The following is a 51,033-nucleotide window of genomic DNA, read 5'->3' on the forward strand; positions in this document are numbered from 1 at the left end:
ACTCCAGCTTATATCTCTATCACAGGGAAAACCCAGGGTAATATTACCGCCAGCGCATTTACCGCTGAATCTGTCGGTAACATCTTTGTTCAAGGCCACGAAGACCAGATGCTGGTTCAGGAATTTGAACATATCGTTACCGTACCAACCGATCCGCAGTCTGGCCAGCCATCAGGGCAGCGTGCACATAAGCCATTCCGCTTCACCGTGGCTTATAACAAAGCTGTTCCATTGCTGTATAACGCATTGGCCTCTGGCGAAATGCTGCCAACGGTTGAATTGAAATGGTACCGCACCTCGATCGAAGGTAAACAAGAGCACTTCTTTACCACCAAACTGGAAGATGCCACCATCATCGATATCGACTGCAAAATGCCACACTGCCAGGATCCAACCAAGGCTGAGTTCACTCAGTTGGTTCGCGTTTCACTGGCATACCGTAAAATCACTTGGGAACACACCACTGCCGGGACTTCTGGTTCTGACGACTGGCGTGCCCCAATCGAAGCCTAAGGCTAGCCTTAGCTTCGCCCAAGCAGCCAATCGAGAGATTGGCTGTTTTTATTTCCACGTACCAAGCTCCCTACCTCATCTCAGCTTGATGGCCAACGGCTAACCGCCAATCAGCTTGCCTCTGACAATGACTTTACCCGGTTTAATATCGTGATCGACGGCCCGGCGGATAGCCAAACCTAACGCCTGCCAGGCGATTTCATGCAGATCGTGGGAAATGCAGGGGAAATTAAAACCGTAAATCGCCGCATTGGAAACTTCATCAATACCGAACAGCGAGACGTCTTTCATCAGCGCCAGGCGATGATCGACACAGGATTTGATGATGCCCAACGAGATCTGATTATTGCAGCCGACAAAATAGTCAGGCGGCGGTTGGCGATCGAGATACTCGTTGGTCACGCGCAGGGCTGCATCCATATAAAAATCCGCATGGATAATCTCCAGGCTCGCCACCTTGCCTTGCAGCGCGGCAATCAGCCCGGTAACCCGCTCTTTGGCCACGTTGGAATCCTCTGGCCCGGAAACCACCACCACCTTTTGGCTGTTCTGTTCCAGCAGATAACGCCCAGCCTGTAAACCGCAGTCCAGATTGTCGATATACACGCCGCTGCAAAACGCTCCATCCAGTTCCCGATCGACCAGCACCACCGGGATGCCGAGCCTTTCCAGGTTTTTCAGGTAGCCGGGCGTGTAGTTTCGGTCCGATGAGATCACCGATAAAATGATGGCGTCCACGTTGTAGCCAATCAGCTTATCGATAATGCGGTTTTCATTCTCCTGCGACTCATAAGAGTCAAACACCAGCGTATCGTAGCCCGCTTTCTGCGCCTCCAGCGTCATCAGCCGGGTGAGCGCGCCAAAAAACGGGTTGGCCATATCAGGGTTGACGATGCCGATCGTTTTGCTTGCTTTAGCCCGCAGATTGCGTGCGGCCGTGTTCATCACATACCCCAGACTCTCCGCCGTCTTGAGGATGCGATCGAGCGTATCGGGGTGGACTTTATCCGGCTGGGAGAACGCGCGGGATACGGTAATTTTGCTGACATTTGCAAGCGCTGCGACGCTCTCTAGCGTCGCTTTCAGTGGTCGATCGGCCGCCAAGTGTAACTCCTGGTTGGAACATATCATTTTGTACCATGGCAAGGTGATCAAGGATTATCACCTCTTATGTAAATACGCTTACCACCGCAGCATCAACCGACGCGCCGGACGTTGGGATCGGTAAAAACATCCAGATCATCACGGCTTTGCGATGAGAACTCAGAAACCACCGCGCCAAGCTTACCTGCCTGGAACCAGTGTCTGGTATTAGGCTTGATTGTATATTGTTCTCCCGCGCGCAACAAAATATAACGCTGGCAGGTATACCACTGTTCGAACCCTGCTGGAGGTTGACAGGCTGGGCTCCCCCGCTCGGTGTTCAAGGTCAGGGCATCATCATCCACAAACAGATAGACCTCTCCCCAGCGGCAGCGGAACGTTTCCTGTTTGCCCGGCGTATCGTCAAACGGCGGATGCAGATGCTCTGGACAGGTCTGGTGTGGGAACAGCACCAACTCCTTGGCGCAATAGCGCGGGGTGTTAATGTAAGTGAGTAGCTGTAAGCCCGAGCGTGGGTAATCGGCCAGGCCGAAATCCGTCAGCTCGATCTCCTGTTTTTCCACGTCGGTCAACCGTATGCCACAGCCTGCAAGCAAGGTTTGAGTTCTTTCTAGCGCATCGATAGGTCGCTGCATGATGTCCTCGTTAACGTTAATGATATCGATACCATCATAATTAACATCACCAGCCAATAAATGTGATCATCACGACTTTTTCACATCATTAAACCAACAACTTTTAACACAAAAGCAAAAAACACAACCAGCATCACACATTTTTAGCCCATCCCCGCTTACTATCCTGCTCATTGAAATGATATCGATACCATAAAAATGATACGAAAGGATGATAACCATGCAAGCATTAGTGCTAGAAAAACCCGGTAAAATCAGCATCCAGGATTGTCAGTTTGATGAAGTCCTTGGCGAAAACGATGTACAGGTCAAGATCCATTCCGTCGGTATTTGCGGCAGCGATGTGCATTACTATCAGCATGGCCGCATCGGGCCATTCGTGGTTAACGCCCCGATGGTACTCGGCCATGAGGCTGCCGGTGTCGTCATGGCCATTGGCAAAAACGTTCGCCATCTGCAGGTTGGCGATCGGGTTTGCATGGAGCCAGGCATTCCCGATTTGCAATCACAGCAATCCCGTGCAGGGATCTACAACCTGGATCCCGCTGTCCGTTTCTGGGCCACGCCACCGATCCACGGCTGCCTGAGAGAGAGCGTCATCCACCCTGCCGCTTTCACCTTCAAACTACCGGACAACGTCAGCTTTGCCGAAGGTGCCATGGTGGAACCGCTGGCCATCGGTATGCACGCCGCCACCAAGGCCGCGATCAAGCCGGGTGATATCGCGCTGGTGATTGGCGCTGGCCCAATAGGCGTGGTGACCGCCCTGGCTGCGTTGGCCGGTGGCTGCTCGGATGTGATCATCTGCGATCTGTTTGCAGAGAAATTGCAGGTGGCCGCCAATTATGAGGGGCTGCACGCGGTCAATATCAAAACCGGCAACCTGGCGCAAAAGGTCGCCGAGTTGACCAGCGGCAACGGCGTCGACATCGTGTTCGAATGCAGCGGAGCCAAACCGGCCATCGGCGGCGTCAGCGAGCATATTGCACCCGGTGGCACCGCAGTGCTGGTCGGCATGCCGATCGATGCTGCCCCCATGGACATCGTGGCCGCCCAGGCCAAAGAGGTCACCTTCAAGACCATTTTCCGTTACGCCAACATGTATCCGCGCACCCTGCGCCTGCTCAGCTCCGGCAAGTTGTGGGTACAGCCGCTGATCTCGCAAAGCTTCAAGTTCAAAGACAGCGTGGCGGCCTTTGAACGCGCGGCGGCGGGTCATCCAACCGACATCAAAATCATGTTGGAAATGGAGTAACTCATGGCGCTCTATGCAGGCATCGACTGTGGCACACAAGGCACCAAGGTGGTGATTGTCGATGGCACATCCGGCACCATCGTGGGCGAAGGCAGCGCACCGCATGAGATGATCAGCGACTCCTCCGGGCGCCGTGAGCAGTTGGCCGAGTGGTGGATTGAGGCATTGTTGCTGGCGTTTCGTCAGGCGATCGACAGCGCCAACATTGACCCATCGGCAATTGTCGCCCTGTCGGTTTCCGGGCAACAGCACGGCTTTGTTGCTCTGGATGAGCAAGGCGAAGTGCTGCATGCGGTGAAACTATGGTGCGACACCTCCACCAAGCGGGAAAACGACGTTCTGCTGGCGGGCCTGGGTGGCATCAAAGGTTCCTTGCAGAAGCTGGGGCTGATGGTGGCGGCGGGCTATACCGCGTCCAAGATCCTGTGGTTCAAGCAGCAACATCCACAGCTGTGGGCGCGGTTGAAAACGGTGCTGTTACCGCATGACTATCTCAACTTCTGGCTGACCGGGGAACGGGTAGCGGAATTTGGCGATGCCTCCGGCAGCGGGCTGTTTGACATTCGTCAGCGCTGTTGGGATCGCGATGCCGTAGCGCTGATCGACGATAGCGGCCTGCTGTGGAACGCCCTGCCTCGCCTGATCAACGCCGAGGAAAGCGTTGGCTATCTGCGCCCGGAAGTGGCGGCCCTGCTGGGTCTGCAACCCAATGTCCGGGTGGCCAGCGGTGGCGGCGACAACATGATGGCGGCAATCGGCACCGGTAATATTCGCCCCGGCATCGTGACCATGAGCCTCGGCACCTCCGGGACGCTGTTTGCCTATGCCGATCGGCCGGTGGTCAGCCATTCTGAAGCGATTGCCGGTTTCTGCTCCAGCAGCAACGGCTGGCTGCCGCTGATTTGCACCATGAACGTTACCTCTGCCAGCACCTCGGTACAGCGCCTGTTGCAGCAGGACGTGGCCGGATTCAATCAAGCCCTTGCCGCTACCGAACCCGGCGCCGCGGGCGTGATGATGCTGCCATTCTTCAACGGCGAGCGCGTACCACAACTGCCCGCAGCCAAGGCCAGCCTGCATAACCTGGACAGTGACAACTTTACCGGGGCCAACCTGTGCCGGGCCGTGGTGGAAAGCGCTACCTATGGCCTGCGCTACGGCCTCGACCTGTTCCAGCAGCAGGGTATTTCCACCAGCGAAATTCGCCTCACCGGTGGTGGCGCTCGCAGCGCCTGCTGGCGGCAGATCGTCGCCGACGTGATGAACTGCCCGGTGGTGTGTCTGGCAGAAAAGGAAACTGCTGCGCTGGGTGCCGCCATTCAGGCCATGTGGTGTGACAGTCTGGCGACCCAACCCGAGCTGTTGGCCTCAGAAGAGTTAACCAGGCTATGCCAGCGCTTTGTCCGGCTGGATGAAGAGACCCGCGTGATGCCGGATCCGCAGCGCCAGCGGCAATATGCCGATCTGTATGCCGGTTACCTGAACCTACTGCAAAAAGAGTATCCCGAGGTGAAGCTATGACACGCGACCCCCAGACCCAAGCCCCGGCCTACTTGCTGGAAGTCACCGGCGTGAGGAAGTCGTTTGGCTCCGTCGTCGCGTTGAAAAACGCCGAATTCTGCCTGCGCAAAGGGTCGATCCACGCGCTGTGCGGCGGCAACGGTGCCGGGAAATCCACCTTTCTCAGCATCCTGATGGGCTTTATCCAGCCCGACAGCGGCGATATCTTCGTTAATGGCCAACGCTGTGAGTTTGCTCATCCGAAAGAGGCACTGGCGGCTGGTATCGCTATCGTGCAACAAGAGCTGAGCGCCATCCCCGATCTGACGGTAGCCGAAAACATCTGGCTGGGGCGCGAACCCCGCCGCCTGGGCTTTGTGGATTTCAAAACCATGAACCAGCAGACCGCTGCGCTGTTGCAGGACCTGCATTTTGCCCTGTCGCCGACGGAAAAAATGCGCAACCTCAGCGTGGCGGAACAGCAGTTGGTGGAGATCGCCAAGGCTCTCTCCCACTCCGATGCCGACATCATCATTATGGATGAACCCACGTCGGCCATCGGCGAGGAGGACGTGCAGAAAATCTTCCAGGCGATCACCCGGCTGGCCGCCAAGGGCAAAGGCATCATTTATGTCTCGCACCGTCTGTCCGAGATCTTCCAGATTGCCGACAGCTACACCATCTTCCGCGACGGCAGCTATATCCATGAGGGCTTGTTGCAAGATATCACCCGCGAGCAGTTGATCGAGCACATCATTGGCGGCGAGTTCGAAAACGAGTTTGCCAAATTCAATCAGCCCGGCGATGAAGTGATGATGGAGGTGCAGCACCTGTGCTGGGGCAACAAGATCCGCGACATCAGCCTGACGTTAAAACGCGGCGAGATCCTGGGGATTTACGGGCTGGTAGGGTCCGGGCGCAGTGAGTTCCTCGATCTGATCTTTGGCATTCATCACGCGGACAGCGGCACTATCCAGATCGGCGATCGTCAGCTCGCCAAACATTCACCACAAGAATCAATCAACAGCGGCCTGGCCTACGTGACGGAAGACCGCAAGGATACCGGCCTGGTGCTGTGCCGCTCGGTTAAAGAAAATATCAACGTGGCTTCGCTGGGTGCCATCAGCCAACTGGGCATGATTAACCCAGGCCAGGAACAGCAGCGCGCCAACGACATGATCCAGCGCTTCAACATCAAAACCCCCGATGCCGACCATATCGTCGGCAACCTGAGCGGTGGCAACCAGCAGAAGGTGGTATTGGGGCGTTGGGCCTTGCTCGATCCGCAAATCATGCTGCTCGATGAGCCGACGCGCGGCATTGACGTAGGGGCCAAAAAAGAGATCTACCGCTTTATGTCCGAATTCGCCCTGAAGGATAAAGCGATCATCATGGTGTCTTCCGAGCTGTCAGAAATTATCGGTATGAGCGACCGCATTCTGGTGTTTCGTAACGGCATGCTCGCCGGTGAACTATCGACTAAAAACGCCACGCAGGCGGAACTAATGAAACTGGCCGTATAGCCAGGCAATCAACTCATTATTTTAAAGAGAACTTACTATGAATGGCACCCACTCATTAACGCCCGGGTTAGCTTTTTTTACGCAAAATAAACGGCATCTGCACAAGTACGGCATTATTATCGCCTTCTTCGTGTTGTGTCTGATCGTCGCGGTGATTGGTGAAGTTCAGGTGGCGCAAGGTGCCTGGAGCAGCAATTACTTCTTAAGCGATGAGAACATGCTGATCGTTCTGCGCCAGATCTCGATTAACGGCATTCTGGCCATCGGCATGACCTTTGTGATTATTACCGCCGGGGTCGATCTTTCCGTGGGCTCGGTATTGGCGCTGAGTGGCATCGTCGCCGCCCGCTTTGCCACCACCAACAGCGGGCTGTCTATCGGCGATACCGCGCACGCCGTGATGGTGCCGCTGATTGTCGCCCTGGGTATCGGCATTGTCTGCGGGCTGATCAACGGTACCATTCTGGCCCGCTACCGCTTGCAGCCCTTCATCGTCACCATGGGGATGCTTTCCGCCGCCCGTGGCCTGGCGCTGCTGACCACCGACGGTAACCCGGTCTCCCAACTCAACAACGATTTCCGCTGGTTAGGCAATGGCTATGTGCTGGGCATCCCGGTGCCGGTGATTATTTTCACCGCCCTGTTTGTGCTCGCCTGGATCCTGCTCAATAAGACCATCTTCGGCCGCCATGTGTATGCCGTGGGGGGCAACCAGAAGAGCGCCCGTACCTCCGGCATCAGCGTTATCCAAATCAAGGTGTTGGTCTACACCCTGTGTGCTGCCCTGGCGGGGATCGCCGGTTTGATCCTGACGGCCCGTACCGGCTCCGCGCAAACCAACGCCGGTAGCGCCTATGAGCTGGACGCCATTGCCGCCGTGGTCATTGGCGGCACCAGCATGGCCGGCGGCGTCGGCACCTTGGTTGGTACCCTGTTCGGCGTATTGATTATCGGCGTGATGAATAACGGCCTCGATTTGCTCGGTGTGCAGTCCTATTACCAGCAGATCATCAAGGGCGCATTGATTGTTGTCGCCGTGTTGCTCGACCCGTCACGCAAACAACAGCGTGACTAACTTACCTCATAACAACAAAACCCTATAACCAGGAGTCACCATGAACAAGATGACCAAAATTGCATTGCTCACCTCCGGCCTGCTGCTGGGGACCTCAACGCTGGCCCAGGCCGCCCCGGTGAAAATCGCCGTGCTGATGTACGGCATGAAGGCCGAGTTTGTCCAACTGATGGAGAAGGCGGCGAAAGAGCATCCTGAGGTTAAAAATGGCAACGTACAGCTCACCGTTTACGATGGCCGCTACGACCCGATGGTGCAGAACAATCAGGCAGAAACCGCCATTCAGACCAAGACCGACGCCATCATCATTAACCCGATGGATTACGAGGCCAACATCGACGTGGTGACTATGGCCAACAAGGCCAAGATCCCGGTGGTGGTCACCAACGCCCGTTTGAATACCGATCAGATGACCTCTGAAGTGGTCTCTGACGACGTGCTGGGCGGGTATCTGGAAGCCAAAGCGGTGCTGCAGAAAATGAACTGCCAGGGCAACGTGGTGATTATCGAAGGGCCAAAAGGCGGCAGCGGCGAGATCCAGCGCGGAGAAGGCAACGACAAGGCCATTGCCGAATGTGGTCCAGGCAAAATCAAGGTGCTGGAGCGCAAGACGGCCAACTGGTCACGCGCCGAGGCGCTGCCGCTGATGGAAAACTGGTTGCAGAAGCACCGGGGCCAGATTAACGGCGTTATCGCGCAAAACGACGAAATGGCCTTGGGGGCGATTGAAGCCATCAAGGGTGCCAATCTGAACGTGAAAGACTTTGCGATTGCCGGGGTCGACGGTGTCTCCGATGCTATTCGTGCCGTGCAGGCCGGTGAGATGGTATCGATTCTGCAAGATGCCCATGCTCAGATGCAGGGTTCTATCGATGTAGCGCTGCGCGCGGTAAAAGGCGACAGCTATCAGCCACAGTCGGATATCTGGAAGCAGTATGCAGGCCAGATGCAGTGGGATAACGGCACGGCTAAACGCTACTCGGTGCCATGGACCGTGGTGACCACCGAGAACGCCGCCCAACTGTTGGATGCGCGTAAGTAATCGTTCGTCAACTAACCCCAGGGTTTTGAGCCTGGGGTTAGTAGGGTTAAACGGGCGCAGCACGCGGCGCCGCCTACATCATCAATTCACCGAAATTCCCCACTTTTTCATTCGCGATAGCAGCGTTGTACGTTTTAGCCCAAGGCGTTGTGCGGCCCCACGTGGCCCGGCAACCACGCCGTTGGTTTCTCTCAGCACGCGGAGCACCCGTTGGCGCTCATCTTCCTCCGACGATACCGTTTCCGTGGCTGGTGCGGAGAGCACCATTGAGGATTGCGAATACTGCAATTCAGGTAGCGGCAACTCAAGCACCGAACCGCGCGTCAACAATACCGCACGCTCAATCACGTTCTCCAGTTCACGCACGTTGCCCGGCCACGGCATCTGGCTTAATAACCGCAGCGTTTGCGCCGGGATACTGTCGATGGTGCGTTTCATGCGGCGAGCAATTTTATGGGTCAGGAACTTCACCAGTTGGGGGATATCCTCGGGCCGTTCACGCAGCGGTGGAATGACGATCGGAAACACGTTCAGGCGATAAAACAGATCGCTGCGAAATTCACGATCGGCCACCATCTGCTGCAAATCCCGGTTGGTGGCGGCGATCAGGCGGATATCGACGGAGATCGGTTTGTTGCCACCGACTCGTTCAAACTCCCGCTCCTGTAACACCCGCAGCAGCTTGGGTTGCAACTCAATGGGGATCTCCCCCACTTCATCGAGGAATAGCGTCCCCTTCTCCGCCAGCTCAAAACGGCCCATACGTTGGGTCGAGGCTCCGGTAAACGAGCCTTTTTCATGGCCAAACAGGTCACTCTCCAGCAGGCCCGCAGGCATCACCGCACAGTTCATTTTCACCATGCGCTGGTCACGTCGTTCGCTCAGGTTATGGATCGCTCGCGCTATCAGCTCCTTGCCGGTGCCCGTTTCCCCGAGGATCAGCACCGAACAGTCGCTTTTAGCCACGATTTCGACCTGTTTGAGTACCGCAGACATCCCCGCGCTACGCCCGACAATCTCGCTCAGGTCGGGATGATTGACGTTGATCTGCTCGGTCAGATACAGGTTCTCATGCACCAGGCTCTCTTTAAGCCGGTTGATCTCCTGGCAGGCCAGCGCGTTATCCACAGCGATGGCAATACGCTCGGCAATCTGTTGCAGCACCCGTAAATTGGCCGCGTTAAAGCCATCTGCCTGGCATTGCGCCAGCTTCAGCACGCCCAGCTTCTTTTGGCCGAATATCAGCGGCAATACGCACAATGCCTCGATCCTACCCCGTGAGAGTTCAAACAGCCGACGTTCATAGCCGGAAAGCTGCTCGGCATTTTTCAGGTTCAACAGCAGCATTTCGCCGCTGCGCATCACCCGTTCGGTTAAGGTGCCTGCCAACGCCACGTTGTACTGCTGGCGTTCGGCAGCATTGTTGTTCAGATAGTGGGTGGAGTAGATGGTGAGCTGCTCGGCGTGATTACTGCGTAACACGATGCTGATGGCGTCGCTGTTGAAAAAGTGGTGAATTTTCTCCGAGATCTCCCCCATCACATCATCCAGATCCAGCTTTGACAGCACCGCATTGGTGACATCCACCAAGATGCGATAGTCATCCAGCTCATGACGTAGCTGGTGCTGTTGCCGTTGCGCGTTGTCCAGCAAAACGATCTGCTGCGTGGCCAGCGCCACTAGCTCCATCAGCGTTTGCAACTGCACCAGACTGGCATCGCTGAACGGCTCGTTTCCGCTACGCAGTAATTCACAGCCACCGAGCGGTCGCCCGCCCGCATGTAGCGGCATCAAACAGTATTGGTTGAAAGGAGGATGCAACTTTAGGGCGCGGATTTGCGGATAGCGATCGTGCAGCTCATCGGCCTGCCAGCGTTGGGGTAACGAGCTGTGTTGAAAGCGGCTGACCGGGCCATTCGCCAGCAGCGTTTCGTCCTGATAGTTTACCGGCTGCAGCGCGTGATCCAGCCCGTGAAAACTCACCCGTTCGCTATGAGGATCAAATAGCACCAACGCGACGCTGTCGGCCAGTTGCAGACGCCGCAACACCTGACGCAATTGCAGTAACAGATCGATGAAAGTATGCTGCCCGAGCAGCATGCGGGTAATTTCGAGCAGGTCTTGTTGTTCTAAGCGTACAGTCGACATGGTTTATCACTTGTCTGAGTCACGAAGATTATTGCCAGCGAACATCCTCACAAAGAGTAAGGTTTGTTAATGGTAATTTCTCCCGACCGGATCAACAAAACACCGCAACAGGAATGTCATTTGCCGGGGATAGCACAATTTATCGCCGTTCCTGGCCACCTTCGCCTGCAAGGAACAGCGCCACGTCCTGCTCCACTTCCCCCATAGCTTGCAGTGCCGACAAGGTTTCCTGTGCTTCGTGCTCATCCAGGCGGCTCATGGCAAAGCCTACATGGATCAGCACCCAGCTACCGATTAGCGCTTCTGGCGGTTCATCGTCCTGGCACACCAGGGCAATATTCACTTCTCGTTGCACACCGCAGACGTCGACCCAGGCGTGCTGGTGTTGGTTTTCGTCCAGCGCCACAACCTTACCGGGAATGCCTATACACATGCTTTTTCCTCTTGGTTATTCAATTTCCAGGCGCTTGAGTTGCAAGCCGTCATCCGCCTGCACTCGCAGGTTGCGCCCGCCGCATTGCGGGCAGACCAGGACCTGGGGAACCAGCAGTTGTACATCCGCCCGGCAGTCGTGACACCAGCACTGTGCCTGTTGTTCGAGCAGATGCAGCTCGCAGCCTTCGGCCAAGGTGCCGCGACAAACCATGTCGAAGCAGAACCGCAGCGACTCCGCCTCCACGCAGGAAAATGCGCCGATCTCAAACCAGACGGCGGTAATGCGCCGGGCATGATTTTGCCGGGCATGTTGCTGCATGATTTCCATCGCATGATGGCACAGGGTTATTTCATGCATCTGGGCTCCGTTGTTCGGCGATTAATGGCCGATGCTTCAGCTAGTGCAATTAGGGTGCCAAGGTGATCCCATCACCCTCATCCGCTTGCCATCAGGGAGAAGACAAGCGGATGAGGGCCAAACCGTCATTTTTGCTACCGATTTCGACAAAAATGACGAAGTGACGACGCTAATCCGGGCGGAACGTGACGAATATCCCCTCCCGCTTCGTCGTTTATGCCAATCTGCCGCTCATGCGCGGCACGTACAATCCCAACCACCTCTTTTATATCCATTTATTACGCTTGGCACGTTTTATGTATAGCTAACGGCAGCACAGACTCAAAGGCTCGCCGCCTGGGGTTTAACGATGGAAGGTAATCAGGAGTGACTGATGAACAGGTTTATCATGGCCGATCCGCAAAAATGCATTGGCTGCCGTACTTGTGAGATCGCCTGCGTAGTGGCCCATAGCCAAAACCAGGATGTCTCGGCGCTGGATGCCGCCAACTTCACGCCTCGCCTGCATCTGCTGAAAGGCGGCAATGTCAGCACCGTGGTGCTGTGTCGTCAGTGTGATGATGCCCCCTGCGCCAGCGTTTGCCCCAACGGGGCCATCAGCCAGAGCGACGGCATGGTCAAGGTTGCGCAGGAACGCTGCATCGGCTGTAAAGCCTGCGTCATGGCTTGCCCCTACGGGGTGATGGAAGTGATCACCCGCCCGGTAGCCCACCATGGTAATACCTTGATGTTCCCCGCCGCCGATAAAGCGGAAGCGCACAAGTGCGATCTCTGCACCGGACGTGCCAATGGCCCGGCCTGTATGGAATTTTGCCCCACCGATGCGTTGCTCTGTGTAGACCAACAGCTGCTGCAAAAAATGAATGCGGAAAAACGCCGCCGCGCCGCACTCAGCACACTGTCGTTGGCGATGTAAGCATGAACCGCTTTCTGTTGGAGGAACGGCCATGAACCGCTTTGTTATTGCGGAGCCTCAGCACTGTATCGGCTGCAACACCTGCATGGCCGCCTGCACTGAGGTGCATAAGGCTCAAGGGTTACAATCGCATCCCAGGCTGACGGTGACGCGCGTTGGAGAGCAAACGGCACCGATGCTTTGCCGCCAATGTGAAGATGCCCCTTGCGCGCGCGTTTGCCCGGTCAATGCCATCACGCACGGCGAGCACGCCATCGAGCTGAACGAGACCCTGTGCATTGGCTGCAAGCTGTGTGGCCTGGCATGCCCGTTCGGTGCAATCACGCCTGCGGGCAGTGGGCCGGTCAATATCCCGTCGATGTTTGAACAGTACGTCCCGGCAGAACTGCTGCCCGACGTGCCAACCAGCCCCGCAAGCCAATCGCCCTATCTGTCCTGGAATGCCGGGATCAAAACGGTGGCGGTGAAGTGCGATCTCTGCGCGTTTCTCGCCGATGGGCCGGAATGCGTACGCATCTGCCCAACCAATGCCTTGCATATCGTCGATGAGCAGCAGCTTGAGCAGGAAGCGCAGGCCCGGCGTTTGGCGCGAGCCGGCCAGGTCGCGATCGGCTGCCCATCCTCTCCTTCTCTCGTCAGGGGGCAGAAATAAACATGGACTCTCTCACTCTACTGCTTTGGGCTTTGGTGATTTATGTCGCTGGTGGCGTGCTGTCACTGCTGCTGTTTCGCCGGGAGCGCCTCGCCATTTTGCTGGCGGGCATCAGCGCGATGATCGGTGGCCTGTTAGGGCTATGCAGCGCCGTCCCCGTCCTGTTAAGCGGGCAAACCCTCACCTTCTCCACGCCTGGCCTGTTCTCGTTTGCCGCTTTCGTGGTGCGCATGGATTCGCTGGCGGCCTTTATGCTGGTGGTGATTTCGCTATTGGTCACCGTCTGTGCGCTGTATTCCATCGCCTATGTGCAGGAGTATCGGGGCAAAGGCGCCGCGAGCATGGGGTTCTTTATGAACCTGTTTATCGCCTCGATGGTGGGGCTGGTGGTGATGGATAACGCCTTCTACTTCATTATTCTGTTCGAAATGATGTCGCTGGCCTCCTGGTTCCTGGTGATCGCCGATCAGGATGACGAATCCATCAGCGCCGGTTTGCTGTACTTCTTTATCGCCCACGCCGGTTCGGTGCTGATCATGATCGCCTTCTTCCTGATGTGGCGGCAGAGCGGCAGCCTGGACTTTGACTCCTTCCGTTCGCTGTCGCTCTCCCCTTGGATGGCGTCGGTGGTTTTCCTGCTGGCCTTCTTTGGTTTTGGGGCCAAGGCGGGGATGCTGCCGCTGCACAGCTGGTTACCACGCGCCCACCCGGCGGCTCCTTCTCATGCTTCAGCGCTGATGTCCGGCGTGATGGTGAAGATCGGCATCTTCGGCATCATCAAAGTCGGGATCGACCTGCTGGGTGCCACCGAAATGTGGTGGGGCATCGTGGTGCTGGCCTTCGGCGCAGTATCTGCAGTGTTGGGAGTGCTGTATGCGTTGGCCGAGCACGATATCAAACGCCTGCTGGCCTGGCACACGGTGGAGAACATCGGCATCATTTTAATGGGCGTGGGCGTGGCGATGGTCGGCATGGCTAGCGGACATCCGGTGATGGCGGCGCTGGGCCTGCTCGGCGCGCTGTATCACCTGCTCAACCATGCGGTGTTTAAAGGTTTGCTGTTCCTGGGTGCCGGTGCCGTGATTTGGCGCGTACATACCCGCGATATGGAACAAATGGGCGGCCTGGCGAAGCTGATGCCGCTGACCGGGCTGGCGTTCCTGATCGGCTGTATGTCGATCTCCGCCCTGCCGCCGCTGAACGGTTTTATCAGCGAGTGGTATACCTACCAATCGCTATTTTCCATGAGCCACGACGGCAACTTTGTGATGCGCCTCAGCGGCCCGATTGCCATGGTGATGCTGGCGATCACCGGGGCGCTGGCGGCGATGTGCTTCGTCAAGGTCTACGGCGTCAGCTTCTGCGGCGGGCCGCGCAGTGAAAAAGCGGCGCAGGCTCGCGAAGTGCCATGGCAGATGACAGTCTCCATGCTGTTGCTGGCCCTGCTGTGCGTATTGCTCGGCGTAGGGGCCAGCGTGGTCGCTCCCGTTCTGGCCCAGGTTGCCATGACGCTGGTCGGCACTCATGACGTCACCGTGGTGCAAGGCTCAATGCTGGTGCCGCAACTGGCCAGCCAGGCCATGTTGTCACCGGCGCTGACCTTTATCCTGCTGATCGCCCTGCCGCTGATCCCATTGGCGGTGTATCTGCTGCTGAAAAGCAATCAGTCCAGCTTCCGTCGCCGTGGCGACCCGTGGGCCTGCGGCTACAACTGGGAGCAAGCGATGGCGGTATCCGCCGGGGGCTTTACCCAGCCACTACGCGCCATGTTTGCCTCGCTATACCGTCTGCGCAAGCAGCTCGATCCAACTCCGGCATTAGCGCGAGCACTGGAACAGACCACCGCAGGGGCAACCCGCGCCGAGCCGTTCTGGGATGACTGGATCATCAATCCGCTGGTCAAGGCCTCTCAACGCCTGGGTGTGCGGTTGCAGGGCATGCAGAGCGGCGACTTCCGCTTCTATTGCCTGTATGTGGTGATCGCCTTGGTGATCCTGCTGTTGCTTGTCGCGGTTTAAGGGGAAATAGCATGTCGATGCAGGAAACACCGTCGTTAATGATGGGACTCTTCGCGCTGATGCAGGCGCTGATAATGCTGGCGATCGCGCCGCTGTTCACCGGGATCTCCCGCCAAATCCGCGCCCGGATGCACTCGCGCCGTGGCCCCGGCATTTGGCAGGACTACCGCGATATGGGCAAGCTGTTCAAACGTCAGGAGGTAGCTCCTGCGCAGTCGGGCGCTATCTTCCGCGTGATGCCTTATGTGTTGCTGAGCAGCATGTTGCTGGTGGCGATGACGCTGCCCATCTTCACGCGGACGTCGCCGTTTGCCGGTGCGGGGGACTTGATCACCCTGCTCTATCTGTTCGCACTGTTCCGCTTCTTCTTCTCGCTGTCTGGTCTGGATACCGGTAGCCCGTTTGCCGGGATCGGGGCCAGCCGCGAACTGACGCTGGGCGTATTGGTAGAACCTACGCTGATCCTGGCGCTGCTGGTGGTAGCGCTGATTGCCGGTTCCACCAATATCGGCACCATCAGCGCCACCCTGACCGAGGGGTGGAGTTCCCCAACGGCCACCCTGCTGGCCATGCTGGCCTGCGGTTTCGCCGCGTTTATCGAAATGGGCAAAATCCCCTTCGACGTGGCGGAGGCGGAACAGGAACTTCAGGAAGGGCCGTTGACCGAATACTCCGGCTCCGGCCTGGCGCTGGTGAAATGGGGGATCGGCCTCAAACAGGTGGTAGTGGCCGAACTGTTCCTGGCGGTGTTTATTCCCTTTGGCAAGGCAGTGGAGCTGACGGTGCCTGCGCTGGCACTGGCGGCAGTCATCATGCTGGCCAAGCTACTGGCGGTGTTTGTCATCGCCTCCATTTTTGAAAATACCTTGGCGCGTGGGCGGTTCTTGTTGACGCACCACGTTACCTGGCTCGGTTTTGGCGTAGCGGCGCTGGCCTTTGTCTTTTACCTAACCGGTCTGTAGCCGCCAGGAAACCCATTATGGAAAATACGCTCTGTTTGCAATATACCGCCCTCGCCACGCTACTGCTGCCGTTTATCGGCGCGCTGCTGACGGCCTGCGTGCCGCAACGGATGGCCAAGTGGATCTGTACCCTGTTTGCGCTGTTGGCCACGCTGGGTACGGTGGTCATCGGCTGGCTATTCCTGGCCCATGGCAAGGCGGATACGACCATCACGCTGCTGCAATACGGCAACGTGGCGCTGTTCGGTTTTATCATCGACCGCATCAGCACGCTGATTGTCTTTGCGGTGGTATTTCTTGGCCTGCTGGTCAGCCTGTATTCCACCGGTTACCTCACCACCGCCAACCGCGAACATCCCCACGAGGGCAGCAACCGCTATTACGCTTTCCTGCTGATCTTTATCGGCGCGATGGCCGGGCTGGTGATGTCCTCCACCATTCTGGGGCAGTTGCTGTTCTTCGAGATCACCGGCGGCTGTTCCTGGGGGCTGATTAGTTACTACCAGACGCCGAAGGCACAACGCTCGGCCATGAAGGCCCTGCTGATCACCCATATTGCCTCAATCGGCTTATACCTGGCGGCGGCGACACTGTTCCTCAATACCGGCACCTTCGCCCTGAGCGCGATTGCGCAGCTCAACGGTACGGCCAGCCTGGTCGTGTTTGGCGGCATCCTGTTCGCGGCCTGGGGGAAATCGGCCCAGCTTCCGTTGCAGGCCTGGCTACCCGATGCCATGGAAGCCCCTACCCCGGTGAGCGCCTATCTGCACGCCGCCTCGATGGTGAAAGTGGGCGTCTACATCTATGCCCGCGCCATCCTGTCTGCGGATGCGGTACCGCATATTATCGGCTGGGTCGGCATCGTCATGGCGACTATCACCCTGATTTACGGCTTCCTGATGTATCTGCCGCAAAAGGATATGAAGCGCCTGCTGGCCTGGTCCACCATCACCCAGCTCTCCTATATTTTCCTGGCGCTGTCTATTTCCATCTTCGGTTCCAAAACCGCCTTTCTGGGCGGTGTGGCTTACATCTTTAACCACGCGTTTGCCAAGAGCCTGTTCTTCCTGGTGGCCGGGGCGCTGAGCTACAGCTGCGGCACCCGGATGCTGCCGCGCTTGCAGGGCGTGATGAACAAGATGCCGCTGCTGGGCGTGGGGTTCTGCGTGGCCGCGCTGGCGATCACCGGGGTGCCGCCGTTTAACGGTTTCTTCAGCAAGTTCCCGATTTTTGCCGCCGGTTTTGCACTGTCGCATGAGTTCTGGCTGATGACGCCGCTGATGGTGCTGGTGCTGATCGAGTCGGTCGCCAGCTTTGCCTGGTTCATCTATTGGTTTGGGCGCGTTATTCCTGGCAAACCCAGTGATGAGGTGGCACAGGCCGCTCCGCTGCCGCTGGTGATGAGCGCGGTGTTAGTGATTCTGATCGCAATGTCGGTAGGTTCCAGCGTGATTGCCGTCGCCTGGCTTGGATAAGGGAGTTGCTTATGACTGGTTCACTTATCGTCAATAACCTCGCGGGGCTGATGATGGTCACCTCGCTGCTGGTGATTGGCGCCAAACGGCCCGTGGCCTCGTGCTGGCTCTATGCCTTGCAGTCGCTGTTATTGGTGCTGATCTTCTTGACGCTGGGGCAAACCCTGGGCGCCCACCAGCTCACGCTGTGGGCGATCAGCGCCTTTATCACCAAGGTGGTGCTGGTGCCGGTGATCATGGCCTATGCCTTTCGCAAAATGGACGATCCCTCGGCTAACGGCAGCCTGATCGGCCCAGTGATGCTGATGCTGGCCGCGGCGGTGATTGTGCTGCTGTGCTGGTTTGTGGTGGAGCCGGTACAGGTGCCATTGTTGGCCTCGCTGAAACCGGCGCTGGCGGTATCGCTGGGGCATTTTATGCTCGGCCTGCTGTGTATCGTCACCCAACGCAACATCCTCAAACAGGTGTTTGGCTACTGCCTGATGGAGAACGGTTCGCACCTGACGCTGGCGCTGCTGGCGAATCGCGCGCCGGAGCTGGTGGAAATTGGCATCGCCACCGATGCCATTTTTGCGGTGATCGTGATGGCCGTGCTGGCGCGCAAAATCTATCGCACGCTCAACACGCTGAATGTTGAACAACTGACGGCGTTGAAGGGGTGAGATGATGAGTAATACCACCATGCTGTTTCTATTACTGCTGACGCCGCTGGCCTTCTCGCTGTTGACCTTTGCCTGCCGGTTGCTGGGCAATGCGGCACGGGCCTGCGTCACGTTGTTGCACTTTGTCGGTATCATGCTGCTGCTGGCGGTTTCCCTGTGGGTGGTGATGCAGGTGTACCAGCAAGGCGATATTCTGGCCGCCGAACGCTGGCTGCATCTGGACAGCCTTAGCGCGCTGTTCCTGGCGATCCTCGGCATCATTGGCTGCCTAACCGGGCTTTACTCCATTGGCTATATGCGCCATGAGGTCGATGAAGGCGAGATTTCGGTAGCAACGCTGTGCCACTACTACGGTTTCTTCCACCTGTTCCTGTTCACCATGCTATTAGTGATCACCAGCAATAACCTGATCCTGATGTGGGCGGCCATCGAAGCCACCACGCTCAGTTCGGCGTTTCTGGTGGGGTTGTACGGGCAGAGCTCTTCACTGGAGGCGGCCTGGAAGTACATCATTATCTGCACCGTCGGGGTGGCCTTCGGGCTGTTCGGCACCATTCTGGTTTACGCCAACGCAGCCAGCTTTATGCCCGATCCCAACGAGGCCATCTTCTGGACGGAAGTGCTCAAGCACGCCACGCAGTTGGATCCGATGCTGATGCATCTGGCCTTTGTGTTCATCCTGATTGGTTTTGGCACCAAAACCGGGCTGTTCCCGATGCACGCCTGGCTACCGGACGCCCACAGTGAGGCACCAAGCCCCACCAGCGCCCTGCTCTCTGCCGTGCTGCTCAATTGCGCGCTGCTGATCATCATCCGTTACTACATCATTATCAGCACCACGCTGGGCCATGACTTTACCGGCACGCTGTTGATGGTGTTTGGCTTCCTCTCCGTCGCGGTGGCGGCCTTCTTTATTCTGGTGCAGCGCGATATCAAACGGCTGCTGGCCTACTCCAGCGTAGAGAACATGGGGCTGATCGCCGTGGCGATCGGCATCGGTGGTCCGCTGGGCATCCTGGCAGCGCTGCTGCATACCCTGAACCACAGCCTGGCAAAAACTCTGCTGTTCTGCGGCTCCGGCAACGTGCTGCTGAAGTATGGCACCCGCGATATCACCGTGGTGAAAGGGATGCTGAAATGCATGCCGTTCAGTGCCGTGCTACTGGCCGGGGGAGCATTGGCGCTAGGTGGCATGCCGCCGTTCAATATCTTCCTCAGTGAATTTATGACGGTCACCGCCGGGTTGGCGGCTGGCCATATTACGTTGACCATCTTCTTGTTGCTGCTGCTGACGGTGGTATTAGCCGGGTTGGTCCGCATGGTGGCCAGCGTGCTGTTCGGCGCTAAACCCGAAGAGGTCAACAAAGGCGAACTGGGAATACTGACGACCTTACCGATGGTGATCCTGCTGGTATTGATGCTGGTGATGGGCACCCATATCCCGCAACCGGTCAGCCGACTGCTGGAAAACGCGGTCCACATCGTGATGAACAACAAGCCTGGCACTCATGTCCAGCCATTGAGCTGGCCATGGGCCGTTCAGAATCATTCCTCTGCGGTCGAACCTCAGGCAGGAGAAGTAAAGTGAGCTACGAAACCCACGTATTGACCCTCAACAACGACGAGAAACTCGGCAAAGGCTACCTGGCCAAAGTGCGTGAGAAATTCCCCTCCGCCCTGCTGGATGCCGAGTGGCAAACCGCCAATCAGGTCACCATCACGGTCAAGCTGAACTCGTTACCCGAGATCGTGGAATATCTTTATTACAAGCTGGGCGGTTGGCTACCGGTGCTGTTTGGTAATGATGAACGTACTTTGACCGGCGATTTCGCCGTCTACTACGTGCTGTCGATGGAGGAAGGGGAAAAGTGTTTTATCACCGTCAAGGCTCAGGTTAGCGCCATCACGCTGGAGTTTCCGTCGGTTACCCCACGCGTTCCCGCCGCCGTGTGGGGCGAGCGTGAAATCCGCGATATGTACGGTTTGATCCCGGTAGGGTTGCCGGACGAGCGCCGCCTGGTGCTGCCGGACGATTGGCCAGACGATCTTTATCCGCTGCGTAAAGACACCATGGATTACCGCCAGCGCCCTGAGCCAACCACCGATGTGGAAACCTACCCGTTTGAAAATGCGGCCACCGGCGAATCACGGGTGGTGCCGATCGGGCCGATGCACATCACCTCCGACGAGCCGGGGCATTTTCGCCTGTTTGTTGACGGCGAGCGCATTGTCGATGCCGACTACCGGCTGTTCTACGTGCACCGTGGCATGGAGAAACTGGCCGAAACCCGTATGGGCTATCAGGAAGTCACCTTCCTGTCCGACCGGGTCTGCGGGATCTGCGGCTTTACCCACAGCGTGGCCTACACCACCTCGGTGGAAAATGCGTTGGGGATCTATGTGCCGCCCCGCGCCCATGCCATCCGCAGCATTCTGCTGGAGGTCGAACGGCTGCACAGCCACCTGTTGAACATCGGGCTATCCAGCCACTTTGTCGGCTTCGATACCGGCTTTATGCAGTTCTTCCGCGTGCGTGAAAAATCGATGACCATGGCGGAGCTGCTGACCGGATCGCGTAAAACCTATGGGCTCAACCTGATCGGTGGCGTGCGCCGCGACATCCTGAAAGAGCAGCGGGTTAAAACCATCAAGCTGATCCATGAGATGCGCGCCGACGTGACGCAACTGGTAGAGATGCTGCTCGGCACGCCGAATATCGAGCAGCGCACCAAAGGCATTGGCCTGTTGGATCGGCAGATCGCCCGCGACTACAGCCCTGTGGGACCGATGATCCGCGCCAGCGGCTTCAAGCGCGATATGCGCTTTGACCATCCTTATGCCAACTACGGCTCGTTGCCGAAAACGCTGTTCACCTTCGACGGCTGCGACGTGTATTCACGAGTGATGGTGCGCGTACAGGAAGTGCTGGATTCGCTGGCGATGATCGAATACGGCCTGGATAACCTGCCGGGCGGCCCACTGCTCACCGAAGGTTTCCGCTACCAGCCGCACAAGTTTGCCTTGGGCTATGCCGAAGCCCCGCGCGGTGAAGATATCCACTGGAGCATGCTGGGAGATAACCAGAAGCTGTTCCGCTGGCGCTGCCGGGCGGCCACCTACGCCAACTGGCCAGTGCTGCGTTATATGCTGCGCGGCAATACGGTTTCCGATGCCCCGCTGATTATCGGCAGCCTGGATCCCTGCTACTCCTGTACCGACCGCGTCACGTTGATCGATATCAACAAGCGTAAAGCGAAGACCGTGCCGTACAAGGAGATTGAACGCTACGGGATCGAACGCACCAATTCACCGTGCAAGTGAGGGAGGCAGCATGCTGAAACTGTTTAAAACCATCCTGAAGGCCGGTGAAGTCACGGTGAAATACCCGTTTAATCCGCTGGAGGTGTGCCCGGGTTTCCGTGGCAAGCCAGAGTACGATCCTGAGCAATGTATCGCCTGCGGCGCCTGCACCGTGGCCTGCCCAGCCAATGCGTTAACCATGGAAACCCATGAGGCCAGCGGCGAGCGCGTCTGGCAGTTGTTCATTGGACGCTGCATCTTCTGCGCACGCTGTGAAGAGGTTTGCCCGACGCGGGCGATCCGGCTGTCGGAAGATTTTGAAATGGCGGTGATGCACAAGCCCGATCTGTATATCCGCGCCACCTTTACCCTACTCAACTGCCGCAGTTGCCAGCAGCCCTTTACGCCAACCAAATCGGTGAATTACGCCTTGGCATTGCTGGCCCACGCGGGCATGGGGGCAGACAGCATTGAGGCCTTACGGCCACAGTTTGAGACCTGCCCCGCCTGCAAGCGTAAACAGACTCTGAGCCAACATCGGCCAATGAAACTGAGCCAGCCGGCGGGAGCGAAATGATATGACGATGCCCGATATCAAGGTCAATCATCACCGCAGCACGCCGATCACCGTTGATGAACAGACTGCCAAACTCAAAAGCAAGCTGCTGAAGGATATCAAACGCTCGGCCTATGTGTATCGCGTCGACTGCGGCGGCTGCAATGGCTGTGAGATCGAGATCTTCTCCGCCATCACGCCGGTATTTGATGCCGAGCGTTTTGGCATCAAGGTGGTCCCCTCACCGCGCCATGCCGATATTCTGCTGTTTACCGGCGCGGTCACCCGGGCCATGCGCGTGCCCGCGCTCAGAGCTTACGAGTCGGCACCCGATCCGAAAATCTGTATCTCTTACGGTGCCTGCGGCTGCGGCGGCGGGATTTTCCACGATCTGTACTGCGTCTGGGGCGGCAGCGAGTCGATCGTGCCGATTGACGTGTGGATCCCCGGCTGCCCACCGACGCCTGCCGCCACCATCTACGGCTTTGCCGTGGCCCTGGGCCTGCTGGAGCAAAAGCTGAAGGGCGAAAACCACCTTGAGCAGGTAGACGAAAAGGCAGCATTGCTGCTGCCAGGCATCCCGCTACATACCCGCGTACTGATTGAACGCGAGGCACGCCGTCTGGCGGGCTACTATCAAGGCCGCATCATCAGTGACCGTTTCCTCTCCCTGTTGGCCGGTGCCAGCATGGATGCGGCCACGTTGCGCCTGGAAGAATGGTTGAAACAGGAAGGCGATCCCCGCCTGCGCGAGATTGTCGCTTGCCTGGTTGAGTGCCTGCAACAGGAGCTGCCCCATGCAAAATGAAGGTAAGGCGGTGTTCTGGTCGTTACGCCAGAAGTTTCTTGATAGCGATGACGATATGCCTGCCCAGGCGCAGCAGGTGATGTATTACTCGCTGGCGATTGGCCATCACGTGGGGGTGATTGACTGTCTGAATACCGAGTTAAGTTGCCCATTGCCGCAATATCAAACCTGGGTTGAGCTGTTCCCGGAGGGGGAGGCCCAACGCAAGATGCGAGGCCTGCTGACCTTTGGCGAAATCACCATCGACTCCACCCACACCAGCCTGCTGGCCAATGCCCTGGCCCCGTTGATTGATAGCCAACCGGCGCCCTTTAGCGAATGGAGTACCAAGCTGCTCGGCTTGCTCGCCGAGATTGAGCGCGAGCCTGCTATCTATCTGATTGTGAAAAAGGTGACCAACCCATGAATGTCGTACTTACCGTAGGCAATAGCATGATGGGTGACGACGGTGCTGGGCCGCTGCTGGCCGAAATGATGGCCGAGACGCCGATCGAGGGTTGGATCGCCGTCAACGGCGGTTCCACCCCCGAAAACGTCACGCATCAGATCCGCGATCTTAAGCCCAACCGGCTAGTGATTGTCGATGCCACCGATATGGAACTGGCTCCCGGCGAGATCCGCATCGTCAATCCTGACGATATTGCCGAGATGTTCTTTATGAGCACCCACAATATGCCGCTCAATTTCCTGATCGACCAGCTACGTGAAGATATTGAGGAAGTGATATTTCTCGGCATTCAGCCGGACGTGGTGATGTTCTATTTCCCGATGACGGAGAAAGTGACGCAGGCGGTACGGGTGATTTATCAGCGGTTATCAATATGGGATACGGGGGAAGGTTTTGAGCAGCTCTGAATAGCTGCGCCTAATACCGCAACACGAAAGCTTGAGGCAGGTGGGGATCATTGCAGGTTAGCCGACCGTTGAGCGCAAGGATGCGCGATACGAGCCTCCAGGGACGGATTCACGGCGTGTCGGCGTTCTGCATGATCCCCCCATCAACGACAGCAACTTGAGTGTTTGGGTTGATGACAATTAATGCGAGTCGTTAATCCACATCAAGTCAGCGTGGCACAATTTATGCTTCAAATAAGTGAGACACATTTTTCGTCACCGGGGAGATTTTCTGGTCCAGTGGCGTGTTGAGCAATGTCGAACAGGTTTAAAAAGGAGTGCTGAGATGAAAACAGTCATCACGGTCTGCCCTTATTGCGCTTCAGGTTGCAAAATCAACCTGATAGTCGACAACGGCAGAATCGTTAAGGCCGAAGGCGCTAACGGCGTGACCAATCAGGGCGAGCTATGCCTGAAAGGGTATTACGGCTGGGATTTCGTTCACGATACCAAGATCCTGACGCCACGGCTGAAAACGCCGATGATCCGCCGGGAACGGGGTGGCAAACTGGAATCGGTGTCCTGGGAAGAGGCCATCGAGTTCGCCAGTTCACGCCTGCTGGCCGTTAAAGAGAAATACGGCCCGAATGCGATTATGACGACCGGCTCCTCGCGCGGGCCCGGTAACGAAGCCAACTATGTGATGCAGAAGTTTGCTCGCGCCACCGTCGGTACTAACAATATCGACTGTTGCGCACGCGTCTGACACGGCCCCTCGGTTGCAGGTCTGCAGCGATCGGTCGGTAACGGCGCCATGAGTAACTCAATCTGCGAGATTGAGGATACCCAGTGTATTTTTGTCTTCGGCTATAACGCCGCGGACTCGCATCCTATTGTCGCCCGCCGCATTCTCAAGGCGAAGGAGAAAGGAGCCAAGGTCATTGTTTGCGATCCACGCTATATCGAAACGGCGCGTATTGCGGATATCCATTTGCCGTTGAAAAACGGTTCCAACATCGCCCTGATCAACGCACTCGCTCATGTGATGATTGAGGAGAATCTGTACGATCAGGCGTTTGTTGAACAGCATACCGAGCAGTTCGATGAGTACCGCGCCATCGTGGCGGACTACCCACCGGAGTCGGTTGAAAAAACCACGGGCCTCACCGCCCAGCAGATCCGTGAAACGGCACGCATGTATGCCAGCGCGCCAACGGCAACCATCCTGTGGGGCATGGGCGTCACCCAGTTCTATCAGGGCGTGGAAACCGTGCGTGCGCTGACCAGCCTGGCGATGCTGACCGGTAACCTGGGCAAGCCGAACGTCGGGGTTAACCCGGTGCGCGGACAGAACAACGTTCAGGGTGCCTGTGATATGGGCGCGTTGCCTAACACCCTGCCCGGCTATTTCCAGGTAACGGATGCCGAGGCACGGGAAAGGTTTGCCAACGCATGGGGGATCGACGCAATGCCAGCCGAGATCGGCTATGCGTTGAGCGAAGTGCCGCACAATATCGACCATGGCAAACTCAAAGCGCACTACATCATGGGGGAAGATCCGCTACAAACGGAGCCGGATTTAGCCACCATCCGTAGAACCTTTGAGAAGCTGGATCTGCTGATCGTGCAGGATATCTTCATGACCAAAACCGCCGCGATTGCCGACGTTATTTTCCCAGCAACCTCCTGGGGCGAGCATGAAGGGGTGTATACCGCGGCAGACCGCGGCTTCCAACGCTTCTATAAAGCAGTGGAGCCGGTGGGCGATGTGAAGACGGACTGGCAAATCATCAGCCTGATGTCGACGGCCATGGGTTACCCGATGCACTACAACAACACGCAGGAAATCTGGGACGAACTGCGCGAGCTGTGCCCGATCTACTACGGCGCTACCTACGAGAAGATGGCGGACCTGGCTTATATTCAGTGGCCTTGCCCAACGTTGGATCACCCGGGTACCCCTTATCTGTACGAAGGCGGGGAATTCTCTCGGCCCGGTGGCAAAGCGGAGTTCTTTACCTGTGAATGGGCTCCGCCGATCGATCAGCTCAGCGATGAGTTCCCGTTCGTGCTGTCGACGGTACGCGAAGTGGGCCATTACTCCTGCCGTTCGATGACCGGCAACTGTAAGGCACTGGTCGCGTTGGCCGATGAACCGGGCTATGTGCAAGTCAACTCGGAAGACGCCGCACGGCTAGGGATTGAGGATCAGGCCTTGGTGTGGGTACGCTCCCGTCAGGGCAAGGTCATTACCCGTGCCAACGTCAGCGAACGCCCTAACCGGGGTGCGATCTACATGACCTACCAATGGTGGATCGGTGCCTGTAACGAGCTGGTGGCGGAAAACCTCAGCCCGATTACCAAAACGCCGGAATACAAATACTGTGCCGTGCAGATTGAGCCGATTAAGGATCAAGGGCAGGCAGAACACTATGTTCAGCAAGAGTACAGCAAGATCAAACAGCGCCTCCGCGAGGCCGCTGCGGGCTAATCTGTAAAAGCCGAACCTCAGGGACGAGGTTCGGCTTTCCACGCATCTCTCACCACCCGCTATTCATCCTTACACTTCTGCCAGTGGCTGCCATACTAAAATTCTTAATAGACGATTTATCCCATGGCTCACAAACCCGCACAATACCCCCTTACTTTGTCCTGGATTGATCGTTTTCAACGATCGGTCTGATCTTATTGATCTGTACAACCAATTATCTTTGTCTTTCCGCCACCTATAAGATCGCCTTTTATCGTTCTCTGGGATATATCAGCAAAATATGACGTTCGCGATGAGTGCTGGCAAGGCCGTGTTACCTGACCGTCGCTTGCCCAACGGACTACTGCACCGCGATCGGGTACAGCGCATCCTGGTTATCAAGCTGCGTCACTTTGGTGACGTCCTGCTAACTACCCCGTTGCTCAGTACGCTGCGCGCCAATTACCCCAACGCCCTGATTGACGTGCTGGTATATGACGGCACCGAGGCGATGCTGGCGGGCAATCAGGATGTCTATCTGACCTATACCGTCGATCGCAGCCTAAAACGCCAGGGCTACAAGGCACAGTATCGCGGTGAGCAAGCCCTGTGGAACAGCCTCAACACCGGCCACTACGACCTGGTGATTAATCTGTCCGACCAGTGGCGGGCGGCGTTGTATTGCCGCTTTCTCAAACCGACGTTCAGCCTGGGGTTTGCTTACCCCAAGCGTAATAATCAGCTGTGGCGTGCTTGCCATTCGTTGTTGGTGCCGGTGGACGGGCATGACCAACGGCACACCGTGCTCAATAACCTCTCGATTCTGTCCCCGTTGGCCTTACCCACCTTGGTGACCAAGGTGACCCAGGCTTACCGGCAGCGCGATATCGATGAGATTAATCGCCTCAGCCAACATCATCACCTGACGGATTTCGTGCTGATCCAGCCTACCGCGCGTTGGGCATTCAAAACTTGGTCGGTGGCGGGATTCACACGGGTTATCGACCATCTCACCGCCAACGGAGAAACCGTGTTGCTCACCGGGGGACGTTCTACCGATGAGATCGCCATGATAGCCGCTATTCTGGCCCACTGCGCCATGCCACAACGGGTGGTCAATCTGGCCGGTCGCCTGGACCTGCCGGAGCTGGCCGTCTTGATCGATCGGGCGAAGCTGTTTATCGGGGTGGATTCAGTAGCGATGCATATGGCCGCCGCCTTGCAGACGCCTTCCGTCGTGCTGTTCGGCCCCAGCAATCTGCAACAGTGGTCACCCTGGCAGGCTCCGCACATCCTGTTATGGGCAGGCAACTACCGCTCATTACCACACCCATATGAGGTGAACACCGCTACCTCTGAACGTTATCTGGACGCCATACCCGCCAATGAGGTTATCCGGGCCATAAACCGCCAGCTCACCTGCCTGGAAATCCCAACTTCCCGCACGGTGAATGACACCGTGTTTAATTAACCCTGATTTGAGCCACTCCATGCCATCCACCGCACCGTGTTCTGTATCGTTACTCTCCCCTGCCCGCCTTCGGCTGTTTGGCTTCACGGCGTTTTTGCTCGGTGTGTCCCTGCCGACTTCCAATGCGCTGATGAATGCTTCGCTGGTGTTGGCGGCGATATGTCTGCTGTGGCAGCGTGACTTTCGCCACCTGATGCCTTTGCTCAAACAACCGCTAGTGTGGCTGCCCGCATTGATGTTTGCACTGCTGGCCGCCTCGTTATTGACCCAGCACCACGAGTACGGCCCAAAGATGGTCGGCAAGTATCAAAAGCTCCTGTTTGTACTTCCTCTGGCGCTGTTCTTTCTCACCGACACCAGGCTTATCACCCGGTTTATCAGCGGCTTTCTGCTCGCCAATGCCCTGATACTGGCGATCAGCCTGACTTCGGGGATCGGGCATGTGACGCTGGGTGGCCTCGATCCGCAGAATCCAACGGTGTTTAAACTGCAGATAACCCAGAACGTGTTTATGGCGTTTGCTGCGTTGATATGGCTAACCCGTGCTTTTGCGCAATCAGGCGTGCTGCGTTGGTGTTATGGGGCATTGGTTCTACTGGCAACGACGAACGTGCTGCTGATGGTACAGGGGCGTACCGGCTATGTGGCGCTATTGGTCGGCGTAGGGCTTTGGTTGCTGCTGACGCTGCCCCGCTGGCAGCGGTTGGGCGTTCTAGCCTGCGGCTCGCTGCTGACTATTATGCTGATTTTCATCCCCAATAGAGCGACGGAGCGCCTGACGCTCGGCCTTGCTGAGGTGCGCAATTGCGTGTTGGCCCCGGCAGAGCAGGCCTATCAGGCTTGCGACAACTCGATGGGGCAACGCACCGCCTTTGCCCGCGAATCACTGCGTCTGATAAAACTGGCCCCGCTGCTGGGTAACGGGGCCGGGAGCTTCTGGTATGGCAACGCGCAGACCGGTTACGGCGTGCATAACCCGCACAATGAGTATCTGCTGGAAACGGTACAAAATGGCTTGCTGGGGTTGACGCTGTTTCTGGGGTGGATGTGGTGCTGCTTCCGAGCGGCCTGGCGGCAACCAACAGCCTGCCGCAACCTGCTGGTTGCCGTGATCGGCAGTTATCTGGCCTGCCACCTGTTCAACTCATTCCTGCTGGATTCCGCCGAGGGGCATCTGTTTATGGTGTTGGCCGCCGTACTGGCAGGCTACCGCGTTGCCCATCGGCCTGTATAGCCTAAAAAAACGGGCGCAGCATGCTGCGCCCCTTCATGGTAGCCAGGTATATTGAGCTGAGGTTAATTCAGTTTGGCTTTGGAAAAATCACTGCCCATCAAGCTGACGCTATAGCCACTAACGTTGCTGCGCGTGGCATAGAAGGTTTTGCCATTCGCCAGGGCAATCCACGGAGCCTGCTGGTAAAAGATTTCCTGCGCCTGGCCGTAGAGTTTTGCACGCTCGGCAGGGACGCTAGTCAATCTGGCCTGCTGTACCAGACCATCATAGGTTTTATCGCACCAACGCGCGGCATTCGAGCCGGTTTTGATACTGTTGCACCCCAGCAGCACCTCGGCAAAGTTATCCGGATCGCCATTATCGGACATCCAGCCAAACAGCGCGGTGTCATGCTCGCCCTTACGCATACCGGCAAGATATTCCCCCCACTCGTAAGAGACAATTTTCGCCTTCACGCCAACCTTTTCCCAGTCGCTTTGCAGCATTTCCGCAATACGCTTGGAGTTCGGGTTATACGGGCGCTGAACCGGCATTGACCACAGCGTGATCTCAAAGCCTTTTTCCAACCCGGCCTGTTTCAGCAACGCCTTGGCTTTTTGCGGATCGTAACCGTAATCCTGCAGGTCTTTATCAAAGCCCAGCATATTTGGCGGCAGTGGCGATTTCGCCACCGTGGCTGAACCTAAAAACACCGCGTTAACTATCGCCTTTTTGTCAGTGGCATAGTTTAGGGCTTGGCGCACCAGCACGTTATCCAGCGGTTTTTTCTCGGTGTTAAACGCCAAGTAGCCGACGTTCAGCGCATCTACCTTATGAAGGGTCAGATCTTTGTTTTTATTGATTTCATCAAACTGTACCGGAGCCGGTGCGGGGATAATCTGGCACTCGTTAGTCTGGAGTTTCGCCAGGCGCGTCTGTACGTTCGGCGTTATGGAGAAGATCAGATGCTTGGTCGGCACCTCTCCATCCCAGTAATTAGGGTTGGCAGCATAGCGGATCAGTGAGTCGACTTTATACTGCTGCAAGACGTAAGGGCCGGTGCCGATTGGCCAGGTATCCACGTATTCTGGCGTGCCTTTTTTCAGCATCGCATCGGCGTATTCGGCAGAAAGGATCGACGCAAAGTCCATCCCCCAGTCGGCCAGAAACGCGGCGTTCGGCTCGCTCAGAACAAACTGAACGTGATAATCGTCCAGCTTTTTCACTTCCTTAATCAGCGTATCCAGGCCTACGTCGTGGAAATATTCGTAATTACCCTGCGATACCTTGTGGTATGGGTGATTTGGGTCTTTCTGGCGTAACACCGAGAACACTACATCGTCAGCATTAAAATCGCGGGTCGGCTTGAAGTTTTTGTTGCTGTTGAATTTCACCCCTTGGCGCAGGGTAAAGGTGTAGGTTTTGCCGTCCGGGGAAATTTTCCATTCGGTTGCCAATGACGGCGTTGGCGTGTTCTTGATCGGATCGAAATTGATTAAACGGTTATACAGCACCTGCGAGCTGGCAACGAACGTTGGGCCTGAGCTGGCAATCTGCGGATTGAACGACTCCGGTGACGCCTCGGAGCAATAAATCAGAGTATCGTTAGCTGCCGCCATGGCAGCGCTTGCCGGTAAGAATGTGCTCAGCGCCAGCGCGAGCAGCGTTTTCCCTGTAGACATGGTCATCGCCTTGTTTGACTTTTTTTAGCAGGCGACAATCTCAGCACGGACGGGGAACCCAGGCAAATAACCAATTGCTCTCAGGTTATGCCAAAACCGTTGTTTTTGCTGTTTTATTCAGCTACGCGGGCGCAGCATGCCGCGCCCCAACAAAGTGAACAGCCTCAGCTCAGCAGTAGCCCATCATCATCCAGCTTTTCGCCACGTGTTTTCTCAAACATCGCCAGCAGATCGGTGACCTGCATGTTGGCCCGTTGCTCACCGACAACATCCAGCACCACCCGCCCCTGGTGCAACATCACGGTTCGATGGCCATGATCCAGAGCCTGGCGCATGGAGTGCGTCACCATCAGTACGGTCAATTGCTGCTCGGCGACAATACGGTCGGTCAATGCCAGCACAAAGGCCGCCGTTTTAGGATCGAGCGCGGCGGTATGTTCATCCAGCAAGAGCAGACGAGAAGGCTGTAGCGACGCCATCAGCAGGCTGACCGCTTGACGCTGCCCGCCAGACAGCAGCCCCATGTGATCCCCTAAACGATTCTCCAGCCCCAGTTCCAACGTGGCCAACTTATCGCGGAACAGTTGCCGCTGTTTGCTCTTGACGGCACGCTGAAATCCTCGGGTTTGACCGCGCTGCAGAGCCAGGGCCAGATTCTCCTCAATACTCAGCCCCTCGCAGGTTCCCGCCAACGGATCCTGGAACACACGGGCAACCATACCGGCACGGCGCCAGGCGGGCATCAGGGTAACGTCCTGTTCGCCAATAAACACTTGGCCGCGATCGGGGGTAATATCACCGCTGACCGCATTGAGTAAAGTAGACTTCCCTGCCCCATTACTGCCAATGACCGTCACAAACTGCCCTGCCTCGATGTTCAAAGACAGGCCACGTAATACCGGGTTCTCCAGCGGGGTTCCAGGGTTAAAGGTTTTAAACAACTGCTCGGCACGCATCATGATGGCTGCCTCCCCCGCTTGCTTTTCAATTTTTGTTTCAACTTCGGCAGGACCAGCGCCAACGTAACCAGTAGCGCGGTGATCAGATTCAGATCCTGCGCCTGCAAGCCGATAAAGTCTGCATTCAGGGCCAGAGCGATCATCAGGCGGTACAGCAATGCCCCTAACAGGGTCGCCATAGTGATCAGGAACAGGCTACGGGCAGGCAACAGCGTCTCACCGATGATCACCGCCGCCAGCCCGACGACGATGGTGCCGATCCCCATGGAGATATCGGCGCCCCCCTGAGTTTGTACGTACAGTGCCCCCGCCAGCGCTATCAGCGCATTGGAGACCGCCATGCCGATCACCGTCAGCCGACTGGTAGCAATCCCCTGAGCGCGCGCCATGCGCGGATTCGCTCCGGTTGCCCGCAACGCAAGGCCGACTTCTGAGGTCAGGAATGCGTCGAGCGCCAGTTTGACAACCACGACCACCACCAGCAGCAATATTGGTTGGATCAGCCAGGCGTTGTCCTCAACCTGACTGATGAAAGGAGTGAAAACGCTGGGTAAGCCGATCAGGGCCAGGTTTGGTGCCCCCATAATGCGCAGGTTGATGGAATACAGGGCAATCATCACCAAAATGCTGGCTAGCAGTTGCAAAATACCAAGCCGCACGTGCAGCCAAGCCGTCAAACAGCCAGCACCGGCACCCGCGATAGCCGCCAGCAAACACGCCAGCCAAGGGTTATAACCGCTGACAATCATCACCGCGGCTACTGCGCCCCCTAAAGGGAAGCTACCATCGGCCGTCAGATCGGGAAAATTGAGCAAGCGAAAGGAAATCAATACGCCCAACGCGACCAGCGCAAAGATCAGGCCGATCTCAAAAGCGCCCATCAGGGAAATTAACGACATGCGTACCTCATAAACATCTTGGCCCGCCACCTGCGGCAGGCCATTTACACCCGATGTAAACCATCATTCAACGCAGATCGTTATTTGATGACTTCTTGTGCTGATTGCACCAGCTCCGCTGGCAGAGTGACACCCTGCTTCTGGGCTGCGGCAGGGTTGACGCTCAGGCTGAGCTTATTGCCTACCTCAGGAGCTATTGCGCCTGGCTTCTCACCCTCTAACAGGCGGACGACGATTTTACCGGTCTGGCGGCCCAGATCGTAATAACTCATCCCCAACGCCGCAGCCGCGCCACGTTTGGCAACGCTATTGTCACCGGCGATCAACGGGATTTTAGCCTGATTGGCAATGCCGACCAGCGACTCGTAGGTAGAGATAACGTTGTTATCGGTATTGGTGTAAATCACATCGACTTTGCCCACCAGGCTTTTAGCCGCTGGGGCTACGTCGATAGTACGTGCGGCAGGAACCTCAACCAGCGTCATCCCGCGTTTGGTTAATTCATCTTTCAGCTCTTTGACCACCACCGTCGAGTTGACTTCCCCTGGGCTGTAGACCATGCCGACTCGCTTGGCATCGGGTTTAACCTGCAAGATCAGATCGACCTGCGGGCCAATGGCTACGCTGTCTGAAACGCCGGTAACGTTGGTGCCACTCGGCTGCCAGCTACTGACCAGCTTGGCCGCCACCGGGTCGGTTACCGTTGTAAACACCACCGGTATGGTTTTGGTAGCCGCCACCACGGACTGGGCCGCAGGCGTTGAAATCGCCACTATCGCATCGGGCTTGTCACCGATAAATTTACGCGCAATCTGCCCTGCGGTGGCCGTATTTCCCTGCGCACTTTGGAACTGGATCTTGACCTTATCCTTGTCATACCCCGCAGCCTTTAGCTCATCAATCACCCCATCACGGGTGGCATCCAATGCCGGATGGTCAACGATAGAGAGGATCGCCACGGATTTCGGCGCAGCCGCGTAACTGCTGACTGCAAATAAAGCGGCGGCGAGAGCTACAAAAATATTTTTATTATTCAAAGGCATGGTCATATCCTTTTCAAGTTGGCGTTGGTGCCAGAGGTGGTGATTAATCATCCTAGCACAGTGTTTTACCGCCATCTATCGGATAACGTTTTGTTATCATGTGGTTAACATACAGAATGAGAAGAAAACACTCGGTGCGCTTACATGGGGCAGTGATTCGGGTCACAAACCGCCACTTTTCGCCTCTGGTTGTTCAGGTGCCACGCCCTGCGGCTGGGCTATTGGGGCTTGATAATACGCAGGCCGTTTACAGCGTCCATAACCCGCACAGCTTGTGGGTTATGGAACTGAACAACATGGCCTGCTGGGGCTATTTGGGGATTGGATGATACGGTGGGTTATTGCGCTATGCTCAGGCTATTTCTTTTTCGCTGACAATGGCTTTTGATACCAGGCCATAGTCGATCGCTTCTGCCACTGGCATCCAAAAATCGCGGTCAATGTCGTTCAAGACCTTTTCCAGTTTCTGCCCGGTTTCCTTGGCGATCAAGGTAGCGATCCTTTCACGGATGCGGATAATTTCCCTGGCCTGAAGCGCCACATCAGTAGCCTGACCACCGATACCGCCGCTAGGTTGGTGGATCAGAAAACGAGTATTGGTCAGACAGAAGCGACGTTCCTTGGGCACCGATAAGAACACATTTACCGCGGCACTCCCGACCCAACCGCTGCCGATCATATTCACCGGAGCGCTGATAAAGCGGATGACATCGTGGATCACATCACCCGACTCTACATGGCCGCCAGGTGAACAAATCAGGAAATTAATCGGCGCGGAGGACTCGTCAGACAGCGCCACCAGTTGCTTGACGACATTGTAGGCCACCGTGTCGTTGATCTGCCCAAACAGCAGGATAGTTCGCGACTTGAAGGTTCTCTCATCCAAAAAGGCATCGCGCTGAGGAGTACTTTTTTCCGTTTTCTCTTCCATCTTGTACCTCGACTGTTTTATCTATCATCCTGGCCGAACATGGCAAAGATAACCATAGCAGCAATCGTCGCAACTAGCCTGGCAACAATCACCAGCCAGCCGGCAAATAACCAAACAGTGACGCAATCGCATAGACCGCACTTCCCAGATACAACAGCACAATACTCACCTGCAACAGCGGATGCGTGATCCAGTTACATTGCCAGAGCGGCACCCGGTCGCCATGTTTGCGGGCACCTCGCAAAATCAGTATCGGCATGATCGACAAGATCACTCCACTGAATACACCGGCGAAATACAACGCATTGACGAATGAAACCAGACCACTGTAGGCCAGCGCGAACGGTGGCAAAACGACCACCATCAGCACACCGAAGCGGCGCAACGGTCGTTCGTCGTCCCCTAACCGGAACTTATCGAAAATATTACTCACAAAGCTGCCACCTAGCCCCCAGTAGGATGTCAGCATGGCACATAGCGCAAAGATATTGGCAGAGAAGAAAGCCCATTGGCCAAGCGCCTGCCCCCACGAGATCGTCGCCACGTCAGAAATATTACCCAACCCACTGAGTGCGATCACCGACATCGGCACCACCGCCAACAGCACAAAAGTCGTTACCATCCCGACAATAATGGCCTTGGGAAGTTGTTCTGGCTTATCCGCAAAACCGCGTGCCATCTCAGGCACAATATATTGGGCAGAGAAGCAGAACACCACCACACTGAACACGGGCACCATAAAGAGCCAATCACCGTCAAGCAGGTTGCGCATCTGGGTGATCTCTTTCAATAGCGTCGCAATAACCAGAGCGCTCAGCATGACAACCATGCCAATACTGATAAATTTTTCGCCACGGCCAATGGCTTTTAAGCCGAGATACAGAACCAACGCCGCCGGGATAAAAAACAGCAGGCTGCCGAGCGCAGGTGAAATGCCGAGCAGGGATTGCAATAATTTGCCGCTACCAGACATGTAAGCGGTAAGCGCGCCGATACTATTGACACAAACTGAAGCGAACATGACCCATGAAGCAAAACCACCGACATACCGCCGGGCCAAGCCGCTTAGTTGCAGATGTTCTCGGGTACGAAGGGTGGATTCAGCGACATACAGCATAGAAATGGTGGTTACACAGCCAACCAGTACCAACCAGAATAGCAAAGGTAAATAACCTGCTTTACTGGACGCGTACGCGATAGAAAGCACGCCTGCACCGATATTAGTGCCGACTATCATTGCTACCCCTTCAAGAAAAGTCAGTGATTTGACGGGTGCAAGAGTCCGTTCCCCTGCGGCTAATGCCGGGGAAATGCCGATGTTTTCGCAAGACATAGATCATCCTTTGATACCCGGTAGCGTTAATGACCAGGAAAAGTTAGCGTCTAGAGGGTTACTTGTTACTTTTCATTCACAAAAATGAAACAACATCACTTGGTTATACAGTGTACGGCCCTATAAACGAGTGCCAATCACGATTACTTGAGGGATCCAATTGCGCTCTTTAAGGGGGATTACTATTACAGCGATTCAGCGAACAGCCTGATGGCAAGCGGCATCTGCGGCTTTATGGCGCAAACCGCACCAGCAACCTTTGTGCTTCAGTCGATTATTGTCTGGCTGGTGTGTACGAGGATTTTTGCAGGACGTGATCAGAGGGCATAAAAAAGAGTGGGAAAGTCGTCAAATGGTTGGCCTGCTGAGGTTAGGATAACCAGCATCATTTCATAATAATCCCTATTATATCAGCCATATTCCGTCACAACCCTTCAGCCCTCTGATTATACAGGCTCATCGTTTTCGCCGTCAGTTTTTGGTACTCAATGGATAAAAACGCCATGAGTTTTTAAACAGCAAATTGCCATGAATTAGAATGACACTTTGTTCAAAAAATCTCAGGAATATGTTTCAAAGGATAGTCTGGTGACTGATATTTTCCGATTTTGCGTTTAGGCAATTTAATCTTATTTTTCGGCAACCGCTTGTAAGGAATATGCTGCAGAAAATGGTGGATAACATTTAGTCTAACCCGCTTTTTGTCTTCTGAATTAGCAACAAACCAAGGAGCCCAAAGGCTATCTGTGGCAGCAAACATGTCGTCTCTGGCTCGGGAATAGTCATCCCAGAGTTCGAAAGAACGGATATCTATCTCTGAAAGCTTCCATGTCTTGCGGCCATCATCAATACGTGCACGCAATCGACGTTCTTGTTCCTTTGGGCTTACATCCAGCCAGTATTTGATTAGAATTATGCCAGACTCCACGATTAACCGTTCCACCATCGGAACCGTCTCCAAAAATTGATGCGTCTGCTCTGGCGTACAAAAACCCATAACTCGCTCGACGCCAGCTCGGTTATACCAACTACGATCGAAGATAACGACCTCTCCTGCTGCAGGCATGTAAGACATGTAGCGTTGCAGGTACATCTGGGTTTTTTCACGTTCGGTTGGGGCAGGAAGGGCAACAACACGGAACACTCGTGGACTGACTCTTTCGGTCAGTGCTTTTATCGTACCGCCCTTGCCAGCCCCATCGCGCCCCTCAAACACGATGCAAACTTTCAGCCCCTTGGCAATCACCCAGCTTTGTAAATGGACAAGTTCTTCGTGTAACAACCTGAGCTCTTGCTGATATTTTTTTTCCGGTATTTTTACCGTGCCTTTTCCTTTTGGCACACGGTTGCCTGCTATGCGCTTGGGGTTCTTTTCTTTTGAAAGACTGGCATCGGGTACGATTTTGTTTTTCTTTCCGTTAGTCATGAAGTTACCCCACAATATCATCAATATGACGCTAGCTAGACGTTGAACGTCCCCTCACAGCGCTTGGATGGCTGCGTATGCAGGACGGATAAGGAGTCAGGAGCCGATGAGCAACCACGTGGTCTCATCTCATACAATATCGTAGTTGTTATTTCTTCATGCTGCGAACAGAAGGCCGCTTCATTATGTCTACTGTTGTTGGAAAAGTTGCATTGGTCACGGAGAGAAACAAGCTGATGATGGAGGAACAAATAGCTAAATAACTTGCATACCATCTTATCCCTACCTTTGGCCGATCTGGAGCGGATGGTATATTTACTGGATAGCATAAAACGAAAAACCCCAAGCCTTTTGAGCTTGGGGTCATTCATAATATGGCGGAGGAGCAGAGATTCGAACTCTGGAACGGTTTCCCGTCGACGGTTTTCAAGACCGTTGCCTTCAGCCACTCGGCCACCCCTCCGTAATGCAGCGAACTATAAACACAGCCGATCCCGTTGTAAAGCCTGAAACCGTTCAACCGAACGAAAAAACGGCATCTGCAAGCTGACCGATGAAGAAATCAACAATCGGGGTGCGGCAATACCCTAGTAGTCACGTAGGGTAAAGAATGGTAAACAATCTTTAATCAATGGCTTGCACTGCACTATCATCATGATTAATTTTGTGATGACCTGATAAGAGAGATCATATGGACCGCATTGTCGTCTCATCCTCCTCGCGCGACTCTTTGCTAAGTACGCATAAAGTCTTGCGTAACACCTATTTTCTGCTGTCGTTAACGCTGGCCTTTTCAGCACTGACCGCAACCGCCAGCACCATGCTGGGCTTACCGGCTCCTGGGCTGCTGTTAATGCTGGTCGGCTTTTATGGTTTGATGTTCCTGACCCATAAGCTGGCCAATAGCCCTGCCGGTATTCTGGCAGCCTTCGCCTTCACCGGCTTTATGGGTTACGCCCTTGGCCCGATCCTGAGCTCGTTCCTGAACGCTGGCGCGGGTGACCTGATCATGCTGGCGCTGGGCGGTACCGCAGTGGTGTTCTTCTGCTGTTCGGCCTATGTGCTGACCACCCGTAAAGACATGTCGTTCCTGTCTGGCATGATGATGGCGGGCTTCGTGGTGCTGCTGGTGGCGGTTATCGCCAACCTGTTCCTGCAGATCCCTGCCCTGCACCTGGCCATTAGCGCACTGTTTATTCTGTTCTCGGCCGGTGCCATGTTGTGGGAAACCAGCAACATCATTCATGGCGGTGAAACCAACTATATCCGTGCTACCGTCAGCCTGTATGTTTCGCTGTACAACATGTTTATCAGCCTGCTGAGCATTCTGGGCTTCGCCCGCAGCAACTGATACAGCGCATTTGTTTTGACCTGAGCCCCGCAATGCGGGGCTTTATTTTTGCCGGAGCAAAAGTTTGCTAGACTGTGGCCCGCAATGAATTACCGATCACCGAGGCTGTATGTTGGAGTTTGAAGGTCAGACGATTGAAACTGACGCCCAGGGCTACCTGAAAAACAGCGCCGACTGGCACGAAGGGCTGGCCCCGCTGTTAGCGGCACAGGAAGAGATTGAACTGAGCGAAGCGCATTGGGAAGTCGTACGCTTTGTGCGTAGCTTCTATCAGGAATTTAATACCTCACCGGCCATTCGCATGCTGGTAAAGGCGATGGCGCAAAAATACGGCGAAGAGAAAGGCAGCAGCCGCTACCTGTATCGCCTGTTCCCGAAAGGCCCGGCCAAACAGGCGACCAAGATCGCCGGGTTGCCAAAGCCGGTGAAGTGTATCTAGCCACGGGTTAATAGCGAATACTGAAGCCCTTATATTCGGCAACTCCACGCGGCTCCACCAGCACGCGGTCAACGCTGGCGCTACGTGGGCCGCCGCTTTTCAGCCACGCCATCAGTTGGTCAACGGCCTGTTGTTCGCCACAGGCCAGCACTTCCACGCTGCCATCATCCAGATTACGCGCATAGCCAGTTAACCCCAAAGCCGTAGCCTGGTGTTGAGTGTTATAGCGAAATCCTACCCCCTGCACCACACCATAGACATACGCGGCAATACAAACTTGTGTCATAATCGGCTCCTGATCGATTTCATTACAGGCATTCTCTGCGCTGATGCCCAGAGTGTGTCACTCTTTTTTCTCTATCTGGCAGCATACTTAATTATGACCGCACGCTTGATCCTTGCCAAAGGACGTGAAAAGTCCTTACTCCGTCGCCATCCGTGGATTTTCTCTGGCGCTGTTCTCCGTGTCGAAGGTAAAGCCCAGTCCGGCGAAACCATCGATATCCATGACAGCCAGGGCAAATGGCTGGCACGCGGTGCCTATTCACCAGAATCGCAAATTCGCGCACGCGTCTGGACCTTCAAGCAGGACGAAGATATTGATATCGCTTTCTTTATCAATCGCTTGCAACAGGCACAGAGCTGGCGTGATTGGGTCGCAAAGCGTGACGGGCTGGACGGTTATCGCCTGATCGCCGGTGAATCTGACGGTATGCCGGGGATCACCATCGATCGCTTCCAGAACTTCCTGGTTTTGCAGTTACTTTCCGCCGGTGCCGAATATCAGCGCGCCCCGCTGCTTTCTGCTCTCCAGCACTGCTATCCAGACTGCGCGATCTACGATCGTTCAGACGTTGCCGTACGTAAAAAAGAGGGCTTGCCGCTCACCCAAGGGCCGGTGCTGGGAGATCTTCCCCCGGCCCTGCTACCGATCACCGAGCATGGTATGAAACTGCTGGTGGACATTCAACAAGGCCACAAGACCGGTTTTTATCTCGATCAGCGTGACAGCCGCCTGGCAGCGCGCAACTATTCCGCAGGCCGCCGCGTGCTCAACTGCTTCTCGTACACCGGCGCTTTCGCGGTGTCTGCCTTGATGGGCGGGTGTGAGCAGGTCATTAGCGTAGATACGTCACAGGCCGCGCTGGACATCGCCAAGCAGAACGTCGAACTGAACCAGTTGGATTTGAGCAAGGCTGAATTTGTGCGTGATGACGTATTCCAACTGCTGCGCAACTACCGCACGCAGGGTGAGAAATTCGACCTGATCATCATGGATCCACCGAAGTTTGTCGAAAACAAAAATCAGTTGGCCAGCGCCTGTCGCGGTTATAAAGACATCAATATGTTAGCCTTCCAGTTGCTGAACCCGGGCGGCCTTCTGCTCAGCTTCTCCTGCTCAGGCCTGATGCCGACCGATCTGTTCCAGAAAATTTTGGCCGATGCTGCCGTAGATGCCGGGCGTGATGTACAATTTGTAGAGCAGTTCCGACAGGCTGCCGATCACCCGGTGATTGCGACTTATCCTGAAGGCTTGTATCTGAAAGGGTTTGCGTGCCGGGTGATGTAACTTGAAATGCGCTGTTTTTGTCCTCATATAGAGTTCAATGCACTGTTTCTCAGGAGGTCATATGATAGCCAGCAAATTCGGTATCGGTCAGCAGGTTCGTCACCGGCTGCTGGGGTATTTGGGGGTGGTGATTGATGTCGATCCAGAATACTCTCTGGAGCACCCAAAAGCAGACGAGATTGCAGCCAACGACGAGTTGCGCCTAGCCCCGTGGTATCACGTGGTGATGGAAGACGATGAAGGCCAGCCGGTTCACACTTATCTGGCCGAAGCCCAGTTGGCGGGGGAAGCACAGGATGCACACCCTGAACAGCCTTCTCTGGATGAGCTGGCAGAATCCATTCGCAGCCAGTTGCAGGCTCCCCGGCTGCGTAACTAAGCGTCAAGCCTGAGAAACCAGCGCCTCTACGTAGCGTAACTGGTTGAAGTCTATCAGCAGTCTAAAACGCCAGGGCCAACCCTGGCGTTTTCACTTAATCAGCGGGCCAATCCCAGGCGCGGGATTTCAATCTTCGGGCAACGATCCATAATCACCGTTAACCCGGCCTGTTTGGCCAATGCTTCCGCCTGTTCGTTGATCACCCTGATTTGTAACCACAGCACCTTGGCACCTATCGCAATAGCCTCCTGTGCTACCCCATACGCCGCCTCCGAGTTACGAAACACGTCCACCATATCGACAGGATGAGGAATGTCCTCCAATGTGGCATAAACCACCTGCCCAAGCAGCGTCTGCCCGGCCAGCTTCGGGCTCACCGGAATGACCTGATAGCCTTGCGCCAATAAATAAGCCATTACGCCATAGCTGGCTCGAGCCGGTTTATCACTGGCGCCCACCAGCGCAATGGTTTTGACCTGCTTGAGTACCTCTGCAATTGCTAGGTCTTGCATTTTTCGCTCCTGATTTTTTTACCAAAAAGCACTTCATCAGTGTAACCGAAACGCCAACATCAGTTAAAATTTGTTATCAGTCTGCGTCTATACTGCTCGCAGGCTGGTTTGACCCAATACTATGTTTCAAATACCATCAAAATGTGTGTAAATGTAAATTAAACGGCATTCTGAAAAGATTTGACATAACTAGTGGCGTATCCAACACTAGTCATCCTGTTCCACGAAAAGGAAGTAACAATGAAATTTGGTCTGGTGGTTGCGGGGCTGCTTGGAATATCGCTAAGCGTTTCGGCCGCAGCTACGACCCTGAAGCTTTCCCCGGACATCGAACTGATGATGGTCGACGGCAAGCAAATGACGGGCTCGTTGTTAAAAGGGGCCGATAGTCTGGAATTAAATGACGGGCAGCATCAGCTGTTGTTCAAAGTCACCAAATCCGTACGTAAAGAGCCACGCTCTCAGGTGCTTTACACTTCATCCGCGCAGATTGTGGTGTTCAACAGTCAAAACGTCAGCGCTGTCACCATCGAGCTACCGCGTATCGAGAATGAGCAGGATGCCCAGCGGTTTGATAAAGCGCCGAATTATAAAATTCTGGGTAACCACGGCAAGCCGTTGGCAATCAAACACGATGTATTACCGCTAACAGCCTCGCCCAATGGTAATGACCTGGAGAAGATCGTTGCCGATTATAACGCTCAAAATCGCCAGGCCTCCGTTCCGGCGTTAGCACATCTGAGTGCCAGCGTGATCTCCGCGGCACAGGGTAGCCCAGCGGTTATCCCCCTGAACGGCGACAACGTTGCCGAGGAAATGCTGCAATACTGGTTCCTGCGCGCCGATCCCGAGACGCAAAAACGCTTTATCGCCTGGGCTGGCCAATCTCGCAACCGTTAAATGCTGCCAACCACGCCTTTATGCCGTAAAGGCGTGGTTTGTTCGCAATTTCCCACGTTGGCACTAGGCAGTGAAATACAGTTTCAGTAATCTGTGGCGAATCATTCGATTTTCCAAGGATAGCGATATGGAACAAACCACCCGCACCATCGCAGCGCGCAAGCATATTGCGCTCGTTGCTCACGACCATCGCAAGCAGGCCTTGCTGAAATGGGTTGAAGACAATAAGGAAATACTTGCCCAGCATCAGCTGTATGCCACGGGCACTACTGGCAATTTGATCCAGCGGGCCAGCGGTATCCCGGTGCAAAGCATGCTGAGTGGCCCGATGGGCGGCGATCAGCAAGTCGGTGCACTGATATCCGAAGGCAAGATCGATATGCTGATCTTCTTCTGGGATCCGCTAAACGCCGTCCCCCACGACCCGGATGTCAAAGCCTTGCTGCGCCTGGCCACGGTCTGGAACATCCCGGTGGCGACCAACCGCTCCACCGCCGATTTCCTGATCGACTCTTCGCTGTTCAAGAGCGAAGTGGTGATCGCTATTCCTGATTACGAAAAGTACCTCGCCGAACGCCTGAAATAATGCCCAAGGCCTGGTGGAATACCAGGCCTCAGATTGATGACAAAGTGGCAATATTGCTGAATTGGTCGGAATCCATCTATACCAGTATCTGCTAACCCATTGATTATACAGCGGGCGCAGCATGCAGCGCCCCTACGTTGGGAGCACGGTGATGATTTGTCAGCAGTCTCAGGCCTGTGGTTTACGGCTTTCTTTGCGACGGCACGCCAATATCTTGCAACTGCTCGATAAATACCGACGGGCGTTCGCGGTCTTGTAATAACCAAACCTGATGTCTGGCCCGCGTGAGGGCGACATAGAGCAAACGCCGCTCCTCCGCATCCGGGAAATCCTCTGGCTGAGGCAATAATACCTCTTCAAGCACGGATTCACGGACCTCCGCCGGGAATCCATCCTTGCCTTCATACAGCCCGGCAATGATCACGTAGTCGGCCTGTTGGCCTTTGCTGGCATGAATGGTCATAAACTCGATATTCAGCTTCGGCCAACGCGTCGCCGCCTTTTGCAACACCTCCGGCTTGAGGTGGTGGTAGCGCGCCAGCACCAAGATCCGTTCTTGCGGCTTCGCATAGCCACTTAGCTTGTCCAGCAACGCTTCCAACTGCTCTTGTGGCAGGATAACCACCGACTTCTTGTTGCCCTTGGTCAGGCTATTGAGCGGCTTTTTCAACTGGTGCGGGTTCTGCTGTATAAAGCCGTTGGCCACTTCACCGATCCGATCGTTAAAGCGGTAGGTGGTATCCAGCGCACACTGATCGCCTACGCCAAAGTTCTCGGCAAAGGCGGTGGTCAGCGACAGCTCTGCCCCGCTGAAACGGTAAATCGCCTGCCAATCATCGCCGACCGCAAACAGGCTGGTCTGCTTGTTTTGCTTACGCAGCGCCGCCAGCAGCTGCGCACGCTGCGGCGAGATATCCTGGAACTCGTCCACCAGAATATGTTTCCACGGGCTGATAAAGCGCCCTTTTTCCAACAGATTGACGGCTTGATGGATCAGCCCGGCAAAGTCGACCGCTCCCTCATCCTTCAGCGCGGTTTTCCACGCTTTCAGCAACGGTGCCATCAGGCGAATGCGTTTGCTGAACAGATCGCGGATCTCTTCGTCAGCCTGCTCTATCATTTCGGCCTGGCTACCTCCGTGGGTGCGCATCAAGCCAAGCCAGCGCTCCAGGCGCCCACTCAAACGCTCTGCCAGACGCTTGTCATGCCAGAAATCTCCCTCGGGCAATTCCCACTCCAGCTCTTCCGTTAACCATTGCCGCCAGCCTTTGGCCTGCGCTTTCTTCTCGCTGCACTGTTTTTGCCAGTGGGTGATCAGCAACGTCCGGCGCGCTTTACTGTCGGTTTCCAACTTGCTGATCGCAGGCGCTTTGCGGCTACCCTGCTGGATAATCTGCAGTGCCAGCGCATGGAACGTTTTCGCCTGGATCGCCACGCTGCCCAAACGTTCCTGGATGCGTTCGTTCATCTCTTCGGCGGCTTTGCGCCCAAATGCCAACAACAGGATCTGCTCAGGCTCGGCCTCTTGACGCAGTAGCAGCCAACCCGCCCGCGCCACCAGCACCGAGGTCTTGCCACTACCGGCTCCTGCGAGTACCAACACGGCGTCCTCGCCGTTCACCACGGCCCGGCTTTGCGATTCATTCAACGGTGACGTTTCAACGGTCTGGAAGAAATCCTGGTGGGTTTCCAGCATCCGGTCGCACCACAGTTGATTGCGTTGCGCCACGCTGCGCAGGCCAGACTTGAGCCACTGCAGGCACAAGTGATAACTTTCACGGCAGTTTTCAAACTCTTCCAGCCGCGCCACCGGCATTGGCAATGCGCCAAACGACTGGCGGATCTGCTGCTGCAAATTGCTCAATTCGGCACGCTTGAACCACTTGTCCTGTTGCTCAATTTGGCGGATATGCTCGACCTGCTGTTGCAATACCTCGGCGCTCACTTCACTCATCTCGCTACTCCACTGCTGCCAGGACTGCTGCAGATAGTGGTAAAAGCGTTGGGTTTCCTGCCATTCGGTACCGTGCAGGCGCACGACCTTTTCATCCGGCAGTTCGAACTCGAGCTCCCCCCAGACGATCCCGCGTTTACAACGCACCTGGATCAACTGGTTGAAAGGGATCAGGTATTCATGCTTCTCGCCGCTCACCTCAACGCCAGCATGCAACAACCGTACGCGGTTGTAGGGATGCTGTGCCAGGTGCTTGCCCAGCGATGTCGCTTTAAGTTCCATATGCCCACGCCATAATCAAGTTGAGATATACCCGTCGTCTTTCAAGCTGCAGCTTGAAATCCATAGGGTAGAATTGCTACCAGTTTACCCGCGTTAAGCAATGGCACTCTAGCGTTAAAAAAAGGGTAGAATAGTTTTTGCGTTATGCTGATGAATACTTCCCCCCGTGCCGTTTGGCCATCATTAGAGCAGAATGACGACTATGCGTACTGTATTGAACGTTCTTAATTTCGTTTTGGGTGGTTTTTTCACCACGCTTGGCTGGCTGATTGCCACCTTCTTCAGCGTCGTGTTGATTTTCACCCTGCCATTAACCCGCTCCTGCTGGGAAATTACCAAAATCTCCCTGCTGCCATTTGGCAACGAAGCGATCCATGTCGATGAATTATACCCAGAGAAAAGCAATGCCCTGCTGGCTGCTGGCGGTTCTTTGCTGAATATCGTCTGGCTGGTCCTGTTCGGCTGGTGGCTGTGCCTGTCACACATTATTGCGGGTATCGCCCAGTGCATCACCATTATTGGTATTCCGGTAGGCATCGCCAATTTCAAGATAGCCGCTATCGCCCTGTGGCCGGTAGGCCGCCGCGTCGTTCCGGTTGAGGTGGCCCAACAGGCGCGGATCGAGAACGCCCGCCGCCGCTTTTAATCGCGTTAACTTTTCTCCCATTTAGGAGCTTGTCGTGCTCTCTTTAGCACCCAAAATTCGGCGTTATACCTATAACAGTAACCTGCTTTATAACCTGCGTATTTTTATCGCTCTGGCCGGGACCTCTGCGGTGCCGTGGTGGTTGGGCGTCCCTAAACTGACCATTCCGTTAACGCTGGGTGTCGTTGCCGCCGCGCTAGCGGATCTGGACGACCGGCTGGCAGGAAGATTGCGAAATCTGCTCATTACGCTAGTTTGCTTTTTTGTGGCCTCGACATCGATTGAACTGCTGTTTCCTTACCCCTGGCTGTTTGCCCTCGGGCTGACGACCTCAACCTGCGGCTTTATCCTGCTTGGGGCATTAGGGCAGCGTTACGCCACTATCGCCTTCGGTGCCTTGCTGATCGCCGTCTACACCATGCTTGGCACCTCCATGTACGATGCCTGGTACCAGCAACCTACCCTGCTGATTATCGGTGCCGTTTGGTACAACTTGCTGACGCTGATCGGCCATCTGCTATTCCCTATCAAGCCCCTACAGGAAAACCTGGCCCGCTGCTATGAACAGTTGGCCAACTACCTGGATGCCAAGGCCAACCTGTTCGATCCAGATGCCGAATCGGACGCCGATCTGCCGTGGGTAGACGTGGCGATGGCTAACAGCACACTGGTCACCACGCTTAACCTGACCAAGGCTTCACTGCTAACCCGCTTGAAAGGCGACCGTGGCCAGCGCGGCACCCGCAGAACGCTGCACTACTATTTTGTCGCTCAGGATATCCATGAGCGCGCCAGTTCTTCTCACGTACAGTATCAGGCGCTAAGCCAACAGTTCCGCCACAGCGATATTCTGTTCCGTTTCCAGCGGCTGCTGGCCAAGCAGGCCCGTGCCTGCCAGCAACTGGCGCAGTCGATACTGCTACGGCAGAAATATCTGCATAGCCCGCGTTTTGAGCCCGCTTTTTCACGCCTGGAAGAGGCTCTGACCCGGATTACCATTACCCCAGAAAATCGCGAACTAACCAGAGCGCTATCCCATCTGCTGAAGAATTTACGGGCAATTGACGCCCAGTTGGCCAATATCGAATCTGAGCAGTCCTTGGCGAGTGGCCAGGCCGAGGAAAACAACCTGTCAGACGACCGGCTCACCGGTTGGAGCGATATTCGCCTGCGTATCAGCCGCCACCTGACACCACAATCCGCCCTATTCCGCCACGCCATCCGTATGTCTGTGGTGTTGTGCGTGGGCTATGCGTTTATTCAACTGACCGGGATGCAGCACGGTTATTGGATCCTGCTGACCAGCCTGTTTGTCTGCCAGCCTAACTACAACGCCACCCGCAGGCGCTTGGCGTTAAGGATCATCGGCACTCTGGCGGGCATTTTGATTGGCCTGCCGATCCTGTATTTTGTGCCCTCGCTGGAAGGGCAGTTGATTCTGATCGTGATCTCGGGGGTGTTGTTCTTCGCCTTCCGAACCGTGCAATATGCCCACGCCACGATGTTTATCACCCTGTTGGTCTTGCTATGCTTTAACCTGCTGGGCGAAGGGTTCGAAGTGGCTGCCCCGCGCGTCTACGATACCCTGCTGGGTTGTGCCATCGCCTGGGCAGCGGTGAGTTTTATCTGGCCAGACTGGAAGTTCCGTCAGTTACCGGCCATGGTGCGTAAGACACTGAATGCCGACTGTCGCTATCTGGATGCCATTCTGGTGCAATACCATCAGGGCAAGGATAACGGCCTGCCTTATCGTATTGCCCGCCGCGATGCCCATAATAGCGATGCCGAATTGGCGTCGGTGATCTCTAACATGTCTGCCGACCCTAAAGCCGATAAAACCATTCAGGAAGCGGCATTTCGCCTGCTGTGCCTTAACCATACCTTGCTGAGCTATATTTCTGCCCTGGGTGCCCACCGTGAGCGCCTGGAAAGTGCCGCCGTGCTGGATTTGCTCAACGATGCGGTTTGCTATGTTGATGGTGCATTACACCACGACGCTCATGATCGTCAGCGTATCACGCAGGCACTGGAAGCCCTCTCCGAGCGTATTACTGCGCTGGTTCCGGAGCCGGAAAGCAAAGAACAGCTGGTGTTGCAGCAAATTGGCCTGGTGCTCGAATTGCTACCAGAGCTGACGGCACTTAATACACAAATTACTCAAGCCGGTTGATAGTTCAAGGATGTGGGCCGCAGGCGCGGTCTTTTGACCGCGCATCAAAGGAGGGAAGGAGCGCGTTGTTTTCGAACCATTCGGTCAACGCCTCCCTTTGTAGATTAGGCAAGGCGGCATGGTGGTAGCCCGCCATGGCACCCGCCAGTGACATCAGCACTTTCATGCCCAGATTTTTTTGCTGTTGCAGCAACTTCAGATAGCTATCTCTAGCCCCCAACAGGCGAAAATCATAAATATTGCATATGCCTGCTCGCCACAGCTGGCGCTCTAGTGAAGCATCAATATTCGGTAAATCTTTCAATCTGCCATTGCAGCTTTTTTTCACCTTAATCTCTTTACGCGTCTCACAGAGAGCCTGCCAGGCAAGCGCACACAGTTCGCGACGCTGCCGCCACAACTCTTCATTCACCCAGTAATAGCGCATGACCATGGGGACCCCTCGCTTTAAATAGGTCATATTCACCATGCCACGCTCACGGAATGCGGTTTCCAGACTTTCTGTTGCACGCAAATACAGCTCACCTTCGGTAATGACCGCAAACATTGTGCCGTCCGCCAGCAGGCCATAGCCGCCAAACTGCGAGCGTATGGCAATATTTCCCAGGGCGGCAAAGCAGGACTTTGCCTGTTCGATCCTCCTTAACGATCCTCCATTCATTTAACTCTCCTTATATGAAGCCACAGCCATTAGGCATGTTTCGGTTGGAATAAACGTAACTGGAACAACTAATTAAAAAAAATACGCATTATCCCTAGTCGTGCCAATCATAAATTCAAGACGTACAATAAATAATCTCAATTATGCGAAGCGTTACGAAAATTTGGGTTGATCTTCTGTTTCGATGGCTATACTGTATATACATACAGTAACACTACGGGCGGGAGACGACATGCGTACTCAATCACTTTATCAACCTCATTTTAGCCAATCCTCAATGCCGGCGGAGCAAGCGGTGATCCCTGCGCAAGCGGGCAACGAAAATGGCCTAATCAGTGAGCTTGTTTACAATGAGCGGCAACCCGCCGTAGCCCAGTTGCTGGTGCCGTTGTTGCAACAGTTAGGCAGGCAATCACGTTGGTTACTGTGGCTGACCCCGCAGCAGAAACTGAGCAAAACCTGGCTGCAGCAGGCCAGCCTGCCGGTTGATAAGGTCGTACAGCTTAATCAGATCAATCCACTGGCTACCGTAGACGCCATGGAGAAGGCTTTATTGACAGGAAATTACAGCGTGGTGCTTGGCTGGCTACCTGAATTGACACAAGAGGATCGTCTAAGGTTAAGTAGAGCGGCAGAATTGGGCAATGCCTATGGGTTCATTATGCGACCCCAACGTGACATCGTTGCTGCCGACAGACACTGTTCAACCTTAAAAATTCACTCTTCTTTGTATCATTAAGTAAATTTAGGACTTTTCCCATCACTTTTATCGTTTGGTCTGGCAATCGCAGGCAGATCGGGCGAAAAGCGAGGTTGGCTGCGGTTCGGCGCGACCTTCCAGGTGAAAAAAAGTCTCGTTTAGCACCCCGATATGTTAGAGGATATGTCTAATTCCATGTTTTTTTTTAGAGCTTTATCACATCACACTTGTAACTTTCGCGCCACGTTGTAGACTTTACATCGCCAAGGTTGCTCTATAACGCCAGAAAAACTGGCAGAGTAACAAACGAGGGCTCAAACCTTGGCGAAGGAATTTAAACCAAGGGCTTAAAGCAGCTTTAAAGCTCATTGCCTATTTGGATGATAACGAGGCGCAAAATGAAAAAGACAGCTATCGCATTAGCAGTGGCACTGGCAGGTTTCGCTACAGTAGCGCAAGCCGCACCAAAAGACGACACTTGGTACACTGGTGCTAAACTGGGTTGGTCCCAGTTCCATGACACCGGTTTCTACGGTAACGGTTACACCGTTGATAACGACGCACGTAAAGACCAGATTGGTGCTGGTGCGTTCGTTGGCTATCAGGCAAACCAATACCTGGGCTTCGAAATGGGCTACGACTGGTTAGGTCGTATGAAATATACCGGCGCTAACACCGGTTCTTTCAAAGCTCAAGGCGTTCAACTGGCAGCTAAACTGAGCTACCCAATCATGAACGATCTGGACATCTACACTCGTCTGGGCGGCATGGTATGGCGTGCAGACAGTGATGGTGCTGGCTCTAACGGTGGCAACCATGACACTGGCGTTTCTCCATTGGCAGCAGTGGGTGTTGAATACGCACTGAACCGTGACTGGGCTACCCGCCTGGACTACCAGTGGGTTAACAACATCGGTGATGCAGGTACCGTTGGCGCACGTCCAGACAACGGCATGCTGAGCGTAGGTGTTTCCTACCGCTTTGGCCAGGAAGTTGCTGCTCCAGTAGTAGCTCCAGCTCCGGCCCCAGCTCCAGTTGTTGAGACCAAGAAGTTCACTCTGACTTCTGACGTTCTGTTCGCGTTCAACAAAGCGACCCTGAAGCCAGAAGGCCAACAAGCTCTGGATCAGCTGTACACCCAACTGAGCTCACTGGATCCGAAAGACGGTTCTGTTGTAGTTCTGGGCTTCACTGATGCAGTAGGTTCAGCAGAATACAACCTGCGCCTGTCTGAGCAACGTGCACAAAGCGTTGTGGATTACCTCGTGTCTAAAGGTATCCCTTCAGACAAGATCTCTGCACGTGGCATGGGTAAAGCTAACCCAATCACTGGTGACACCTGTGGCTATCGTTCAGGCCGCGCAACTGCAGCTCAGATCGCATGTCTGGCTCCAGATCGTCGCGTAGAGATCGAAGTTAAAGGTATCAAAGAAGTTGTTTCTCAGCCTCAGGGCTAAGTAAAACGCTTCTTAGTAAAAAACCCCGCATTGCGGGGTTTCAGATTGATGACAAAGTCCTGGCCGTGAGGCCAGGACTTTGATCTAATAAGGTCAGTGCAAAAAACGGACTGACTGCCATGCTCAAAGAACCTTCTCCCCATCAGTACCAGTTTGAAACCATTACCCTTGATGAACTGGTTCCCGAAGACCATCTGGTCCGTAAAATCGATGCCGCCATTGATTTTG

Annotated in this window: 47 protein-coding genes and 1 tRNA gene (1 of these 48 only partly in view); 31 read left to right on the forward strand and 17 right to left on the reverse strand. The window is 55.3% G+C overall.

Features of this window, described 5'->3' with window-relative positions; genetic code table 11:
• On the forward strand, positions 1 to 513 hold the 3' portion of the coding sequence (locus tag ACMV5I_RS03445) for an Hcp family type VI secretion system effector (RefSeq protein ID WP_021178406.1). The gene continues 6 nt to the left of window position 1, outside the view; only the last 513 of its 519 coding nucleotides appear in the window; its start codon lies beyond the left edge, outside the window; its stop codon occupies positions 511 to 513.
• 99 nt (positions 514 to 612) lie between these two features.
• Here the strand turns inward: ACMV5I_RS03445 and ACMV5I_RS03450 are convergent, their stop codons facing one another.
• A complete protein-coding gene (locus ACMV5I_RS03450) occupies positions 613 to 1,617 on the reverse strand; it encodes a LacI family DNA-binding transcriptional regulator (RefSeq protein WP_074031864.1) in 1,005 nt (334 codons plus the stop codon).
• Positions 1,618 to 1,709: 92 nt separating this feature from the next.
• Positions 1,710 to 2,252 carry a D-lyxose/D-mannose family sugar isomerase gene (locus tag ACMV5I_RS03455; protein ID WP_261143032.1) on the reverse strand — a complete coding sequence of 181 codons (543 nt, stop codon included), beginning with the start codon at positions 2,250 to 2,252 and terminating at the stop codon, positions 1,710 to 1,712.
• A 220-nt stretch (positions 2,253 to 2,472) separates the two neighbouring features.
• On the opposite strand from ACMV5I_RS03455, the gene ACMV5I_RS03460 reads away from it, so the two are divergent.
• From ACMV5I_RS03460 to ACMV5I_RS03480, 5 genes are read left to right on the forward strand one after another with little or no spacing between them, the layout of a single operon-like run.
• Positions 2,473 to 3,507 carry an NAD(P)-dependent alcohol dehydrogenase gene (locus tag ACMV5I_RS03460; RefSeq protein ID WP_414823680.1) on the forward strand — a complete coding sequence of 345 codons (1,035 nt, stop codon included), beginning with the start codon at positions 2,473 to 2,475 and terminating at the stop codon, positions 3,505 to 3,507.
• A gap of 3 nt (positions 3,508 to 3,510) precedes the next feature.
• The gene (gene xylB, locus ACMV5I_RS03465; protein WP_414823681.1) at positions 3,511 to 5,028 is read left to right on the forward strand and encodes a xylulokinase; all 1,518 of its coding nucleotides are present in this window, start codon (positions 3,511 to 3,513) and stop codon (positions 5,026 to 5,028) included.
• Positions 5,025 to 6,530 (forward strand): sugar ABC transporter ATP-binding protein, encoded by a 1,506-nt coding sequence (locus tag ACMV5I_RS03470; RefSeq protein WP_141131901.1) that lies wholly within the window; start codon positions 5,025 to 5,027, stop codon positions 6,528 to 6,530. The genes xylB and ACMV5I_RS03470 overlap by 4 nt, the downstream gene beginning before the upstream one ends.
• Positions 6,531 to 6,567: 37 nt before the next feature.
• Positions 6,568 to 7,605 carry an ABC transporter permease gene (locus tag ACMV5I_RS03475; RefSeq protein ID WP_141131900.1) on the forward strand — a complete coding sequence of 346 codons (1,038 nt, stop codon included), beginning with the start codon at positions 6,568 to 6,570 and terminating at the stop codon, positions 7,603 to 7,605.
• Between the two features lie 49 nt (positions 7,606 to 7,654).
• The gene (locus ACMV5I_RS03480; protein ID WP_376778795.1) at positions 7,655 to 8,647 is read left to right on the forward strand and encodes a substrate-binding domain-containing protein; all 993 of its coding nucleotides are present in this window, start codon (positions 7,655 to 7,657) and stop codon (positions 8,645 to 8,647) included.
• 81 nt (positions 8,648 to 8,728) lie between these two features.
• Here the strand turns inward: ACMV5I_RS03480 and flhA are convergent, their stop codons facing one another.
• From flhA to hypA, 3 genes are all read right to left on the reverse strand, one after another.
• Positions 8,729 to 10,795 carry a formate hydrogenlyase transcriptional activator FlhA gene (gene flhA / locus ACMV5I_RS03485; protein WP_414823682.1) on the reverse strand — a complete coding sequence of 689 codons (2,067 nt, stop codon included), beginning with the start codon at positions 10,793 to 10,795 and terminating at the stop codon, positions 8,729 to 8,731.
• 139 nt (positions 10,796 to 10,934) lie between these two features.
• A complete protein-coding gene (hybG, locus tag ACMV5I_RS03490) occupies positions 10,935 to 11,228 on the reverse strand; it encodes a hydrogenase maturation factor HybG (protein ID WP_121606506.1) in 294 nt (97 codons plus the stop codon).
• A 15-nt stretch (positions 11,229 to 11,243) separates the two neighbouring features.
• Positions 11,244 to 11,588: a hydrogenase maturation nickel metallochaperone HypA gene (gene hypA / locus ACMV5I_RS03495; protein WP_121606505.1), complete on the reverse strand. Its 345-nt coding sequence runs from the start codon at positions 11,586 to 11,588 to the stop codon at positions 11,244 to 11,246.
• 373 nt (positions 11,589 to 11,961) lie between these two features.
• On the opposite strand from hypA, the gene hydN reads away from it, so the two are divergent.
• The 15 genes from hydN to ACMV5I_RS03570 all read left to right on the forward strand — a co-directional run bounded on the left by hydN (position 11,962) and on the right by ACMV5I_RS03570 (position 28,946).
• On the forward strand, positions 11,962 to 12,504 hold the full coding sequence (gene hydN / locus ACMV5I_RS03500; protein ID WP_414823683.1) for an electron transport protein HydN: 543 nt from the start codon (positions 11,962 to 11,964) through the stop codon (positions 12,502 to 12,504).
• Between the two features lie 31 nt (positions 12,505 to 12,535).
• Positions 12,536 to 13,156: a 4Fe-4S dicluster domain-containing protein gene (locus ACMV5I_RS03505; protein ID WP_414823684.1), complete on the forward strand. Its 621-nt coding sequence runs from the start codon at positions 12,536 to 12,538 to the stop codon at positions 13,154 to 13,156.
• A 2-nt stretch (positions 13,157 to 13,158) separates the two neighbouring features.
• Complete coding sequence (gene hyfB / locus ACMV5I_RS03510) at positions 13,159 to 15,174, forward strand: hydrogenase 4 subunit B (protein ID WP_414823685.1); 2,016 nt, start codon at positions 13,159 to 13,161, stop codon at positions 15,172 to 15,174.
• 11 nt (positions 15,175 to 15,185) lie between these two features.
• Positions 15,186 to 16,136, forward strand: a complete 951-nt coding sequence (locus ACMV5I_RS03515; RefSeq protein ID WP_273545269.1) for a respiratory chain complex I subunit 1 family protein — start codon at positions 15,186 to 15,188, stop codon at positions 16,134 to 16,136.
• Positions 16,137 to 16,153: 17 nt separating this feature from the next.
• Entirely contained in the window at positions 16,154 to 17,611 is a 1,458-nt protein-coding gene (locus ACMV5I_RS03520; RefSeq protein ID WP_284121964.1) for a hydrogenase 4 subunit D, read from the forward strand.
• 11 nt (positions 17,612 to 17,622) lie between these two features.
• Positions 17,623 to 18,273: a hydrogenase 4 membrane subunit gene (gene hyfE, locus ACMV5I_RS03525; protein ID WP_024487063.1), complete on the forward strand. Its 651-nt coding sequence runs from the start codon at positions 17,623 to 17,625 to the stop codon at positions 18,271 to 18,273.
• Positions 18,274 to 18,277: 4 nt separating this feature from the next.
• Positions 18,278 to 19,861 carry a hydrogenase 4 subunit F gene (locus ACMV5I_RS03530; protein WP_414823715.1) on the forward strand — a complete coding sequence of 528 codons (1,584 nt, stop codon included), beginning with the start codon at positions 18,278 to 18,280 and terminating at the stop codon, positions 19,859 to 19,861.
• Positions 19,804 to 21,594, forward strand: a complete 1,791-nt coding sequence (locus ACMV5I_RS03535) for an NADH-quinone oxidoreductase subunit C (RefSeq protein WP_390900539.1) — start codon at positions 19,804 to 19,806, stop codon at positions 21,592 to 21,594. The genes ACMV5I_RS03530 and ACMV5I_RS03535 overlap by 58 nt, the downstream gene beginning before the upstream one ends.
• 10 nt (positions 21,595 to 21,604) lie before the next feature.
• Positions 21,605 to 22,150, forward strand: a complete 546-nt coding sequence (gene hyfH / locus ACMV5I_RS03540; RefSeq protein ID WP_414823686.1) for a hydrogenase 4 subunit H — start codon at positions 21,605 to 21,607, stop codon at positions 22,148 to 22,150.
• A gap of 1 nt (position 22,151) precedes the next feature.
• A complete protein-coding gene (locus ACMV5I_RS03545; RefSeq protein WP_414823687.1) occupies positions 22,152 to 22,937 on the forward strand; it encodes an NADH-quinone oxidoreductase subunit B family protein in 786 nt (261 codons plus the stop codon).
• On the forward strand, positions 22,927 to 23,343 hold the full coding sequence (locus tag ACMV5I_RS03550) for a formate hydrogenlyase maturation HycH family protein (protein WP_024487075.1): 417 nt from the start codon (positions 22,927 to 22,929) through the stop codon (positions 23,341 to 23,343). The genes ACMV5I_RS03545 and ACMV5I_RS03550 overlap by 11 nt, the downstream gene beginning before the upstream one ends.
• Positions 23,340 to 23,792, forward strand: coding sequence for a hydrogenase maturation peptidase HycI (hycI, locus tag ACMV5I_RS03555; protein WP_414823688.1), 453 nt, complete (start codon positions 23,340 to 23,342; stop codon positions 23,790 to 23,792). Before ACMV5I_RS03550 ends, hycI begins: the two co-directional genes overlap by 4 nt.
• A 325-nt stretch (positions 23,793 to 24,117) precedes the next feature.
• Positions 24,118 to 26,262, forward strand: coding sequence for a formate dehydrogenase subunit alpha (gene fdhF, locus ACMV5I_RS03560; RefSeq protein ID WP_414823689.1), 2,145 nt, complete (start codon positions 24,118 to 24,120; stop codon positions 26,260 to 26,262).
• A 280-nt stretch (positions 26,263 to 26,542) separates the two neighbouring features.
• A complete protein-coding gene (rfaQ, locus tag ACMV5I_RS03565) occupies positions 26,543 to 27,712 on the forward strand; it encodes a putative lipopolysaccharide heptosyltransferase III (protein WP_121606496.1) in 1,170 nt (389 codons plus the stop codon).
• Positions 27,713 to 27,731: 19 nt separating this feature from the next.
• Positions 27,732 to 28,946 (forward strand): O-antigen ligase family protein, encoded by a 1,215-nt coding sequence (locus tag ACMV5I_RS03570; protein ID WP_414823690.1) that lies wholly within the window; start codon positions 27,732 to 27,734, stop codon positions 28,944 to 28,946.
• Positions 28,947 to 29,008: 62 nt separating this feature from the next.
• On the opposite strand, the gene ACMV5I_RS03575 is transcribed toward ACMV5I_RS03570, so the two are convergent.
• From ACMV5I_RS03575 to ACMV5I_RS03610, 8 genes are all read right to left on the reverse strand, one after another.
• Positions 29,009 to 30,607: an ABC transporter substrate-binding protein gene (locus tag ACMV5I_RS03575; protein ID WP_046808156.1), complete on the reverse strand. Its 1,599-nt coding sequence runs from the start codon at positions 30,605 to 30,607 to the stop codon at positions 29,009 to 29,011.
• Positions 30,608 to 30,771: 164 nt separating this feature from the next.
• On the reverse strand, positions 30,772 to 31,566 hold the full coding sequence (locus tag ACMV5I_RS03580; protein ID WP_024485284.1) for an ABC transporter ATP-binding protein: 795 nt from the start codon (positions 31,564 to 31,566) through the stop codon (positions 30,772 to 30,774).
• Entirely contained in the window at positions 31,563 to 32,465 is a 903-nt protein-coding gene (locus tag ACMV5I_RS03585; protein WP_024485283.1) for an ABC transporter permease, read from the reverse strand. The genes ACMV5I_RS03580 and ACMV5I_RS03585 overlap by 4 nt, the downstream gene beginning before the upstream one ends.
• A gap of 80 nt (positions 32,466 to 32,545) precedes the next feature.
• On the reverse strand, positions 32,546 to 33,508 hold the full coding sequence (locus ACMV5I_RS03590; protein ID WP_174334547.1) for an ABC transporter substrate-binding protein: 963 nt from the start codon (positions 33,506 to 33,508) through the stop codon (positions 32,546 to 32,548).
• 352 nt (positions 33,509 to 33,860) lie between these two features.
• A complete protein-coding gene (locus ACMV5I_RS03595; protein WP_261143740.1) occupies positions 33,861 to 34,460 on the reverse strand; it encodes an ATP-dependent Clp protease proteolytic subunit in 600 nt (199 codons plus the stop codon).
• 67 nt (positions 34,461 to 34,527) lie between these two features.
• Entirely contained in the window at positions 34,528 to 35,772 is a 1,245-nt protein-coding gene (locus ACMV5I_RS03600) for an aromatic amino acid transport family protein (RefSeq protein ID WP_414823691.1), read from the reverse strand.
• Positions 35,773 to 36,322: 550 nt separating this feature from the next.
• Positions 36,323 to 37,198 carry a polyphosphate kinase 2 gene (gene ppk2, locus ACMV5I_RS03605; protein WP_202672439.1) on the reverse strand — a complete coding sequence of 292 codons (876 nt, stop codon included), beginning with the start codon at positions 37,196 to 37,198 and terminating at the stop codon, positions 36,323 to 36,325.
• 375 nt (positions 37,199 to 37,573) lie between these two features.
• Positions 37,574 to 37,661, reverse strand: a tRNA-Ser gene (locus ACMV5I_RS03610).
• A gap of 228 nt (positions 37,662 to 37,889) precedes the next feature.
• On the opposite strand from ACMV5I_RS03610, the gene yccA reads away from it, so the two are divergent.
• Both yccA and tusE read left to right on the forward strand, forming a co-directional pair.
• On the forward strand, positions 37,890 to 38,549 hold the full coding sequence (gene yccA, locus ACMV5I_RS03615) for an FtsH protease modulator YccA (protein ID WP_021181987.1): 660 nt from the start codon (positions 37,890 to 37,892) through the stop codon (positions 38,547 to 38,549).
• A gap of 109 nt (positions 38,550 to 38,658) precedes the next feature.
• Positions 38,659 to 38,988 (forward strand): sulfurtransferase TusE, encoded by a 330-nt coding sequence (gene tusE, locus ACMV5I_RS03620; protein WP_024485653.1) that lies wholly within the window; start codon positions 38,659 to 38,661, stop codon positions 38,986 to 38,988.
• Between the two features lie 7 nt (positions 38,989 to 38,995).
• On the opposite strand, the gene yccX is transcribed toward tusE, so the two are convergent.
• Complete coding sequence (gene yccX, locus ACMV5I_RS03625) at positions 38,996 to 39,274, reverse strand: acylphosphatase (protein WP_414823692.1); 279 nt, start codon at positions 39,272 to 39,274, stop codon at positions 38,996 to 38,998.
• A gap of 93 nt (positions 39,275 to 39,367) precedes the next feature.
• Here yccX and rlmI point away from each other — a divergent pair, with 93 nt between their 5' ends.
• Both rlmI and hspQ read left to right on the forward strand, forming a co-directional pair.
• Positions 39,368 to 40,558: a 23S rRNA (cytosine(1962)-C(5))-methyltransferase RlmI gene (rlmI, locus tag ACMV5I_RS03630; protein WP_414823693.1), complete on the forward strand. Its 1,191-nt coding sequence runs from the start codon at positions 39,368 to 39,370 to the stop codon at positions 40,556 to 40,558.
• Positions 40,559 to 40,619: 61 nt separating this feature from the next.
• Positions 40,620 to 40,937, forward strand: a complete 318-nt coding sequence (gene hspQ, locus ACMV5I_RS03635) for a heat shock protein HspQ (RefSeq protein WP_021182046.1) — start codon at positions 40,620 to 40,622, stop codon at positions 40,935 to 40,937.
• 98 nt (positions 40,938 to 41,035) lie between these two features.
• On the opposite strand, the gene ACMV5I_RS03640 is transcribed toward hspQ, so the two are convergent.
• On the reverse strand, positions 41,036 to 41,449 hold the full coding sequence (locus tag ACMV5I_RS03640; RefSeq protein WP_414823694.1) for a CoA-binding protein: 414 nt from the start codon (positions 41,447 to 41,449) through the stop codon (positions 41,036 to 41,038).
• Between the two features lie 240 nt (positions 41,450 to 41,689).
• Between ACMV5I_RS03640 and ACMV5I_RS03645 the strand changes: the two genes are divergently transcribed.
• Both ACMV5I_RS03645 and ACMV5I_RS03650 read left to right on the forward strand, forming a co-directional pair.
• Positions 41,690 to 42,349 (forward strand): DUF2057 family protein, encoded by a 660-nt coding sequence (locus ACMV5I_RS03645; protein WP_414823695.1) that lies wholly within the window; start codon positions 41,690 to 41,692, stop codon positions 42,347 to 42,349.
• A 127-nt stretch (positions 42,350 to 42,476) separates the two neighbouring features.
• Entirely contained in the window at positions 42,477 to 42,935 is a 459-nt protein-coding gene (locus tag ACMV5I_RS03650) for a methylglyoxal synthase (RefSeq protein WP_021182049.1), read from the forward strand.
• 181 nt (positions 42,936 to 43,116) lie between these two features.
• Here ACMV5I_RS03650 and helD read toward each other — a convergent pair whose 3' ends face one another.
• Positions 43,117 to 45,171, reverse strand: coding sequence for a DNA helicase IV (gene helD / locus ACMV5I_RS03655; protein ID WP_414823696.1), 2,055 nt, complete (start codon positions 45,169 to 45,171; stop codon positions 43,117 to 43,119).
• A 202-nt stretch (positions 45,172 to 45,373) separates the two neighbouring features.
• Here helD and ACMV5I_RS03660 point away from each other — a divergent pair, with 202 nt between their 5' ends.
• Both ACMV5I_RS03660 and yccS read left to right on the forward strand, forming a co-directional pair.
• On the forward strand, positions 45,374 to 45,817 hold the full coding sequence (locus ACMV5I_RS03660) for a YccF domain-containing protein (RefSeq protein WP_024485658.1): 444 nt from the start codon (positions 45,374 to 45,376) through the stop codon (positions 45,815 to 45,817).
• 34 nt (positions 45,818 to 45,851) lie between these two features.
• Positions 45,852 to 47,987 (forward strand): YccS family putative transporter, encoded by a 2,136-nt coding sequence (gene yccS / locus ACMV5I_RS03665; RefSeq protein WP_414823697.1) that lies wholly within the window; start codon positions 45,852 to 45,854, stop codon positions 47,985 to 47,987.
• A gap of 4 nt (positions 47,988 to 47,991) precedes the next feature.
• Here yccS and ACMV5I_RS03670 read toward each other — a convergent pair whose 3' ends face one another.
• Positions 47,992 to 48,648 (reverse strand): TfoX/Sxy family DNA transformation protein, encoded by a 657-nt coding sequence (locus tag ACMV5I_RS03670; protein WP_202672620.1) that lies wholly within the window; start codon positions 48,646 to 48,648, stop codon positions 47,992 to 47,994.
• Positions 48,649 to 48,880: 232 nt separating this feature from the next.
• On the opposite strand from ACMV5I_RS03670, the gene sulA reads away from it, so the two are divergent.
• The gene (sulA, locus tag ACMV5I_RS03675) at positions 48,881 to 49,387 is read left to right on the forward strand and encodes an SOS-induced cell division inhibitor SulA (RefSeq protein WP_141131841.1); all 507 of its coding nucleotides are present in this window, start codon (positions 48,881 to 48,883) and stop codon (positions 49,385 to 49,387) included.
• Between the two features lie 359 nt (positions 49,388 to 49,746).
• A complete protein-coding gene (ompA, locus tag ACMV5I_RS03680; RefSeq protein ID WP_121606487.1) occupies positions 49,747 to 50,805 on the forward strand; it encodes a porin OmpA in 1,059 nt (352 codons plus the stop codon).
• Positions 50,806 to 51,033: the final 228 nt, after the last annotated feature.

The sequence above is a fragment of the Serratia sp. T13T92 genome (assembly GCF_047530105.1).
GTDB classification, from domain to species: domain Bacteria; phylum Pseudomonadota; class Gammaproteobacteria; order Enterobacterales; family Enterobacteriaceae; genus Chania; species Chania fonticola.

Excerpts from the sequence above, each read along its gene's own strand:
- hybG (WP_121606506.1), bottom strand. The coding sequence starts at position 11,228 with ATGTGTATAGGCATTCCCGGTAAGGTTGTGGCGCTGGACGAAAACCAA.
- ACMV5I_RS03570 (WP_414823690.1), top strand. The coding sequence starts at position 27,732 with ATGCCATCCACCGCACCGTGTTCTGTATCGTTACTCTCCCCTGCCCGC.
- yccA (WP_021181987.1), top strand. The coding sequence starts at position 37,890 with ATGGACCGCATTGTCGTCTCATCCTCCTCGCGCGACTCTTTGCTAAGT.
- hyfH (WP_414823686.1), top strand. The coding sequence starts at position 21,605 with ATGCTGAAACTGTTTAAAACCATCCTGAAGGCCGGTGAAGTCACGGTG.
- ACMV5I_RS03505 (WP_414823684.1), top strand. The coding sequence starts at position 12,536 with ATGAACCGCTTTGTTATTGCGGAGCCTCAGCACTGTATCGGCTGCAAC.
- tusE (WP_024485653.1), top strand. The coding sequence starts at position 38,659 with ATGTTGGAGTTTGAAGGTCAGACGATTGAAACTGACGCCCAGGGCTAC.
- ACMV5I_RS03645 (WP_414823695.1), top strand. The coding sequence starts at position 41,690 with ATGAAATTTGGTCTGGTGGTTGCGGGGCTGCTTGGAATATCGCTAAGC.
- ACMV5I_RS03530 (WP_414823715.1), top strand. The coding sequence starts at position 18,278 with ATGAGTAATACCACCATGCTGTTTCTATTACTGCTGACGCCGCTGGCC.
- ACMV5I_RS03580 (WP_024485284.1), bottom strand. The coding sequence starts at position 31,566 with ATGATGCGTGCCGAGCAGTTGTTTAAAACCTTTAACCCTGGAACCCCG.
- ACMV5I_RS03670 (WP_202672620.1), bottom strand. The coding sequence starts at position 48,648 with ATGAATGGAGGATCGTTAAGGAGGATCGAACAGGCAAAGTCCTGCTTT.
- hyfB (WP_414823685.1), top strand. The coding sequence starts at position 13,159 with ATGGACTCTCTCACTCTACTGCTTTGGGCTTTGGTGATTTATGTCGCT.
- ACMV5I_RS03520 (WP_284121964.1), top strand. The coding sequence starts at position 16,154 with ATGGAAAATACGCTCTGTTTGCAATATACCGCCCTCGCCACGCTACTG.
- ACMV5I_RS03475 (WP_141131900.1), top strand. The coding sequence starts at position 6,568 with ATGAATGGCACCCACTCATTAACGCCCGGGTTAGCTTTTTTTACGCAA.
- ACMV5I_RS03455 (WP_261143032.1), bottom strand. The coding sequence starts at position 2,252 with ATGCAGCGACCTATCGATGCGCTAGAAAGAACTCAAACCTTGCTTGCA.
- ACMV5I_RS03600 (WP_414823691.1), bottom strand. The coding sequence starts at position 35,772 with ATGTCTTGCGAAAACATCGGCATTTCCCCGGCATTAGCCGCAGGGGAA.
- ACMV5I_RS03470 (WP_141131901.1), top strand. The coding sequence starts at position 5,025 with ATGACACGCGACCCCCAGACCCAAGCCCCGGCCTACTTGCTGGAAGTC.
- xylB (WP_414823681.1), top strand. The coding sequence starts at position 3,511 with ATGGCGCTCTATGCAGGCATCGACTGTGGCACACAAGGCACCAAGGTG.
- hydN (WP_414823683.1), top strand. The coding sequence starts at position 11,962 with ATGAACAGGTTTATCATGGCCGATCCGCAAAAATGCATTGGCTGCCGT.
- helD (WP_414823696.1), bottom strand. The coding sequence starts at position 45,171 with ATGGAACTTAAAGCGACATCGCTGGGCAAGCACCTGGCACAGCATCCC.
- ACMV5I_RS03590 (WP_174334547.1), bottom strand. The coding sequence starts at position 33,508 with ATGCCTTTGAATAATAAAAATATTTTTGTAGCTCTCGCCGCCGCTTTA.
- yccX (WP_414823692.1), bottom strand. The coding sequence starts at position 39,274 with ATGACACAAGTTTGTATTGCCGCGTATGTCTATGGTGTGGTGCAGGGG.
- ACMV5I_RS03550 (WP_024487075.1), top strand. The coding sequence starts at position 22,927 with ATGCAAAATGAAGGTAAGGCGGTGTTCTGGTCGTTACGCCAGAAGTTT.
- hyfE (WP_024487063.1), top strand. The coding sequence starts at position 17,623 with ATGACTGGTTCACTTATCGTCAATAACCTCGCGGGGCTGATGATGGTC.
- ACMV5I_RS03660 (WP_024485658.1), top strand. The coding sequence starts at position 45,374 with ATGCGTACTGTATTGAACGTTCTTAATTTCGTTTTGGGTGGTTTTTTC.
- sulA (WP_141131841.1), top strand. The coding sequence starts at position 48,881 with ATGCGTACTCAATCACTTTATCAACCTCATTTTAGCCAATCCTCAATG.
- rlmI (WP_414823693.1), top strand. The coding sequence starts at position 39,368 with ATGACCGCACGCTTGATCCTTGCCAAAGGACGTGAAAAGTCCTTACTC.
- ACMV5I_RS03480 (WP_376778795.1), top strand. The coding sequence starts at position 7,655 with ATGACCAAAATTGCATTGCTCACCTCCGGCCTGCTGCTGGGGACCTCA.
- ACMV5I_RS03460 (WP_414823680.1), top strand. The coding sequence starts at position 2,473 with ATGCAAGCATTAGTGCTAGAAAAACCCGGTAAAATCAGCATCCAGGAT.
- hycI (WP_414823688.1), top strand. The coding sequence starts at position 23,340 with ATGAATGTCGTACTTACCGTAGGCAATAGCATGATGGGTGACGACGGT.
- ACMV5I_RS03640 (WP_414823694.1), bottom strand. The coding sequence starts at position 41,449 with ATGCAAGACCTAGCAATTGCAGAGGTACTCAAGCAGGTCAAAACCATT.
- ACMV5I_RS03575 (WP_046808156.1), bottom strand. The coding sequence starts at position 30,607 with ATGTCTACAGGGAAAACGCTGCTCGCGCTGGCGCTGAGCACATTCTTA.
- hypA (WP_121606505.1), bottom strand. The coding sequence starts at position 11,588 with ATGCATGAAATAACCCTGTGCCATCATGCGATGGAAATCATGCAGCAA.
- ACMV5I_RS03585 (WP_024485283.1), bottom strand. The coding sequence starts at position 32,465 with ATGTCGTTAATTTCCCTGATGGGCGCTTTTGAGATCGGCCTGATCTTT.
- ACMV5I_RS03535 (WP_390900539.1), top strand. The coding sequence starts at position 19,804 with ATGGGCCGTTCAGAATCATTCCTCTGCGGTCGAACCTCAGGCAGGAGA.
- flhA (WP_414823682.1), bottom strand. The coding sequence starts at position 10,795 with ATGTCGACTGTACGCTTAGAACAACAAGACCTGCTCGAAATTACCCGC.
- ACMV5I_RS03545 (WP_414823687.1), top strand. The coding sequence starts at position 22,152 with ATGACGATGCCCGATATCAAGGTCAATCATCACCGCAGCACGCCGATC.
- ACMV5I_RS03650 (WP_021182049.1), top strand. The coding sequence starts at position 42,477 with ATGGAACAAACCACCCGCACCATCGCAGCGCGCAAGCATATTGCGCTC.
- ompA (WP_121606487.1), top strand. The coding sequence starts at position 49,747 with ATGAAAAAGACAGCTATCGCATTAGCAGTGGCACTGGCAGGTTTCGCT.
- ACMV5I_RS03515 (WP_273545269.1), top strand. The coding sequence starts at position 15,186 with ATGTCGATGCAGGAAACACCGTCGTTAATGATGGGACTCTTCGCGCTG.
- hspQ (WP_021182046.1), top strand. The coding sequence starts at position 40,620 with ATGATAGCCAGCAAATTCGGTATCGGTCAGCAGGTTCGTCACCGGCTG.
- ppk2 (WP_202672439.1), bottom strand. The coding sequence starts at position 37,198 with ATGACTAACGGAAAGAAAAACAAAATCGTACCCGATGCCAGTCTTTCA.
- rfaQ (WP_121606496.1), top strand. The coding sequence starts at position 26,543 with ATGACGTTCGCGATGAGTGCTGGCAAGGCCGTGTTACCTGACCGTCGC.